General features: G+C 69.2%; 53 protein-coding genes and 1 pseudogene (1 of these 54 cut by a window edge). 31 read left to right on the forward strand and 23 right to left on the reverse strand.

Going from position 1 to position 54837, the window contains the following annotated elements; translation table 11 throughout:
• Nucleotides 1-579, forward strand: a 579-nt coding sequence (locus ACTJKF_RS05465) for a hypothetical protein (protein ID WP_440622543.1), incomplete at its 5' end; no start/stop codon positions are given.
• A 26-nt stretch (nt 580-605) separates the two neighbouring features.
• On the opposite strand, the gene ACTJKF_RS05470 is transcribed toward ACTJKF_RS05465, so the two are convergent.
• Entirely contained in the window at nt 606-1451 is an 846-nt protein-coding gene (locus ACTJKF_RS05470; protein WP_440622544.1) for an aldo/keto reductase, read from the reverse strand.
• Nucleotides 1452-1608: 157 nt separating this feature from the next.
• Between ACTJKF_RS05470 and ACTJKF_RS05475 the strand changes: the two genes are divergently transcribed.
• A complete protein-coding gene (locus tag ACTJKF_RS05475; protein WP_440622545.1) occupies nt 1609-2355 on the forward strand; it encodes a GntR family transcriptional regulator in 747 nt (248 codons plus the stop codon).
• Between the two features lie 21 nt (nt 2356-2376).
• On the opposite strand, the gene ACTJKF_RS05480 is transcribed toward ACTJKF_RS05475, so the two are convergent.
• Nucleotides 2377-3768, reverse strand: a complete 1392-nt coding sequence (locus ACTJKF_RS05480; RefSeq protein ID WP_440622547.1) for a CoA transferase — start codon at nt 3766-3768, stop codon at nt 2377-2379.
• Nucleotides 3769-3907: 139 nt separating this feature from the next.
• Here ACTJKF_RS05480 and ACTJKF_RS05485 point away from each other — a divergent pair.
• Nucleotides 3908-4255: pseudogene (locus ACTJKF_RS05485) on the forward strand (citrate/2-methylcitrate synthase); the annotation flags it as partial.
• On the opposite strand, the gene ACTJKF_RS05490 reads toward ACTJKF_RS05485, so the two are convergent.
• Complete coding sequence (locus ACTJKF_RS05490; protein WP_440622548.1) at nt 4234-4557, reverse strand: DUF2917 domain-containing protein; 324 nt, start codon at nt 4555-4557, stop codon at nt 4234-4236. The pseudogene ACTJKF_RS05485 and the gene ACTJKF_RS05490 sit on opposite strands and share 22 nt — an antisense overlap.
• 224 nt (nt 4558-4781) lie before the next feature.
• Here ACTJKF_RS05490 and mdtD point away from each other — a divergent pair, with 224 nt between their 5' ends.
• Both mdtD and ACTJKF_RS05500 read left to right on the forward strand, forming a co-directional pair.
• A complete protein-coding gene (gene mdtD, locus ACTJKF_RS05495; RefSeq protein WP_440622549.1) occupies nt 4782-6221 on the forward strand; it encodes a multidrug transporter subunit MdtD in 1440 nt (479 codons plus the stop codon).
• A gap of 199 nt (nt 6222-6420) precedes the next feature.
• On the forward strand, nt 6421-7695 hold the full coding sequence (locus ACTJKF_RS05500; protein WP_440622550.1) for an EAL domain-containing protein: 1275 nt from the start codon (nt 6421-6423) through the stop codon (nt 7693-7695).
• Nucleotides 7696-7710: 15 nt separating this feature from the next.
• On the opposite strand, the gene ACTJKF_RS05505 is transcribed toward ACTJKF_RS05500, so the two are convergent.
• Nucleotides 7711-8325, reverse strand: coding sequence for a class I SAM-dependent methyltransferase (locus ACTJKF_RS05505; protein WP_440622551.1), 615 nt, complete (start codon nt 8323-8325; stop codon nt 7711-7713).
• A 176-nt stretch (nt 8326-8501) separates the two neighbouring features.
• The gene (locus ACTJKF_RS05510; protein WP_440622552.1) at nt 8502-9026 is read right to left on the reverse strand and encodes an Mpo1 family 2-hydroxy fatty acid dioxygenase; all 525 of its coding nucleotides are present in this window, start codon (nt 9024-9026) and stop codon (nt 8502-8504) included.
• 81 nt (nt 9027-9107) lie between these two features.
• On the opposite strand from ACTJKF_RS05510, the gene ACTJKF_RS05515 reads away from it, so the two are divergent.
• Complete coding sequence (locus tag ACTJKF_RS05515) at nt 9108-9815, forward strand: Crp/Fnr family transcriptional regulator (protein ID WP_440622553.1); 708 nt, start codon at nt 9108-9110, stop codon at nt 9813-9815.
• A 119-nt stretch (nt 9816-9934) separates the two neighbouring features.
• Nucleotides 9935-11146, forward strand: coding sequence for a chromate efflux transporter (gene chrA / locus ACTJKF_RS05520; protein WP_440622554.1), 1212 nt, complete (start codon nt 9935-9937; stop codon nt 11144-11146).
• 115 nt (nt 11147-11261) lie between these two features.
• On the opposite strand, the gene sodB is transcribed toward chrA, so the two are convergent.
• Together sodB and xseA are read right to left on the reverse strand one after the other, a co-directional pair.
• On the reverse strand, nt 11262-11840 hold the full coding sequence (gene sodB, locus ACTJKF_RS05525; protein WP_006762833.1) for a superoxide dismutase [Fe]: 579 nt from the start codon (nt 11838-11840) through the stop codon (nt 11262-11264).
• A gap of 242 nt (nt 11841-12082) precedes the next feature.
• Nucleotides 12083-13465, reverse strand: coding sequence for an exodeoxyribonuclease VII large subunit (gene xseA, locus ACTJKF_RS05530; RefSeq protein WP_440622555.1), 1383 nt, complete (start codon nt 13463-13465; stop codon nt 12083-12085).
• A 449-nt stretch (nt 13466-13914) separates the two neighbouring features.
• Here xseA and lpxK point away from each other — a divergent pair, with 449 nt between their 5' ends.
• The 5 genes from lpxK (at nt 13915) to ACTJKF_RS05555 (ending at nt 17804) form a co-directional block, all read left to right on the forward strand.
• Nucleotides 13915-14943, forward strand: a complete 1029-nt coding sequence (gene lpxK / locus ACTJKF_RS05535; protein ID WP_440622556.1) for a tetraacyldisaccharide 4'-kinase — start codon at nt 13915-13917, stop codon at nt 14941-14943.
• Nucleotides 14924-15127, forward strand: a complete 204-nt coding sequence (locus ACTJKF_RS05540) for a Trm112 family protein (RefSeq protein ID WP_076476155.1) — start codon at nt 14924-14926, stop codon at nt 15125-15127. The genes lpxK and ACTJKF_RS05540 overlap by 20 nt, the downstream gene beginning before the upstream one ends.
• A 41-nt stretch (nt 15128-15168) precedes the next feature.
• The gene (kdsB, locus tag ACTJKF_RS05545) at nt 15169-15960 is read left to right on the forward strand and encodes a 3-deoxy-manno-octulosonate cytidylyltransferase (protein WP_440622557.1); all 792 of its coding nucleotides are present in this window, start codon (nt 15169-15171) and stop codon (nt 15958-15960) included.
• 208 nt (nt 15961-16168) lie between these two features.
• Nucleotides 16169-16831, forward strand: a complete 663-nt coding sequence (adk, locus tag ACTJKF_RS05550; RefSeq protein WP_440622558.1) for an adenylate kinase — start codon at nt 16169-16171, stop codon at nt 16829-16831.
• Between the two features lie 214 nt (nt 16832-17045).
• Nucleotides 17046-17804 (forward strand): SDR family NAD(P)-dependent oxidoreductase, encoded by a 759-nt coding sequence (locus tag ACTJKF_RS05555; RefSeq protein WP_440622559.1) that lies wholly within the window; start codon nt 17046-17048, stop codon nt 17802-17804.
• A gap of 80 nt (nt 17805-17884) precedes the next feature.
• Here the strand turns inward: ACTJKF_RS05555 and ACTJKF_RS05560 are convergent, their stop codons facing one another.
• Entirely contained in the window at nt 17885-18727 is an 843-nt protein-coding gene (locus ACTJKF_RS05560; RefSeq protein WP_440622641.1) for a SirB1 family protein, read from the reverse strand.
• Nucleotides 18728-18735: 8 nt separating this feature from the next.
• Nucleotides 18736-20286 (reverse strand): murein biosynthesis integral membrane protein MurJ, encoded by a 1551-nt coding sequence (gene murJ, locus ACTJKF_RS05565; RefSeq protein WP_440622560.1) that lies wholly within the window; start codon nt 20284-20286, stop codon nt 18736-18738.
• A 302-nt stretch (nt 20287-20588) separates the two neighbouring features.
• Here murJ and rpsT point away from each other — a divergent pair, with 302 nt between their 5' ends.
• Complete coding sequence (gene rpsT, locus ACTJKF_RS05570) at nt 20589-20861, forward strand: 30S ribosomal protein S20 (RefSeq protein WP_006482211.1); 273 nt, start codon at nt 20589-20591, stop codon at nt 20859-20861.
• Between the two features lie 147 nt (nt 20862-21008).
• On the opposite strand, the gene ACTJKF_RS05575 is transcribed toward rpsT, so the two are convergent.
• Nucleotides 21009-21329 (reverse strand): DUF3579 domain-containing protein, encoded by a 321-nt coding sequence (locus ACTJKF_RS05575; protein ID WP_006762342.1) that lies wholly within the window; start codon nt 21327-21329, stop codon nt 21009-21011.
• 413 nt (nt 21330-21742) lie between these two features.
• On the opposite strand from ACTJKF_RS05575, the gene argF reads away from it, so the two are divergent.
• A complete protein-coding gene (gene argF, locus ACTJKF_RS05580) occupies nt 21743-22672 on the forward strand; it encodes an ornithine carbamoyltransferase (RefSeq protein ID WP_440622561.1) in 930 nt (309 codons plus the stop codon).
• Between the two features lie 126 nt (nt 22673-22798).
• On the opposite strand, the gene murB is transcribed toward argF, so the two are convergent.
• A complete protein-coding gene (murB, locus tag ACTJKF_RS05585) occupies nt 22799-23848 on the reverse strand; it encodes a UDP-N-acetylmuramate dehydrogenase (RefSeq protein ID WP_440622562.1) in 1050 nt (349 codons plus the stop codon).
• Between the two features lie 136 nt (nt 23849-23984).
• On the opposite strand from murB, the gene ACTJKF_RS05590 reads away from it, so the two are divergent.
• On the forward strand, nt 23985-24470 hold the full coding sequence (locus ACTJKF_RS05590; protein WP_440622563.1) for a YajQ family cyclic di-GMP-binding protein: 486 nt from the start codon (nt 23985-23987) through the stop codon (nt 24468-24470).
• A 104-nt stretch (nt 24471-24574) separates the two neighbouring features.
• Here ACTJKF_RS05590 and plsY read toward each other — a convergent pair whose 3' ends face one another.
• Together plsY and ybaK are read right to left on the reverse strand one after the other, a co-directional pair.
• Entirely contained in the window at nt 24575-25213 is a 639-nt protein-coding gene (gene plsY / locus ACTJKF_RS05595; RefSeq protein ID WP_440622564.1) for a glycerol-3-phosphate 1-O-acyltransferase PlsY, read from the reverse strand.
• 179 nt (nt 25214-25392) lie between these two features.
• Entirely contained in the window at nt 25393-25884 is a 492-nt protein-coding gene (ybaK, locus tag ACTJKF_RS05600; RefSeq protein ID WP_440622566.1) for a Cys-tRNA(Pro) deacylase, read from the reverse strand.
• Between the two features lie 282 nt (nt 25885-26166).
• Here ybaK and ACTJKF_RS05605 point away from each other — a divergent pair, with 282 nt between their 5' ends.
• Nucleotides 26167-27729, forward strand: a complete 1563-nt coding sequence (locus ACTJKF_RS05605; RefSeq protein ID WP_440622567.1) for a class I adenylate-forming enzyme family protein — start codon at nt 26167-26169, stop codon at nt 27727-27729.
• 55 nt (nt 27730-27784) lie between these two features.
• On the opposite strand, the gene xerD is transcribed toward ACTJKF_RS05605, so the two are convergent.
• The 3 genes from xerD to queG all read right to left on the reverse strand — a co-directional run bounded on the left by xerD (nt 27785) and on the right by queG (nt 30519).
• Nucleotides 27785-28753 carry a site-specific tyrosine recombinase XerD gene (gene xerD / locus ACTJKF_RS05610; protein WP_440622568.1) on the reverse strand — a complete coding sequence of 323 codons (969 nt, stop codon included), beginning with the start codon at nt 28751-28753 and terminating at the stop codon, nt 27785-27787.
• Nucleotides 28753-29220 carry a methylated-DNA--[protein]-cysteine S-methyltransferase gene (locus tag ACTJKF_RS05615; RefSeq protein ID WP_440622569.1) on the reverse strand — a complete coding sequence of 156 codons (468 nt, stop codon included), beginning with the start codon at nt 29218-29220 and terminating at the stop codon, nt 28753-28755. Before ACTJKF_RS05615 ends, xerD begins: the two co-directional genes overlap by 1 nt.
• Before the next feature lie 63 nt (nt 29221-29283).
• Nucleotides 29284-30519, reverse strand: a complete 1236-nt coding sequence (gene queG, locus ACTJKF_RS05620; RefSeq protein WP_440622570.1) for a tRNA epoxyqueuosine(34) reductase QueG — start codon at nt 30517-30519, stop codon at nt 29284-29286.
• Nucleotides 30520-30536: 17 nt separating this feature from the next.
• On the opposite strand from queG, the gene tsaE reads away from it, so the two are divergent.
• The 4 genes from tsaE (at nt 30537) to trxA (ending at nt 34569) form a co-directional block, all read left to right on the forward strand.
• On the forward strand, nt 30537-31088 hold the full coding sequence (gene tsaE, locus ACTJKF_RS05625; protein ID WP_440622571.1) for a tRNA (adenosine(37)-N6)-threonylcarbamoyltransferase complex ATPase subunit type 1 TsaE: 552 nt from the start codon (nt 30537-30539) through the stop codon (nt 31086-31088).
• On the forward strand, nt 31070-32605 hold the full coding sequence (locus ACTJKF_RS05630) for an N-acetylmuramoyl-L-alanine amidase (protein WP_440622572.1): 1536 nt from the start codon (nt 31070-31072) through the stop codon (nt 32603-32605). Before tsaE ends, ACTJKF_RS05630 begins: the two co-directional genes overlap by 19 nt.
• Before the next feature lie 181 nt (nt 32606-32786).
• Nucleotides 32787-33668 (forward strand): pirin family protein, encoded by an 882-nt coding sequence (locus tag ACTJKF_RS05635; RefSeq protein ID WP_440622573.1) that lies wholly within the window; start codon nt 32787-32789, stop codon nt 33666-33668.
• Between the two features lie 52 nt (nt 33669-33720).
• Nucleotides 33721-34569: a thioredoxin gene (gene trxA, locus ACTJKF_RS05640; RefSeq protein WP_440622574.1), complete on the forward strand. Its 849-nt coding sequence runs from the start codon at nt 33721-33723 to the stop codon at nt 34567-34569.
• 109 nt (nt 34570-34678) lie between these two features.
• Here trxA and tcdA read toward each other — a convergent pair whose 3' ends face one another.
• Entirely contained in the window at nt 34679-35536 is an 858-nt protein-coding gene (gene tcdA / locus ACTJKF_RS05645; RefSeq protein ID WP_440622575.1) for a tRNA cyclic N6-threonylcarbamoyladenosine(37) synthase TcdA, read from the reverse strand.
• A 128-nt stretch (nt 35537-35664) separates the two neighbouring features.
• Here tcdA and pdxH point away from each other — a divergent pair, with 128 nt between their 5' ends.
• The 3 genes from pdxH (at nt 35665) to ACTJKF_RS05660 (ending at nt 39000) form a co-directional block, all read left to right on the forward strand.
• Entirely contained in the window at nt 35665-36309 is a 645-nt protein-coding gene (gene pdxH, locus ACTJKF_RS05650; RefSeq protein ID WP_440622576.1) for a pyridoxamine 5'-phosphate oxidase, read from the forward strand.
• A gap of 130 nt (nt 36310-36439) precedes the next feature.
• Nucleotides 36440-37660, forward strand: a complete 1221-nt coding sequence (locus ACTJKF_RS05655; protein ID WP_440622577.1) for a class I SAM-dependent methyltransferase — start codon at nt 36440-36442, stop codon at nt 37658-37660.
• A gap of 23 nt (nt 37661-37683) precedes the next feature.
• Nucleotides 37684-39000 (forward strand): DUF72 domain-containing protein, encoded by a 1317-nt coding sequence (locus ACTJKF_RS05660; protein ID WP_440622578.1) that lies wholly within the window; start codon nt 37684-37686, stop codon nt 38998-39000.
• Between the two features lie 54 nt (nt 39001-39054).
• Here ACTJKF_RS05660 and msrA read toward each other — a convergent pair whose 3' ends face one another.
• On the reverse strand, nt 39055-39615 hold the full coding sequence (msrA, locus tag ACTJKF_RS05665) for a peptide-methionine (S)-S-oxide reductase MsrA (RefSeq protein ID WP_059527848.1): 561 nt from the start codon (nt 39613-39615) through the stop codon (nt 39055-39057).
• Between the two features lie 561 nt (nt 39616-40176).
• Between msrA and ACTJKF_RS05670 the strand changes: the two genes are divergently transcribed.
• The 3 genes from ACTJKF_RS05670 to ACTJKF_RS05680 all read left to right on the forward strand — a co-directional run bounded on the left by ACTJKF_RS05670 (nt 40177) and on the right by ACTJKF_RS05680 (nt 43044).
• Nucleotides 40177-41583, forward strand: a complete 1407-nt coding sequence (locus ACTJKF_RS05670) for a selenium-binding protein SBP56-related protein (protein WP_440622580.1) — start codon at nt 40177-40179, stop codon at nt 41581-41583.
• On the forward strand, nt 41580-42245 hold the full coding sequence (locus ACTJKF_RS05675) for a hypothetical protein (RefSeq protein ID WP_440622581.1): 666 nt from the start codon (nt 41580-41582) through the stop codon (nt 42243-42245). Before ACTJKF_RS05670 ends, ACTJKF_RS05675 begins: the two co-directional genes overlap by 4 nt.
• A gap of 289 nt (nt 42246-42534) precedes the next feature.
• Complete coding sequence (locus ACTJKF_RS05680; protein ID WP_440622582.1) at nt 42535-43044, forward strand: flavin reductase family protein; 510 nt, start codon at nt 42535-42537, stop codon at nt 43042-43044.
• On the opposite strand, the gene ACTJKF_RS05685 is transcribed toward ACTJKF_RS05680, so the two are convergent.
• A complete protein-coding gene (locus ACTJKF_RS05685) occupies nt 43031-43531 on the reverse strand; it encodes an Lrp/AsnC family transcriptional regulator (RefSeq protein WP_006477992.1) in 501 nt (166 codons plus the stop codon). The two genes, ACTJKF_RS05680 and ACTJKF_RS05685, sit on opposite strands and share 14 nt — an antisense overlap.
• A 130-nt stretch (nt 43532-43661) precedes the next feature.
• Here ACTJKF_RS05685 and kynB point away from each other — a divergent pair, with 130 nt between their 5' ends.
• The 3 genes from kynB to kynA all read left to right on the forward strand — a co-directional run bounded on the left by kynB (nt 43662) and on the right by kynA (nt 46587).
• Nucleotides 43662-44303 (forward strand): arylformamidase, encoded by a 642-nt coding sequence (kynB, locus tag ACTJKF_RS05690; protein WP_440622583.1) that lies wholly within the window; start codon nt 43662-43664, stop codon nt 44301-44303.
• A 25-nt stretch (nt 44304-44328) separates the two neighbouring features.
• Entirely contained in the window at nt 44329-45582 is a 1254-nt protein-coding gene (gene kynU / locus ACTJKF_RS05695) for a kynureninase (protein WP_440622584.1), read from the forward strand.
• Nucleotides 45583-45660: 78 nt separating this feature from the next.
• Nucleotides 45661-46587: a tryptophan 2,3-dioxygenase gene (kynA, locus tag ACTJKF_RS05700; protein ID WP_440622642.1), complete on the forward strand. Its 927-nt coding sequence runs from the start codon at nt 45661-45663 to the stop codon at nt 46585-46587.
• A gap of 33 nt (nt 46588-46620) precedes the next feature.
• Here the strand turns inward: kynA and ACTJKF_RS05705 are convergent, their stop codons facing one another.
• The 4 genes from ACTJKF_RS05705 to mdlC all read right to left on the reverse strand — a co-directional run bounded on the left by ACTJKF_RS05705 (nt 46621) and on the right by mdlC (nt 52356).
• The gene (locus ACTJKF_RS05705) at nt 46621-48018 is read right to left on the reverse strand and encodes an MFS transporter (protein ID WP_440622585.1); all 1398 of its coding nucleotides are present in this window, start codon (nt 48016-48018) and stop codon (nt 46621-46623) included.
• Nucleotides 48019-48292: 274 nt separating this feature from the next.
• Nucleotides 48293-49237, reverse strand: a complete 945-nt coding sequence (locus ACTJKF_RS05710; protein WP_440622586.1) for a ketopantoate reductase family protein — start codon at nt 49235-49237, stop codon at nt 48293-48295.
• Nucleotides 49238-49249: 12 nt separating this feature from the next.
• Nucleotides 49250-50701: an aldehyde dehydrogenase gene (locus tag ACTJKF_RS05715; RefSeq protein WP_440622587.1), complete on the reverse strand. Its 1452-nt coding sequence runs from the start codon at nt 50699-50701 to the stop codon at nt 49250-49252.
• A 29-nt stretch (nt 50702-50730) separates the two neighbouring features.
• Complete coding sequence (gene mdlC, locus ACTJKF_RS05720; protein ID WP_440622588.1) at nt 50731-52356, reverse strand: benzoylformate decarboxylase; 1626 nt, start codon at nt 52354-52356, stop codon at nt 50731-50733.
• 99 nt (nt 52357-52455) lie between these two features.
• On the opposite strand from mdlC, the gene ACTJKF_RS05725 reads away from it, so the two are divergent.
• The gene (locus tag ACTJKF_RS05725) at nt 52456-53376 is read left to right on the forward strand and encodes a LysR family transcriptional regulator (RefSeq protein WP_440622589.1); all 921 of its coding nucleotides are present in this window, start codon (nt 52456-52458) and stop codon (nt 53374-53376) included.
• 170 nt (nt 53377-53546) lie between these two features.
• On the forward strand, nt 53547-54837 hold the 5' portion of the coding sequence (gene dalD / locus ACTJKF_RS05730) for a D-arabinitol 4-dehydrogenase (RefSeq protein ID WP_440622590.1). The gene runs 104 nt beyond the window's last position; only the first 1291 of its 1395 coding nucleotides appear in the window; the start codon lies at nt 53547-53549; its stop codon lies beyond the right edge, outside the window.

The following is a 54837-nucleotide window of genomic DNA, read 5'->3' on the forward strand; positions in this document are numbered from 1 at the left end:
ACTTCGGGTGGCGGTACTTCGGGTGGCGGTACTTCGGGTGGCGGTACTTCGGGTGGCGGTACTTCGGGTGGTCACGGTGGCCACGGCGGTGACGGCGGTGGTAATGGCGGCGGCAACGGCGGTCACGGTAACGGCGGCGGTAACGGCGGCGGCAACGGCGGCGGTAACGGCGGCGGCAACGGCGGCGGCAACGGCGGCGGCAACGGCGGCGGCAACGGCAACGGCAACGGCAACGGCAACGGCGGTCACGGTAACGGCGGTGGCAACGGCGGTGGCAACGGCGGCGGCAGCGGTGGCGGCAACGGTGGTCACGGTAACGGCGGTGGCAACGGCGGCGGTAACGGCGGTCATGGTAACGGCGGCGGCAACGGGAATGGCAATGGCAGCGGCGGTTCCGGCAATGGCGGTGCCAACGGTACCGGCAACGGCGGCGGCAATACCGGTGGTAACGGCGGCAACGGTGGCCACGGCAATGGCGGTGGCAATGGTAATGGCAACGGGAGTGGCGGCGCCGGCAACGGCGGCGCCAACGGTGTCGGCAATGGCAATGGCGGATCGGCCGGTGGCCATGGCCACTGACCGCCGCGTCACCTGATACGGTGCTGTCAGAGCATTTCGAGCGCGCGCTTGCTGCGCGGCGGACGGAAATAGCCGTCGAGTTGCGCGCGCTCGTCATCGCTCAGCACGAGTTCGAGCGCCGCGCGATTGTCGCGCACGTGTTCGATCCGCGATGCCTTCGGAATCGCGAATACGTGCGGCTGCGCAAGCACCCATGCAAGTGCGACCCGCGTGACCGACACGCCGCGCTGCCGTGCGATTTCATCGAGCGGCGAGCGCTTCGGCAATCGCCCGTGATCGACCGGGCTATAGGCCATCGCCGGCATCCGGCGATCGGCCAGCCACGGCAGCAGGTCGAATTCCGGGCCGCGACGCGCGATATTGTAGAGAATCTGGTTGGTCGCGCACGCCCCGCCGCCCGCCTCTTCGACGAGCTCGGCCATGTCGGCCGTATCGAAATTGCTGACGCCCCAGTGGCGGATCTTGCCCGCGCGCCGCAGCGCCTCGAACCCCTCGACCCTCTCCTCGAGCGGCACCGAGCCGCGCCAGTGCAGCAGGTACAGGTCGAGATGGTCGGTACGCAAGCGCTTGAGGCTCGCATCGCACGCGGCGACGACGCCGCGCCGGCTCGCATGATGCGGGTACACCTTGCTGACGAGGAACACGTCGTCGCGCACGCCGGTCAACGCTTCACCGACCAGTTCCTCGGTCGCGCCTTCACCGTACATCTCGGCGGTATCGACCAGCGTCATCCCGAGCGCGATGCCCTCGCGCAATGCGGCGATCTCGGCCGCGCGCCGCGCAGGCCGCTCCCCCATTTCCCAGGTTCCGAGGCCAAGCTTCGGAATTGTCTCGCCGTCCGGCAGGACGACCGTGGCGATCGTGTCTGTCATGCGCTCCTCGCTGCGGATAGGTGGCCGCGCACCGCGGCCAAAGCATGGGCCAGTGTAGTCAATCGGCACCCTGACCGCCTATTGCACGGCAAAAACCGGCTATAACGGCGCCGCATGTTGACTTAGAATGGCCGGCAACCTGATCGATACCTATTCCATGAAGGCACCCACGGACGACCGCTGGCAGGACCTGCGCCCCGACCCCGACAACGACACGCCGCTCTACCTGCAGCTCGCGCGCAAGCTCGGCGACGCGATTCACGACAATCGCTGGACGGCCGGCGAGGCACTGCCGTCCGAACGCGTGCTGTCCGAAGCGCTCGGCGTATCGCGCATCACCGCGCGCAAGGCGATCGCGCTGCTGGTCGAGCAAGGCCTGATCCGCCGCACGCAGGGCGCCGGCAACTTCATCCAGCCGCGCTACGAGGATCCGCTGTCGCGGCTGTCGAGCTTCAGCGAGATGCTCGAGCGCCGCGGCTTCAAGCCGAGCTCGCAATGGCTCGAGCGCGAGATCCAGCCGGCGAACCGCGACGAAGTGATCCAGCTCGGCCTGTCGCCGGCCGCTTCCGTTACGCGGCTGAAACGTCTGCGCCTCGCCGACGGCATCGTGATGGCCGTCGAGAACTCCACGTTCCCCGCCACGCTGATTCCCGATCCGCAGGCGATCGGCGGCTCGCTGTACAGCTATCTCGAAGCACGCGGCACCCCGATCGTGCGCGCGCTGCAGCACTTCCGCGCGGTCAACGCGACCGACGAGATCGCGCGGCAGATGGGCATCGCACCGCACGACGCGCTGCTGCTGATCACGCGGATCGGTTATACGGCCGACCAGCGCGCGATCGAACTCACCGATACCTACTGTCGCAACGACTACTACGATTTCGTGGTCGAGCTGCGCAAGTAACCCCGGCTGCGCCGCCGGCGTTCACAGCCAGCGCGCCACGTCGGTGCCGAGCGGCACGGGCGGCCGCGTGAAGCGAGGCGGCGTCGCCGACAGGCGTTCCGCCGGACGCACGGCGTCGAGCGTGCCGAACGGCGACGCCATGCGATCAAGCCGGTCGCGCACGTCGTCGAACGCCCAATCCTGCGCATGCAGGCCGTCCGGTACCACGCCGAACGATTGCAGCCAGCGCCCCGTCTGCGCGAGCGACAGCCGCACGTGCCAGCTCCCCCCTTCCGTCGCACGGCGCGCGAGCGCGATCATCGCGCCGAACGCCGCGAGATAACCCGTCGCATGGTCGAGCGCCTGGCACGGCAGATGACGCGGGCCGTCCGCCTGCGCGGCGCGCTGCTCGTGCCAGGCGATGCCGCTCGCCGACTGCACGAGGCTGTCGAAGCCGCGCCGCATCGACCAGGGCCCCGCGTGCCCGTACGCGGACACCGACACGCAGACGATCCCCGGCCGCACTTCGGCGAGCGCCTGCGGCGAGAATCCGCGCGCCGCGAGCGCGCCTGGGCGATAGGCCTGCAGGAATACGTCGGCATCGCGTGCCAGGCCGCGCAGCATGGCGACGCCCGCCGCTTCGCGCAGGTCGATCCACGCCGAGCGCTTGCCGCGTCCGTTGTCGATCACGAGCGACGCGATGTTCGGCAGGTGCGGGCCGTTGACGAGCAGCGTCTGCGCACCATGCGACGCCAGCGTGCGGCCCGCGACCGGCCCTGCGATGATGCGCGTCAGATCGAGCACGCGCACGCCCGCGAGCGGCTGGTCCGGCTCGCCGCGGCCGATCGCCTCGACGGGCGCGGCGCCGATCCGTTCGATCTCGAACAGCGGCAGCGACGCGAGCGCGCGTGCCTGCGCGTGCGCGGCCCATTCTTCAGGGGTTCTGATCAATGCCGCGCACAGGCCGGCCTCGGCCAGTGCGGTATCGAGTGCCGCGCCCTCCCACGTGCGGATCGCTGCGGCAACGTCGCCGCGCTGCGGGTCGCAGCCGAGCACGTCGAGAATCCCGTGCAGATGATGCGGAAAGTTCGCATGCAGCTGGATCCAGCGGCCGTCGCGCGTGGCGTAGAAACCCGTCACTGGATGGCGCGGCTCGGGCGGCGAGCCGTCGTCCACGCGCAGGTAGCGTTCGCTGCGGAACGCGACGAGCGCGTCGCGCATCGACACGTCGACCCGCTGCGCGACGCCCGTGCGCAGCCGGTGACACTCCGCCGCCGCGAGGCCGGCTGCCGCGATCGTCGCCGCGGCCAGCGTGCCGACATGAAACGTCGACGGCAGCGTCGGGTCCTGCCCCGTCACGGCAACGCGGGCCAGCGCGCTGGGCTCGCCGTGCGCGAGTTGCCACAACCGGGTCAATGCAAGTTCGGGTGTCATGGTGGAAGCAAGCCGTTGAGGAGACGAAATCGAGTCTAGAATTCGCGGCGGGCGCGATCAATCTTGATCGCGCGAATCAATGCATAACGAATAGTTGTAGCGGGGCCGCGCTTCATGCGTCCCGACCGGAGCGATCGGCATGGCATCCCTCAGCGCGCCGGAAGCCGTCGGCATCCTCGGTGTCAGCGTGAGCACCCTTTATGCGCACGTGAGCCGCGGCCTGCTGCGCTCGCTGCCCGATGGGGCGAGCAAGCGTCGCCGCTACGACGCTAACGAGGTGCGGCTGCTTGCGCGCCGCCGCGCCAATGCCAAGCGCACGGGCGGCGTCGCCGAACGCTCGCTCGACTGGGGCGTGCCAGTGCTTGAATCGCGGATCACGATGTTCGCCGCCGGCCGCACCGCGGGCTGGATCGCGCACGCGCTCGAACAAGGTGCGGACGGCAAATTGGTCCGGCCCCGCGCACGCTACGTCGGCAGCGACGCGGCGGCCTGAGCCCGGCCGCCGCGCCATGCGGCGAGCCGGCGCCACGCGATCGGCGCGGCCTGCACGGCCGGCGCCGCCTGCGGGCCGAACGCGAACACCGCGCCGCCCGCCGCCGCGCTGATCCATACGCGCATGCCGGGCAACAGCGCCAGCGATTCGCCGGCGTGCAGCCAATGATCGTCGGGCCGGCCCTCGACGGTCACCCACAGGTCGCCGTCCGCCACCTGCAGCGCGGTGCGATCGACGATCCGCCACCGCGTGGCCGGTTCGTTGCCGTCCATCTCGTAGAGTCGCAGTTCGCGCATGGCCGCCTCCCGGTCGCCTGGATTCGATGGCACCAGTATTTCGGACAGCACCGACACGTGGACAGATACGCCTGCAGACACTTTCGGCTGAACTGTACCGGTCCGCCGGCGGACGGGCGTCCGCCCTCCCCCGTGTCCGGACGGCCGGCGCGCCCGGCCCGATCCTGCACCGGGAGGCGGCATTGCCTACAATGGCGGCTGTCCCGCGCCACCGGTCCGTCCCCATGTTCCAACGCCCGCCCGCCGCCGCTCCCGGCGAAAAGAACCTCACCGTGATGCTCTGGCTCGTTGCGACGGGCTTCTTCATGCAGACACTCGATTCGACGATCGTCAACACGGCGCTGCCGTCGATGGCCGCGAGCCTCGGCGAATCGCCGCTGCGGATGCAGTCGGTCGTGATCGCGTACTCGCTGACGATGGCGGTGATGATTCCCGTCTCGGGCTGGCTCGCGGACACCTTCGGTACGCGGCGCGTGTTCTTCAGCGCGATCCTGGTGTTCTCGCTCGGCTCGCTGCTGTGCGCGAACGCGCATACGCTGCAGCAGCTCGTGGTGTTCCGCGTCGTGCAGGGCGTCGGCGGTGCGATGCTGCTGCCGGTCGGGCGGCTCGCGGTGCTGCGCACGTTCCCCGCCGAACGCTACCTGCCCGCGCTGTCGTTCGTCGCGATCCCGGGGCTGATCGGCCCGCTGATCGGGCCGACACTCGGCGGCTGGCTCGTGAAGATCGCGTCGTGGCACTGGATCTTCCTGATCAACGTGCCGGTCGGCGTCGCCGGCTGCATCGCGACCTTCTATTCGATGCCCGATTCGCGCAACCCGGCCGTCGGCCGCTTCGACCTGAAAGGCTATCTGCTGCTGACGACCGCGATGGTCGCGATCTCGCTGTCGCTCGACGGCCTCGCCGATCTCGGGATGCAGCACGCGGCCGTGCTCGTGCTGCTGATCCTGAGCCTCGCATGCTTCGTCGCGTACGGGCTGTACGCCGTGCGCGCGCCGCAGCCGATCTTCTCTCTCGAGCTGTTCAAGATCCATACGTTCAGCGTCGGCCTGCTCGGCAACCTGTTCGCACGGATCGGCAGCGGCGCGATGCCGTACCTGATCCCGCTGCTGCTGCAGGTGAGCCTCGGCTATTCGGCATTCGAGGCCGGGCTGATGATGCTGCCGGTCGCGGCGGCCGGGATGTTCTCGAAGCGGCTCATCACGCACCTGATCACGCAGCACGGCTACCGCAAGGTGCTGCTCGCGAACACGATCATGGTCGGCGTGATGATGGCGAGCTTCGCGCTGATGCGCGACAGCGTGCCCGTGTGGGTGAAGGTCGTCCACCTCGCGCTGTTCGGCGGCTTCAACTCGATGCAGTTCACCGCGATGAACACGCTGACGCTGAAGGATCTCGGCACCGGCGGCGCGAGCAGCGGCAACAGCCTGTTCTCGCTCGTGCAGATGCTGTCGATGAGCCTCGGCGTCACGGTCGCGGGCGCCCTGCTGGCCACGTTCACCGGGATGCTGCGCACGGTAACGCCGAGCAACACGCTGCCCGCGTTCCATGCGACCTTCGTCTGCGTCGGGATCATCACGGCCGCGTCCGCGTGGATCTTCGCGCAGCTCGCGCCCGAGATCCGCGCCCGCGCGCAGCACAAGACCGATCCGTCCGAACGGGCGTAAGCACGTCAGGCACGTCACGCACGCGATACGCGCCGGTGCGATCGCCACGGCGGCGCGCGGCGCACCATGTCGGTGCGGCAGCGCTTCCCTGCACGGCAGCCGGCAGCCGCGACGGCCCGCCGCACGGGGCCCGATGCCGTGCATGCTTCTTGCTCGCCTATTCTGTAGGTAAACTGGCAGTCTTCCATCGGCCGACATCATGAGCATGATCGATATCGATCCACCCGGCTTTCAGCCGCCCCGCCCCGTCGCCGGCGACGACGGGAAGCGACGCACCGTGCTGTACGGCGCGTACACCGTGTTCAGCGTGTTCCAGCCCGTTTTCTCGGTGTCGCACCGCCGCGCGATCGGCTATCACGCGTCGCTGCGCGCGCACGACGAGGAAAGCCGCCAGGTCGCGTCGCACGAGGTGTTCACGCAGGCGGCGCGGCGCGGCGACCTGCTCGAGCTCGGCCGGCTTGCCGAATCGCTGCATCTCGGCAACTTCCACGCGTTCGACAGCCACGACGAATGGCTCTTCCTGAGCCTGCACCCGGCCGCGCTGATGGACACCATCTACGGCGACGCCCTGCTCGCGAACCTGAAGGCGCTCGGCCTGCCGCCGCATCGCGTGGTGCTCGAGGTGCCCGAACAGGCGGGCGGCGAGACGCCGCGCTACGCGGCGATCGTCGACGGGCTGCGCAAGGCCGGCTTCCTGATCGCGCTCGGCGGCTTCGGCGCGAAGCATTCGAACATCGACCGCGTGTGGCACCTGCATCCCGATATCGTCACGCTCGACCGCGGGATCCTCGCACAGGCGAGCGAACACTCGCATCTCGAACGCGTGCTGCCGGGGCTCGTGTCGCTGCTGCACGAATCCGGCCAGCTCGTGCTGATGGGCGGGCTCGCGACCGAGCGCGACGCGCTGATCGCGCTCGAATGCGATGTCGATTTCGTGCAAGGGCAGTACTTCGCGGGGCCCAGCGTCGATCCCGTACAACCGCAGGGTGCCGCCGGCTGCATGGATACGCTGTCGGCCGCGTTGCGGCTGCGCGTCGCGCAGCGCGAGCGCACCCAGGCCGAACGCCTTGCACCCTATGTGGCCGCGCTGGAAGAGGCGAGCCAGAAGCTCGCCGCGGGCGAGCCGCTGATCGACGCGGCCGGCGCCGTGCTCGGGTTGCCGGAAACCGCGCGCTGCTTCCTGCTCGATGCGTCGGGCCGCCAGATCGGCGACAACGTGCTCGCGCGCGGCAGCGTATCGCAGCGGGCGAAGCGCTTCCGGCCGCTGCTGCATTCGGAAGGCGCGAGCTGGGAACGCCGCCCCTACTTCATCCAGGCGATGCGCGCGCCGGGCCGCGTGCATCTGACGGCGCCGTACCTGTCGATCAACGAGGCGCACCTGTGCGTGACCGCATCGGTCGCCGCGTCGGCCGCGAGCGGCATGCAGGTGCTGTGCGTCGACATCAACTGGGAAGCGGCGCTCAACCGCGACTGAATGCGCGCGCCGCGCTCACGCGGCGCCATCGACGGCATCGGCACGGCGCACGATCAGCCGGTGCACGCGCTTGCCGGACGACGCGCTGACCACCTCGTGCTCGTCGAGCACGTGCATGCCGGCGCCGAGTGCCGCATGCATGCGCGCCGAATCGAGCGGCGTGTACAAGCGACCGCGCTCGTCGCGCAACGCGCCGTTGCCCGCCACCCGCCAGCTCAGGTACAGCGTGCCGCCGGGCATCAGCAATGCTGCCAGCCGCGCGGCCGCGGCGGCCGCATCCGCCTGCTCGAGGTGCATGACGACCGTCTCGCACAGTACGTTGCGAAACGCGCCAGACGGCACGCCGGCAAGCGCCGGCAGCGCGGCCAGTTCGAACCTCAGCGACGGGTGGTGCAAACGCGCCTCGGCGAGCAACGCGGCGCTCGCGTCATAGCCGCGCACGTCGAATCCCTGCGACGCGAGCCACGCGGTGTCGCGCCCGGCGCCGCAGCCGACGTCGGCCGTCGGGCCCGGCGAGAAATGCTGCTCGAGCAGCGCATACATGTCGTCGGGGGGCGCCTGGTCGAGCCAGTCCTGCGCGTACTGCGCGGCATGGGTTTCGTAGGCATCGAGAGTCGGGCGATCTACCATGGCGATTGCTCCGCGTACGCGTCACGTCGTGTGACGCACCCCGCATCTTAGCCGTTGCGCATCGCCCGTGGTGGGGTGCGCGGCGCGAAGCCTGGCCTGCAGCGCCGCTACCGCGCCACACCGGCCGCCACGGCGCCGTTTGTGCATCGTGACCAAGCGCCGGCGCGCCCGACGGGTCAGACGTGCGAATGCGCGCCGCCGTGCACGGGCCCCGAGCGCCGCTCGACTTCGCGGCGCACGTCGCCGCGCAGGCCTGCGAAGAACGCAACTTCGGCGACGACGAACAGCGGCCCGACCATCAGGCCGACCAGGTCGTCGACGAAAGCGGGCTTGCGCCCCTCGAACCAGTGCCCGACAAACTGCACGATCCAGCCGATCACGAACGCACCGATGCCGATGCCGAGCCATTGCGTGGTCGGCAGCAGCGCGAGCGTCTGCGCGGCCCACAGGCCCAGCGCGAACAGCGCCGTCATCACCACCCCGAAGCGCAGGTCGAGTCGCAGGTAGAACCCCGCGAACGCCACGGCGAGCAGCAGCGCCGGCGACAGCGCGACGCCGGCCAGCATGCCGAGCGCCGGCCGCGACAGCAGCACCTCGACCGCGAACACGATCATCGGAATGCCGACCAGATGCGTCGCGATGTTGCGCCCGTCGCGATGGTAGGCCGCATACTGGGAAAGGTGGTCTTCGAGCGTCTTCATGGTGTCTCCTGAACGATCATTGAGCGCTATGATGCGCGTCACGCCCGAGAACCTCTGTCAGCTACCCGACATCGCGTGCCCATGCCCTCGTCGCTCGCCCCCTACCTGCCGCAGATCGAAGCGCACCCGTGGTTCGCCGCGCTGCCACCCGCGCTGCGCGACGACCTGCTTGCCCGCGCCGCGTTGCGGCGCCTGTCGGCCGGCCACGCGCTGTTCCGGCGCGGCGATCCGCCGTGCGGGCTGTATGCGGTGCTGGCCGGTTCCCTCACCATAGGCGCGGTCGATCCGCAGGGCAAGGAAGCGCTGCTGACGGTCGCCGAACCCGTCACGTGGTTCGGCGAGATCGCACTGTTCGACGGCCAGCCGCGCACGCATGACGCGATCGCGCTCGACGATGCGCTGCTGCTGCACGTGCCGCAGGCCGCGCTGCTCGCGATGCTCGACACGACGCCGCAATACTGGCGGCAGTTCGCGCTGCTGATGGCGCAAAAGCTCCGGCTGAGCTTCCTGACCGTCGAATCGATGAGCGTGATGCCGGCCGCGCAGCGGCTCGCCGTGCGGCTGCTGATGATCGCAGAAGGCTACGGCGGGATCAGCGCCGGCCGCACCCGTATCCGGCTGTCGCAGGAAAAGCTCGCGGCGATGCTGTCGCTGACGCGACAGACCACCAACCAGCTGCTGAAGGCACTGCAGGCCGACGGCATCGTGCGACTGCATGTCGGCGAGATCGAACTCGTCGACGTCGATGCGCTGCGCCGCGCGAGCGGACTACCGGACGGCTCGTACTGACCACGCACCGCCGACGCCGCACGGTCGCCTCAACGCCGCGACGCCATATTCCCGCCGTCATGGCATTGCGCTATCGTGGCGGCTCGCCCGTTTTCTCCACCCCCTCCCCGCACACACGCTTGAACACGTCGACCGTCACCACCCCTTCCCGCCACGCGTGGCCCGTGTTCGTCGCCTTCCTGCGGCTCGGCCTCACGTCGTTCGGCGGCCCGGTCGCGCATCTCGGCTATTTCCGCGAGGCATTCGTCACCCGGCGCGGCTGGCTGAGCGAACGCGCCTATGCGGATCTCGTCGGGCTGTGCCAGTTCCTGCCCGGCCCGGCGAGCAGCCAGGTCGGGATGGCGATCGGCCTGTCACGCGCGGGTTATGCGGGGATGTTCGCCGCATGGCTCGGCTTCACGCTGCCGTCGGCGCTGCTGATGATGCTGTTCGCGCTCGGCGTGCACGCGACGGGCATGCCGGTCGCGGCCGGTGCGCTGCACGGGCTGCGCATCGTGTCGGTCGCGGTGATCGCGCAAGCGGTGTGGGGCATGGCGCGCACGCTGTGCCCGGATGCGCGCCGCGTCACGCTGATGGCGATCGCGGCCTGTGTCGCCCTGCTCGTGCCGGCCGCGTGGCTGCAGGTGGTCGTCATCGTCGCGGCAGGTGCCGCCGGCCTCGTGCTGTTGCCGCAGCCCGAGCGCGGCGCGCACGATCCGCTACCGCTGCATGTGTCGCACCGCGCGGGCGCGCTGTGGCTCGCGCTGTTCGCCGCGCTGATCGTCGTGTTGCCGATCGCGGCCGGCGCGCTTCATTCGACTACGCTGGCGGTGGTCGACGCGTTCTTCCGCACCGGCGCACTGGTGTTCGGCGGCGGCCACGTCGTGCTGCCGCTGCTGCAGGCCGCCGTCGTCGCACCGGGCTGGGTCGGCGATGCGGCGTTCCTGGCCGGCTACGGTGTCGCGCAGGCCGTGCCGGGGCCGCTCTTCACGTTCTCGGCCTTTCTCGGTGCCTCGCTGCGCGACGCGCCGAACGGCTGGCTCGGCGCCGCGATCGCGCTCGTGTCGATCTTCGCGCCGTCGTTCCTGCTCGTCGCGGGCACCGCGCCGTTCTGGGAACGCCTGCGCCGCAGCACGCGCATGCAGGCCGCGCTCGCGGGCGTGAACGCGGCCGTCGTCGGTCTGCTGCTCGCCGCGCTCTATCACCCGGTGTGGAGCGAGACGATCGTGGCGCCGCGCGATTTCGCGGCCGCCCTCGTCGCGTTCGTCGCGCTCGTGTTCTGGCGCGTGCCGCCGTGGGCGGTCGTGATCGCGAGCGCGGCGCTTGGCTGGCTGTCGACGACGATCGTCTGATCCGGCCCATGCCGCGCGTCGATTCGTTTCGCGACCGACAAAAACAAAAAAGCCCTCGCGACGAGGGCTTTTCTGCGGGTGCCGCGCGCCGCAACGGCGCACGGTACGCATGGACTTACGCGAAGTTCTTCGCTGCGAAGTCCCAGTTCACGATGTTCCAGAACGCTTCGACGAACTTCGGACGTGCGTTGCGGTAGTCGATGTAGTACGCGTGTTCCCACACGTCGATCGTCAGCAGCGCCTTGTCGGCCGTCGTCAGCGGCGTGGCGGCGTTGCTCGTGGACACGATGTCGAGCGAACCGTCGGCCTTCTTCACGAGCCATGCCCAGCCCGAACCGAACGTGCCGACCGCGGCCTTCGTGAAGGCTTCCTTGAACGCGTCATACGAACCCCACTTCGCGTTGATCGCGTCGCCCAGCGCGCCCGACGGTGCGCCGCCGCCGTTCGGCGACAGGCTGTTCCAGAAGAACGTGTGGTTCCAGATTTGCGCGGCGTTGTTGAAGATGCCGCCCGACGACTTCTTCACGATCTCTTCCAGCGACAGGTTTTCGAATTCCGTGCCCGGGATCAGATTGTTCAGGTTCGTCACATAAGCCTGATGGTGCTTGCCGTAGTGGTACTCGATCGTCTCTTTCGAGATGGTCGGCGCGAGTGCGTCTTCAGCGTACGGGAGCGGCGGGAGCGTATGAGCCATGGCGATTCCTTCGTTGAGTATGTAGGGAGGCTGTGTTGAATGCTGCCGAGCGTCCGATTGTAGGCGAGTCCGAATATCCCCGCAAACTCACGGGCATTTATCCGCGGTATGCACGAAACCGGCGTTGGCGCTTCATCCTGCAGCCCGAGGCGACGATGCGCAGCATCCGTTCCCGCGTCCGGTACGCCCGGTCGATCCGGGCCGCCGGACGCGCGACCTTCGTTTCGCTTACAGCGCGCGTGTCAGATCGAATCGGTCAGCCGCGGCTGCACGTCGGCCAGCGACACGTCGGCCGAGCCTTCGGCGAGATGCACGGTCAGGCGGCGCTGCGGCTTCAGCGCATTCGGCGCGCGCACCGCGCGGCCGGTCTGCGCGTCGATCAACGCCGCGTAGCCGCGCTCGAGCGTGCGCTGCGGGCTCAGCACCTCGAGCCGTGCGGCACAGGCGGAGACCCGCGCGGTATCACGTTCGTGACGGCGCTGCAGCGCGGCCGCGAGACGTTGCGACAGCCCGGCGAGCGCCTGGCGCGCCTGCGCCGGGTCGGGCCGCGCACGCTGCCAGCGCAATTGCGCGAGCGCGAAACGCGCACGCGCGTCGCGCACCGGCCGCGACGCCGCCGACGCGAGCCGCACCGCCAGTTGCTCGACGTGGGTACGCTGCCGCTGCAGCCGTTCGGCCGGGCTGACGAGCCGCCGCGCGAGCCAGTCGAGCTGCTGCGCGCGCTGCTCGAGCCCACGCGCCAGGCTGCGCGCCAGCGCGCGCTGCCGGTCGGCGACCTCGCGCAACAGCAACGCGCGCTGCGGGCTCGCGAGCTCGGCCGCGCCGGTCGGCGTCGGGGCGCGCAGGTCGGCCGCGAAATCCGCGATCGTGAAATCGGTTTCGTGGCCGACGCCGCTGACGACCGGCAGTTCGCTCGCCGCAATGGCGCGCGCGAGCGCTTCGTCGTTGAACGACCACAGATCCTCGATCGACCCGCCGCCGCGACAGACGAGCAGCACGTCGACCTCGCGCCGCGCGTTCGCGGCCTGCACGGCGGCGACGAGCTTCTCGGCCGAGCCGGCGCCCTGCACCGGCGCCGGATAGACGATCACCGGGATGTGTGGCGCACGGCGCGCGAGCGTGGTCAGCACATCGCGCAGCGCGGCGGCCTGCAGCGACGTGACGATGCCGATCGCGCGCGGGTGCGCCGGCAGCGGCCGCTTGCGCTCGGGCGCGAACAGCCCTTCGGCCTCGAGCTGCGCCTTCAGGCGCAGGAATGCCTCGTACAGGCGCCCCTGGCCGGTGCGCCGTACGGCCTCGACGTTGAGCTGCACCTCGCCGCGCGGCTCGTACATCGTGACGACCGCACGCACCTCGATCCGGTCGCCTTCGCGCGGCGTGAATTCCGCGTACTGCGCGCGGCCGCGGAACATCACGCAGCGCATCTGCGCCTGCTGGTCCTTGATCGAGAAATACCAGTGGCCGCTCGCGGCGCGCGTGAAATTCGACACTTCGCCCGAAATCCACAGCAGCGGGAACGAGCGCTCGAGCATGGTCGAAATCGCGCGGTTGAGCGCCGAAACGGGAATCACTTCGTCGCCGCCGCGCGTGGCGCCGGGCGCGGAAAAAGGGGAGTCGGAAAGCATGAGCGGTCGGATGAATGCTGGCGGCGACACGATAGTCCGACCTGCGCGCGACGTCCAGCGTTGCCCTGCGCGCGGCGCCTCGCGAAATGTGTCCACACGCTGGCAATCGTCCGCCAAAAACACGTGAAAACCGCCGGAAAATCCAGACAATTTCACACAACGCATTGATTTTTATGGATTTTTAAACATTACAATTTACTTCGCCACCGATTCGATGTCCGCCCGACGGGCGTTCGACGCGAACGGGCGGGGAGTTTTTCACAGAGTTATCCACAGGCCGCTCCGATCCGGCCCCATCGGGTGCGTCGCCCGGCCACGCTTGCCGCGCCCGCGTGCGGCGCGCTAGAGTGCCGCCTTCCGAAGACCTTGCGGCATGCGCCGCCCAACGGAGAATCCGTCTTGACGAATCCGTCCCACGCCGCGGCGCCCGACGCGCCGCGCCCGGCCCGATGAGCGCACCCGGCGGCCCGCTCGCGCGGCTCGAAGCGCGCCTCACGCGCGAATGGCAGCGACGCGGCGCACTCGCCTGGGCACTCACGCCATTTGCGTGCGTGTTCGGCCTGTGCGCGGCGCTGCGCCGCACCGCCTACGCGCGAGGCTGGAAGCAACCCGTCGACGTCGGCGTGCCGGTCGTGGTGGTCGGCAACGTGACCGTCGGCGGCACCGGCAAGACGCCGACCGTGATCGCGCTGGTCGATGCGCTGCGCGCCGCCGGTTTCACGCCGGGCGTCGTTTCGCGCGGCTACGGCGCGGACGTGAAGGCACCGGCCGCGGTCACGCCCGCGTCGCGCGCGAGCGCGGCCGGCGACGAGCCGCTGCTGATCGCGCGCCGCACCGGCGCGCCGGTGTGGGTGTGCCCCGACCGTGTCGCGGCCGCGCAGGCGCTGCGCGCCGCACACCCTGACGTCGACGTGATCGTCAGCGACGACGGCCTCCAGCACTACCGTCTCGCGCGCACGGTCGAGCTCGTCGTGTTCGATCACCGGCTCGGCGGCAACGGCTTCCTGCTGCCGGCCGGGCCGCTGCGCGAGCCGCTGTCGCGCCACCGCGACGCAACGCTCGTCAACGATCCGTACAGCGGCGCGCTGCCACCGTGGCCCGATACCTATGCGCTCGCGCTGACGCCGGGCGCCGCATGGCACCTCGACCAGCCCGCACTGCGCCGCCCGCTGTCGCAGTTCGCGCACGAGCGCGTGCTCGCCGCGGCCGGAATCGGTGCCCCCGAACGCTTCTTCGCGACGCTGCGCGCGGCCGGCCTCGCGCCGGCGACGCGCGCGCTGCCCGACCATTACGCGTTCGCCGACAATCCGTTCGTCGACGACGCGGTCGACGCGATCCTGATCACCGAGAAGGATGCAGTAAAATTGGGCGCTTCCTGGCGCGACGCTCGGCTGTGGGTCGTCCCCGTCGAAGCCGCGCTCGATCCTCGCCTCATTGCCCTCGTTGTGGAGAAACTCCGTGGACGCTCGCCTGCTTGAAATCCTTGTGTGCCCTATCTGCAAAGGCCCGCTCCACTATGACCGCGCCGCGCAGGAGCTGATCTGCAACGCGGACAAGCTCGCCTACCCGATTCGCGACGGCATCCCCGTGATGCTCGTCGACGAAGCGCGCCAGACCGTCGAAGGCACGCCGGTCGATCCCGCCGGCCCGGCCGGCCGCTAAACGCCGTACCGCGGCTCCGCTCTTCTCACCGCCCAGTCCCGATGACTCATCCGCAGCCCTTCATCGCCGTCATTCCTGCCCGGCTCGCGTCGACGCGCCTGCCGAACAAGCCGCTCGCCGATCTCGGCGGCAAGCCGATGGTCGTCCGCGTCGCCGAGCGCGCGCGCGACGCGGGCGCGCAGCAAGTGCTCGTCGCGTCCGACGCGCAGAGCGTGCTCGACGCGGCGCGCGAGCACGGTTTCGAAGCGGTGCTGACGCGCGCCGACCATCCGTCCGGCACCGACCGGCTCGCGGAAGTCGCCGCGACGTTCGGGTGGAGCGACGATACCGTCGTCGTCAACGTGCAGGGCGACGAGCCGCTGATCGACCCGGCGCTCGTGCGCGACGTCGCGTCGCACCTTGCCGCGCATCCGGACTGCGCGATCGCGACCGCCGCGCACCCGATCCACGACGCGGCCGACGTGTTCAATCCGAACGTCGTGAAAGTCGCGCTGGACGCGCGCAACGTCGCGATGTATTTCTCGCGCGCGCCGATTCCGTGGAGCCGCGACGCGTACCTGCCGCACTGGCCCGACGTCTCGGCCATGCCGGCGCCGGCTTTTCCGGTGTATCGCCACATCGGCCTCTACGCGTATCGCGCGCGCTTCCTGCGCACCTATCCGTCGCTCGCGCAGGCGCCGATCGAGCAGGCGGAGCAGCTCGAACAGCTGCGTGCGATGTGGCACGGCGAGCGCATCGCAGTGCTGATCACCGAGCATGCGCCGGAAGCCGGCATCGACACGCCGGCCGATCTCGCACGGGTGCAGGCCCTTTTTCGGCCGGGTTCAAAATAACCCGTGGCATAATCAGGCGATTGTGCGAGCCGTCCGCGACCCGCGCGTTCTCGCTTGACCCCGCCACGGCCCGTCCCGGCAGCCGCGCGTCGCTTTTCGCCGACGCGCCGCGTCAGACCGGTGCGCCGCGCGCCGGGCAAGCTCCGCGCGTGCTGTCGCCGACGCTTTTGCGTCTCGCCACACGAATCTACATACCGGAGATATCACCATGCGTTTGATCCTGTTGGGCGCGCCCGGCGCGGGAAAGGGCACCCAGGCAAACTTCATCAAGGAAAAGTTCGGCATCCCGCAAATCTCGACGGGCGACATGCTGCGCGCGGCCGTCAAGGCCGGCTCGCCGCTCGGCGTCGAGGCGAAGGGTTACATGGACGCCGGCAAGCTCGTGCCGGACGCGCTGATCATCGGCCTCGTAAAGGAGCGCCTGAAGGATGCCGACTGCAAGAACGGCTACCTGTTCGACGGCTTTCCGCGCACGATCGCGCAGGCTGACGCGATGAAGGAAGCGGGCGTCGCGATCGACTACGTGCTCGAAATCGACGTTCCGTTCTCGGAAATCATCGAGCGCATGAGCGGCCGCCGCACGCACCCGGCGTCGGGCCGCACGTATCACGTGAAGTTCAACCCGCCGAAGGTCGAGGGCAAGGACGACGTGACGGGCGAACCGCTGATCCAGCGCGACGACGACAAGGAAGAAACCGTCAAGAAGCGTCTCGAAGTATACGAAGCACAGACCAAGCCGCTGATCACGTACTACGGCGACTGGGCGCTGCGCGGCGAGGAAAACGGCCTGAAGGCGCCGCAGTATCGCAAGATCTCGGGCCTCGGCAGCGTGGACGAAATCCGCGAACGCGCATTCGACGCACTGAAGTAAGCACCGCGTCGTGCCCCCCGCAAACCGCCCGGTTCCGGGCGGTTTTTTTTCGCCTGCCCGATCCGTTTCGTCTGACCTGGATTCGCACGACCGTGCCGGTGTGGCCTGCGCCCGACGGCGCCCCGTACAATGGATCGGCCTCATGCGCCACGTGAAGCGGCGCACCGGCCGTGCGTTCGGTCGGCCGGCATCGGACCCAACCAAGGAGACAGTGATGGAGATTCGCGGCAACGTCTTTCTGATCACGGGCGGCGCATCGGGCCTCGGCGCCGGCACGGCCCGCATGCTCGCGCAGGCGGGCGGCACGGTCGTGCTCGCCGACCTGAACGAGGCGGCCGGCACGGCGCTCGCGAGCGAACTGGGCGGCGTCTTCGTGCGCTGCGACGTGTCGACCGAGGCCGACGCGCGGGCGGCCGTCGACGCCGCGACGCGCGCGGGCACGCTGCGCGGCCTCGTGAACTGCGCGGGCATCGCGCCCGCCGCGAAAACCGTCGGCAAGGACGGGGCGCATCCGCTCGACGTGTTCGCGAAGACGATCAACGTGAACCTGGTCGGCACCTTCAACATGATCCGGCTCGCGGCCGCCGCGATGGCCGCGACCGCGCCGAACGACGGCGGCGAGCGCGGCGTGATCGTCAGCACCGCGTCGGTGGCCGCCTACGACGGGCAGATGGGCCAGGCCGCGTATGCGGCGTCGAAGGCCGGCGTCGCGGGCATGACGCTGCCGATCGCGCGCGACCTGGCGCGCAGCGGCATCCGCGTGATGACGATCGCCCCGGGACTGTTCGAGACGCCGATGCTGCTCGGCATGCCGAAGGACGTGCAGGACGCGCTCGGCGCAATGGTGCCGTTCCCGCCGCGGCTCGGCAAACCGGACGAATACGCGATGCTGGTGCGCCAGATCGTCGAGAACCCGATGCTCAACGGCGAAGTGATCCGCCTCGACGGCGCGATCCGGATGCAGCCGAAGTAAGTGCAAACAACCGCAAACAAAAAACGCCCGCGCGATGCGGGCGTTTTTACGTTGCAGGTTCCGGCGATGCCGCGCGCGGCTCAGTCCTCGCCGTCGCGCTGCATCCGCTGCCGCAACTCGGTCACCTGCGACTCGACGACGGTCGCGTCGTCCGCATCGGGCCGCTCGCCGAGATACTGCTCGAGATCCTCGAGTGCCGGGCGCAGGTAATCGAGCCGCGCATACGCGAAGCCGCGGTCGCGCACTTCATCGAGCTGTTCCGGCAACAGGATCACGAGCCGCTGCTGCACTGCGAGCAGCCGCTGCCAGCGTTCCGTCTGCAGATAGATCGTCTTCAGGTTGCGCAGCATCCGCGCGATGATCTCGCGGCTCGTGGCCGGCTGCAGCAGCGCGCGCAACGCGCTGTCGACCGCGCCCGCCGCACGCGCGACGTACGGTTCGAGCATCTCGACCATCTCGGCTTCGGACAGCGAGTGGCCGTTGGTCGGATCGATGATCAGGTCGCCTTCCGACAGCGTCACGCGCAGCAGGAAGTGGCCGGGGAACGACACGCCGCGCGCGGGCACGCCGACCTGCTCGGCGAGCTCGAGATACAGCACCGACAGCGAGATCGGGATCCCGCGCCGCCGCTTCAGCACCGCGTTCAGGTGGCTGTTATCGGGGTCGTAGTAATCGTTGTGATTGCACGCGAAGCCGAGTTCGCGGAAGAAGAACTCGTTGAGCGCGGCGACGCGCTCCTTCAGGTCCGCATCGTCGGCAAGCCGGCGGCGCAACCGCGCGGCCAGCATGTCGAGTTCGGCCAGCGTGCCCTGCAGGTCGAGGTCGGGATACGCGTCCTGTGCGAGCGACAGCGCGGTCTCGGTGACGGGCAGGCTGTCGTCGTCCGCCACGAGCGTGCTGAAGTAGTCGAGGACGCGGGTCATAGCGGTCGTCACTTGGCGCGCCTTCTGAAGTAAGCGTATTTGAAGCCCATCACCCACAACATACCGAAATATAGTGCAGCGAACAGCACGAGGCACGCCGCCATCAGCGCAATCCGGTCGAGCGGCTGCGCACGCATGCCGGTCCAGTCGAAGCTGGTCGCGCACCAGTGCATCAGGCCCGCGAGCACCAGCGCCGCGCCGATCAACTGCACGAAAAAGCGCAGCCAGCCCGGCGACGGCTGGTAGATGCCGCGCTTGCGCAGCCCGAGGAACAGCAGCAGCGAGTTCAGGCACGCGCCGACGCCGATGCTCAGCGTGAGGCCCGCATGGCCGATCAACGGCACGAACACGTAGTTCGAGATCTGCGTGACGATCAGCACGCCGATCGCGATCTTCACCGGCGTCTTGATGTCCTGCTTCGCATAGAAGCCCGGCGCGAGGATCTTGATCAGGATGATGCCGACGAGGCCGATCCCGTAGGTCGCGAGCGCGCGCGCGACCATCGTCACGGTATGCGCGTCGAACTTGCCGTAGTTGAAGAGGGTCGCGGTGAGCGGTGTCGCGAAGAAGAACAGCGCGAGCGCGCTCGGCGCCGCGAGCAGGAACGTGACGCGCAGCCCCCAGTCGAGCAGCGCCGAATACTCGTGCGTATCGGCATCGACGTGCGCCTTCGACAGGCTCGGCAGCAGGATCGTGCCGAGCGCGACGCCGAGCAACGCGGTCGGGAATTCCATCAGGCGGTCGGCGTAGTTGATCCACGACACCGCGCCCTGCCCGAGCCGCGACGCGATGTTGGTGTTGATGATCAGCGACAACTGCGCGACCGACACCGCGAACGTCGCCGGCACCATCTTCGCGAGCACGCGCTTCACGCCCGGGTGGCGCAACGCGCGCACCGGGTTGATCCCGATCAGCGGCACCATGTCGATCTTCTTCAGGCCCGGCAGCTGCACCAGGAACTGCAGCAAGCCGCCGGCGATCACCGCCCACGCGAGCGCGTAGACCGGCACCTTCAGGTGCGGCGCGACGAACACGGCCGCGGAGATGAATGCGACGTTGAGCAGCACCGGCGCGAACGCCGGCAGCGAGAAGCTCTTGTAGGTGTTCAGCACGCCGGACGCGAGCGTCGTCAGCGAGATGAACACGATGTACGGGAACATGATCCGCGTCATCGTGACCGCGAGCGGGAACGCCTGCCCGTCGGTATGCAGGCCGGACGCGACCGCGAACACGACCCACGATGCCCCGGCGATGCCGAGGACCGACAGCGCGGCGAGCGCCCACGCGAGCACGGTCGACATCGCGTCGACCAGCGCCTTGGTCGCGTCGTGCCCCTGCTGGTTCTTGAACTCGGCCAGGATCGGCACGAACGCCTGCGAGAACGCGCCTTCGGCAGACAGGCGGCGCAGCAGGTTCGGAATGCGGAAGGCGACGTAGAACGCGTCAGTGTATTGACTGGCGCCGAACGCACGGGCGATCAGCGTCTCGCGGGCCAGTCCGGTCACGCGCGACAGCAGCGTGAAGCCGCTGACCGTCAGCAGGGCTCGGAATAGATTCATGGGGCGCTTATTATACGGACGTTGCGTGCCCCGGCACGGACGGATGCCGAAAAGCGCATGCGCCGCCGCTGCCCCGTCCGGTCGATGTCACGTCGAACTTGCCATACGCTTGATTTTGTTGCTATAATCGCCGGTTTCTGAGCCTGTACATGCACGGCGCCTGTCGTTTTCATGTCTCGGCCTCGGTTAAAATCACCGTTTTTTATGCGCCCCTGGGCAATCGCTCTCAGGGGACGGATCGAAAAGCAGCGCTTGGCCGTCAGGCTCCAAGCTCTGGAAACAGGACAGGATAAGGAACCGTCATGGCTAACTCCGCACAAGCACGCAAGCGCGCCCGCCAAGCCGCGAAGGCAAATTCGCACAACTCGGCGCTGCGCTCGAAATTCCGTACCGCGATCAAGTCGGTTCGCAAGGCTGTTGAAGCCGGCGACCAGGCAAAGGCTGCCGAGCTGTTCAAGGCTGCCGTGAAGACGATCGACACGATCGCCGACAAGAAGATCGTTCACAAGAACAAGGCCGCTCGCAGCAAGAGCCGCCTCGCCGCAGCCGTCAAGGGCCTGCAGGCAGCAGCGTAAATCCGGTGTGCCCGCTTCGGCGGGCGCCCCTGTTTCCTGCGATCGTGAAAAAGCCCGCCTAGGCGGGCTTTTTTGCTGTGCGTCGCCCGCGCATCGCGCCGGGCGACCGCCGGGCAGGGGCGCGGCATGCGCCCTCGCCCGGCGAACTCACTTCTTCTCGTTGTAGTCCGGCAGTTCGCATGCCTCGGTGACGACGAGGTTGTTGTCCTTCGCGAAGTTCAGCACGAAATCGAACGCCATCGGCTCGATGTCGCGCAGCCGGGAATCCAGGATCACGCATTTCAGGTCGCCGAGCATCGTCGGGCGCACGTACAGCGAATATTTCAGGCGCGCGTTCGGCCCGCTCGCACCCGGCCCGAAGCAGGCCATCACGCCGGCCAGACGCTCCGACCAGTCGCTCGGGCGAAACTTTTTCCCGTCTTTCGTGATGCCCTGGATGAAGAATTCGGTCGGAGGGGTTTCAGCCATGTGGTTACCCAAGTGACGGCCCGGCGATGTCCAGGCGACGGCGCCTGGATACGCGACACAAAGCTGGCATGGACGGCGACACCTGCGCTCCGATATCCCGAAAACAGGCCGTCGATGCGTGCCGCCGGCGCGCCGCACCGGATTTGTGCAGCGCATGGCTTGTGTCCGGCAGAGCGCGAAAAAGGCTTGCCTGCCGGGCTGGAGAAAACTTTTGGATTATACCGCAGCGCGCCATCGCGCGTCGTCCCGCAGCCCCTCTTCGGACGTCCGCACGCACACGCGGCGATCCCGCCCCGGTTATCGTCGTGGCTCGTCAAAGCACGGAAAATCCTTTATGCTGCTTTGAGTTATCCACACCCGATGGCGGCGCCATCCGGCTCCGCTGCCGGTTCAGACCCGCCGCATTTCGCTTCATGACCGCCAAAACCATTCGTCACTACCTGCAGTTCAAGGATTTCTCGCTGGAAGACTACGAGTACGTGCTCGAACGCACGGGTATCCTGAAGCGCAAGTTCAAGAACTACGAGACCTATCACCCGCTGCACGACCGCACGCTCGCGATGATCTTCGAGAAGAGCTCGACGCGCACGCGACTGTCGTTCGAAGCCGGCATCTTCCAGCTGGGCGGCCACGCGGTGTTCATGAGCACGCGCGACACGCAGCTCGGCCGCGGCGAGCCCGTCGAGGATTCCGCGCAGGTCATCTCGCGGATGGTCGACATCATCATGATCCGCACGTTCGAGCAGGACGTGATCACGCGCTTCGCGCAGAACTCCCGCGTGCCGGTGATCAACGGCCTGACCAACGAATACCACCCGTGCCAGGTGCTCGCGGACATCTTCACGTACTACGAGCACCGCGGCCCGATCGCCGGCAAGACGGTCGCGTGGGTCGGCGATGCGAACAACATGCTGTACACGTGGATCGAAGCCGCGCAGATCCTCGGGTTCAAGCTGCGCCTGTCGACGCCGCCGGGCTATGCGCTCGACATGAAGCTGGTGGCACCGGACAGCGCACCGTTCTATGAAGTGTTCGACGACCCGAACGAAGCGTGCCGGGGCGCCGATCTCGTGACCACCGACGTGTGGACGAGCATGGGTTTCGAAGCCGAGAACGAAGCACGCATGCAGGCGTTTGCCGACTGGTGCGTCGACGAGGAAATGATGGGCCACGCGAACGCGGATGCGCTGTTCATGCACTGCCTGCCCGCGCACCGCGGCGAGGAAGTGACGGCCGGCGTGATCGACGGCCCGCAGAGCGTCGTGTGGGACGAGGCGGAAAACCGCCTGCACGTGCAGAAGGCGCTAATGGAGTTCCTGCTGCTCGGTCGTCTCAAGCACTGAGCGCGGCACACCGCATCCACGCTCCGCCGGCATCCGGCGGCATGCGAAAAAAGCGCCGATCGTCGATCGGCGCTTTTTTGTTGGTACGGACGACAGCGAATGAAAGGCGCGGAACGACAACCCGCGTTACACGCACACCGGCTCGGGTTCGAGCTCGACGCCGAACCGCGTGCGCACGTCGTCCTGGATCGCACGCGCGAGCGCGAGCACGTCGGTGCCCGTAGCGCCACCGCGATTCACCAGCACGAGCGCCTGCCGGTCGTGCACGGCCGCCGCGCCAAGCGCGCGCCCTTTCCAGCCGCACTGGTCGATCAGCCAGCCGGCCGCGAGCTTCGCCTGCCCGTCCGGCTGCGGATACGACACGACCTCCGGCGCACGCGCGCGCAGCGCGTCGAACCGCGCGGCATCGATCACCGGATTCTTGAAGAAGCTGCCCGCGTTGCCGAGCACGAGCGGATCGGGCAGCTTCGCGCGGCGGATCGCAACGACCGCGTCGAACACGTCGCGCGGCGTTGGCGCATCGGGTGCGATGCCGCGCGCGTCGAGCTCGCGCGTGACGTCCGCGTAGCCGAGCCGCGGCATCCAGCGCTTGGGCAGCCGGAACGTCACCGACACGATCGCGAAGCGGCCGCGCCCTTCCCGCTTGAAGAAGCTGTCGCGATAGCCGAATGCGCAGCGCGCGGCGTCGAAGCGCTCGCTGCGCCCCGTCGCGAGTTCGACGGCGACCAGCGAATCGAAGTACGCCTTCATCTCGAGGCCGTACGCGCCGATGTTCTGGATCGGCGCGGCGCCGACGGTGCCCGGAATCAGCGCGAGGTTCTCGAGGCCCGGCATCCCGTGCTCGAGCGTCCATGCGACGAACGCATGCCAGGTCTCGCCGCCGCCCGCCTCGACGTACCACGCGGCGTCGTCCTCGCGCACGACGCGGCGGCCGGCGATCTCGTCGAGCAGCACGACGCCGTCGAAATCGCGCGTGAACACGACATTGCTGCCGCCGCCGAGCACGAGCTGCGGCAGGTTCGCGACGCGCGGGTCGCGATGCAGCGCCGCGAACTGCGCAGCCTCCGTGATGCGGGCGGCGAAGCGCGCGGTCGCGGCGATGCCGAAGGTGTTATGCGCGGCGAGCGGATAGTCGGGGAGCAGCGACAAGGCGGAATCGTCAGGAGGCATCGGCATTCGCGGTCACGTCCGCCGGGCGGGCGGACAGCCGGCCTTGGGCAAACGGAGGGGCATCGGTAAAATGGCAAACAGTCCGCAATTATAGCGAGTGCCCGCGCGCGAGCCGGGCGCCCGCATCTCAAGGGAGAATGCCATGCCATCGTTCGACGTCGTTTCCGAAGCGAACATGATCGAAGTGAAGAACGCCATCGAGCAGTCGAACAAGGAAATTTCGACGCGCTTCGACTTCAAGGGCTCCGACGCGCGCGTCGAGCAGAAGGAGCGCGAGCTGACCCTGTTCGCCGACGACGATTTCAAGCTCGGCCAGGTCAAGGACGTGCTGATCAACAAGCTGGCGAAGCGCAACGTCGACGTGCGCTTCCTCGACTACGGCAAGGTCGAGAAGATCGGCGGCGACAAGGTCAAGCAGGTCGTCACCGTGAAGAAAGGTGTGACGGGCGACCTCGCGAAGAAGATCGTCAGGCTCGTGAAAGACAGCAAGATCAAGGTGCAGGCGAGCATCCAGGGCGACGCGGTGCGCGTGGCCGGCACGAAGCGTGACGACCTGCAGAGCGTGATCGCGCTGCTGCGCAAGGACGTGACCGACACCCCGCTCGACTTCAACAACTTCCGCGACTGATCGGACGCTTCGACCGGCCCTCGGGCCGGTCCTCAGACCCGTCGCGCCGCCGGGCCCCGCATACCGGGCGCCCCGGCGGGCGGCAGCTCCCTCCTCGGCTTTCCTCAGGCCTTCCCGCCGTTCTGCGCGCCGCCATCGGCTGCCGCCTTCTTCTTGTCGCCGATCCGGCTTTCCTGCCCCGCCAGCAGCTTCGAGATGTTGCCGCGGTGACGCCAGACGAGCAGCACGCTCATCGCGAGCACGGCCCACGCGACCGGGTTGTGGCCCGTGCCGAACAGGAACACGTCGAACACCGGCGCGAACACGGCCGCCACCAGCGCCGCAAGCGACGAATAGCGGAAGAAGAACGCGACGATCAGCCAGGTCAGCGCAGTCGCGAGCCCGAGCACCGGGTGCACGGCGAGCAGCACGCCGGCCGCGGTCGCGACGCCCTTGCCGCCCTGGAAGCGGAAGAACACCGGATACAGGTGGCCGAGGAACACGGCGATCGCGACCCACGCGACGGCGACGTCGGGCAGCCCGAAGTGCCGCGCGAGCCAGACGGCGAGCCAGCCCTTGAACGCATCGCCCAGGAGCGTCAGGATCGCGGCCTTCTTGTTGCCGCTGCGCAGCACGTTGGTCGCGCCGGGATTCTTCGACCCGTACGAGCGGGGATCGGCCAGGCCCATCGCGGCGCTGACGACGACGGCGAACGACACCGAACCGATCAGGTAGGCAACAAGTGCGGCGAGCAGGATCTGCATGCGGAGAACTCTTCTTTCAACGTATCGGTAAAGGGACGGCCGGGTACGGCAGTGCCGGCCGGTTGCGGCAGGCGCCGTCGCGACGAGCCGCCGGCAGGCCGTGGCGGCCGTGCGGGCCGACCGGCCGAAACGGCGCCCATTCTACCGAACGAGCACGGCCTGCCACGAAGGTGAAACCCTCAGTCGACGCTCGCGCACTGCACGGGCGTCGCGCCGAGCAGCGTCGCGAGCACCGCGGGCGCAAGGCTGACGAGATAGCCGCGGCGGCCGCCGTTCAGGTAGATCGTCGGCAATTCGAGGATGGTCGACTCGACGTACACGGGCATCGTCTTGCGCGTGCCGAACGGCGACGTGCCGCCGACCAGGTAGCCGGAGTGGCGGTTCGCGACGTCGGGCTTGCACGGCTCGACGCGCTTCGCACCGATCTGCCGCGCGAGGTTCTTGGTCGACACCGTGCGGTCGCCGTGCATCAGCACGATCAGCGGCTTCGCGTGCTCGTCCTCCATCACCAGCGTCTTCACGACGCTGTGTTCGTCGACGCCGAGCTGACGCGCGGACTCGCCGGTGCCGCCGTGCTCGACGTACTCGTATGGATGCTCGCCGAACGCGACACCGTGGCGGCGCAGCAGCTGGGTCGCGGGTGTCTCGGATACGTGTCTGGATTTGCTCATGGCGGCATTTTAATGGCGAACGACCGGCGGGCGGGCACGATCGCGCCATGACGCGATCGCACGGCGCCGGGTTCGCGGCAGCCTGCCGCGCGCCGGCGGTATACTCGCGGCCCTTTTGTCCCGGGGCAGGCGCGCCTGCCATCGCGGTGCTCGGCTGCGCCATCATTGCGGGCATCGCGAAGGGCTATTGCCCGATTGGCCGATTGTGGCGTGGCCGCCGTCATGGCACGATCGTTCGCAAAACTCGCCGCGCCGCCGCCCGGCCCATCTTCTGGAGACGCCATGACCTCGCCTGTCCGCTCATCCGCGCCGCTCGACGTCGCGGCACTGCTCGCCGCGCTGCCCGGCCGCATCGCCGACGTGCCCGCCCGCCGGGCCGCGCGTGCGCCCGCGCATCCGGCGCTGATCGAGGACGCGCGCCGCCTGTCGTACGGCGAGCTGGCGCGGGCCGTCGAGGCGGCCGCCGAGCGGCTCGCGCGCCTCGGCGTGCGCGGCGGCGACCGCGTGATGATCGTCGCGGAAAACAGCGTCGCGCAGATCGTGCTGTTGCTCGCGGTCGCGCGCGTCGACGCCTGGGCGCTCATGTCGAACGCGCGGCTGTCAGCCGCCGAGCTCGATGCGATCGCCGCGCATGCGCGGCCGAAGCTGATCGCGTTCGCGACGGAAGCGTCGCCCGACGCACGCGCGCATGCGGCACGCTACGGTGCGCTGCCTGCCGACACGCTGCCGGTCGACATCGGCGCGTGGTCGTATCACGTCGACGCGCACGCGCCCGACGAACCGGTGGCCGCCGACGCGGCCGCGCAATGCGCGGCGCTGATCTACACGACCGGCACGACGGGCACGCCGAAAGGCGTGATGCTGTCGCATCGCAACCTGCTGTTCATCGCGGCGACGTCGAGTGCGCTGCGCCGCGTGTCGCCCGACGACATCGTCTACACGGTGCTGCCGGTGTCGCACGTGTACGGGCTCGCATCGGTCTGCCTCGGCAGCCTGTACGCGGGCGCGACGTTGCGGCTCGCGCCGCGCTTCTCGCCGGAGGCCGTGCGCGTCGCGCTCGCCGACGAAGGCGTGACGATCTTCCAGGGCGTGCCCGCGATGCACGCGAAGCTGCTCGAGCACCTGCAGACGCACGCGCATGCGTGGCACGCGCCACGGTTGCGCTTCGCGTACTCGGGCGGCTCGCCGCTCGATGCCGACCTGAAGGCGCGCGTCGAGCGCGTGTACGGCGTGCCGCTGCACAACGGCTACGGGATGACCGAGAGCAGCCCGACGATCACGCAGACGCCGCTCGATGCGCCGCGCACCGACTGCTCGGTCGGCGTGCCGATCCCGGGCGTGGAGATGCGGATCGTCGCACCGGACGGCACCGACGTGCCGCCCGGCCAGGTGGGCGAAATCCGCGTGCGCGGGCCGAATGTGATGCTCGGCTACTACCGCAATGCGGATGCGACGCGCGCGGCCGTGTCGCCGGACGGCTGGCTCGGCACCGGCGATCTCGCGCGGCAGGACGCGGACGGCTCGGTGACGATCGCAGGCCGCAGCAAGGAACTGATCATCCGCTCGGGCTTCAACGTGTATCCGGTCGAGGTCGAGCAGGTGCTGAACGCACACCCGGACGTCGTACAGGCGGCCGTGGTCGGCCGGGCGGTCGAGGGTAACGAGGAAGTGCTCGCGTTCGTCGAGCTGGTGCCCGGCGCGACGGCGACCGAGACTGCGCTGCAGGCGTGGTGCGCGGACCGGCTCGCGCCTTACAAGCGCCCTGCGCACATCCGCGTGCTGGATGCACTGCCGGCCGCGTCCACGGGCAAGGTACTGAAGCACAAGCTGCGCGAACTCGTGTAACGCGCGGCGCGCGCCACCGCCCCCCCGCGAGGGCCCGCGCGCGCGCCGCATGGACCTAACCGCGCGGATGGTGTTGCGCGTGCAGCGACTTCAGCCGCTCGCGCGCGACGTGCGTGTAGATCTGCGTGGTCGAGATGTCGCTGTGGCCGAGCAGCAGCTGCACCACGCGCAGGTCGGCGCCGTGGTTCAGCAGGTGCGTCGCGAACGCGTGCCGCAACGTATGCGGCGACAGGTGCGCACGGACGTCGGCCTGCTGCGCGTGGCGCTTGATGATGTTCCAGAACTGCTGGCGCGTCATCCCGTCGCCGCGCGCGGTCACGAACAGCGCATCGGCCGCGCGTGCGCCGAGCAGCGCCGGCCGCGCGTCGCGCAGATAGCGCTCGATCCAGCCTTGCGCGACCTCGCCGAACGGCACCAGTCGTTCCTTCGAACCCTTGCCCATCACGCGCACGACGCCTTCGTTGAGCCCGACCTCGACGGTCTTCAGCGTGACGAGTTCGCTCACGCGCAACCCGCTCGCGTACATCAGCTCCAGCATCGTGCGATCGCGCAGCCCCAGCGGCGTCGCGATGTCGGGCGCGCCGAGCAGCGCTTCGACCTGCGCCTCGGACAGCGTCGACGGAAACCGCGCGGCCTGCTTCGCCGACGTGATCCGCAGCGTCGGGTCCGCGCTCGCGCGATGCTCGCGCACGGCCCAGCCGTAATAGCGACGGAACACCGACAGCCGCCGGTTCGACGACGTCGCCTTGCCGTCGCTGCGCGCGGCGATATAGCCCGTCACCATCGCTTCGTCGACCGCATCGAGCGACGCGTCGTGCGTCACGGCCAGCCATTGGGAAAACAGCACCAGATCGCGCCGGTACGCATCGAGCGTGTTGCGCGCGAGCCCGTGCTCGAGCCACAGCGCATCACAGAACACGTCGATCGACGCAAGGCTCGCGCGCAGCGCGGGCGATGCCGCGGCCGCGTCGCCGTGGGCATCGGACGCAGCGTCGGAGTCGGGGGAAAGCAGCGGTTCGCTCATCAGTACGGCACGCCCTCGTGCGCCAGCAGCCAGCGCTTCACTTTCTGGTAATAGCCACCGTCGTCGTGATTCGCGAAGCCGCCAAGGCCGCCCGCCGCGACGACGCGGTGGCACGGAATCACGAGCGGGAAATAGTTCGCGCCGCACGCCTGGCCGACCGCGCGCGGCGCGCTGCCGATCCGCTTCGCGACCTGTCCGTAGGTCAGCACCGTGCCCGGCGGAATGTCGCTGATCACGTTCCACACGCGATGCTGGAACGCACTGCCGACGTCGGCAAGCGGCAGGTCGAAGCGCGCCGACGCGCGCTCGAAATAACGTTCGATCTGCTGGACCGCGCGCTTCGCGAGCGGCGAGTCCGGATCGACCGACCGGATCGATTCGGGCAGATAGACGATCTCGCGCACCACCGCGGCATCGGTACGGATGCCGACCTTGCCGAACGGTGCGTCGATGACTGCGTTGAACATGAGCTTCTCCTGACCGGTGAAACGCGCGGCGCAGCCGCGCGCCGACGACACTTTACGCCGCCTTCATGCGGCACGCAGCGCCCATTCGACATGCTCGCGCACGACCGGCGACGGATCGTCGGCCCGCGCGCGCAACGCGGCGACGATCGCCGCGCGCGCATCGGGCGCGAGCCGATCGGCCGGCGCGCGCAGCGCATTGCCGAGCCCGACCGCGAGATTGCGCAGCCAGCTTTCATGACCGATGCGCCGGATCGCGCTGCCCTGCATCCGCGTGTCGAAGGTGTCGGCGTCCCAGCCGAACAGCTCGACGAGGGTCGCGCGGTCGAGCCCGTGCCGCACGTCGAAGTCGGCGACCGGCGCGGCCTGCGCGAACTTGTTCCACGGACACACGAGCTGGCAGTCGTCGCAGCCGTACACGCGGTTGCCGATCATCGGCCGCAGCGGCTCGGGAATGCTGCCTTTCAGTTCGATCGTCAGGTACGAGATGCAGCGGCGCGCGTCGACGCGATACGGCTCGACGATCGCGCCGGTCGGACACGCACCGATGCAGCGCGTGCAGCTGCCGCAGTGCGCGCCGGGTGTCTCGGGTGCGGTGTCGGGCGCCGTTTGTGCATCGGTCGGCAGCGGCACGTCGACGTAGATCTCGCCGAGGAAGAACAGCGACCCCGCGTCGCGCTGCAGCAGCAACGTGTGCTTGCCGCGCCAGCCGACCCCGGCCTTCTGCGCGAGCTCGACCTCGAGCACCGGCGCCGAATCGGTGAACACGCGGTAGCCGAACGCGCCGATCTCGCGCTCGATGCGCTCCGCGAGCGTCTGCAGCCGATTGCGCAGCACCTTGTGATAGTCGCGGCCGCGTGCGTAGATCGACACGACGGCCGCCTGCGGATCGTCGAGGCGCGCGCGCTCGCGAGCGCGCCAGTCGTGCGGCACAAGTGCGCCGGACGACGCATCGGGGGTGTCGGCGGCAAGCGTTTCGGCCGGCAGATACGCGAGCCGCGCGGAAATCACGCGTCGCGTACCGGCCACAAGTTCGGCCGGCCGCGCGCGTTTCATCCCGTGTTTCGCCATATAATCCATTTCGCCGTGGTACCCGGCTTCCAGCCAGGCGGCGAGGCCTGCTTCGGCATCCGAGAGATCGGTATCGCTGATGCCGATCGCCCCGAAACCCAATTCGCGCCCCCACGCCCTGATGCGAGCGGCGAGCGCGGTCAACGTCGCATCATCGAGCGCGCACGGCGCCGCGCCTTCGGCACGAGTCGAAGACCTGTCGGATGCGGCGAGTTCCGGTAATCGGTTCATCGCACTATTTTACGAGAATGTCAGCCACGTCCCATACGCCTCATGCCGACACGCTGCCCGCCCCGCTCGCGGAGCGCGTGATCGCACTCGCCGACGAAGCGGCGACCGAGGCCTTCGGCGCCCGCTTCGCGCACGCGCTCGACGCGGCCCGCAGCGAACTCGCCCGCGCACACGCGTTCGACGGCCTGCAGATCCAGCTGATCGGCGACCTCGGCGCGGGCAAGACGACCCTCGTGCGCGCGATCCTGCGCGGCCTCGGCCACCCCGGACGCGTGCGCAGCCCGACCTACACGCTCGTCGAACCGTACGCATTCGCACGCGACGACGGGGAACTTGAGGTCTATCACTTCGATCTGTATCGATTCAACGATCCGGCCGAATGGTCCGACGCAGGCTTTCGCGAATATTTCAATTCCAGCGCGATCTGTCTCGTCGAATGGCCGCAACAGGCAGGCACCCTGCTCGGCGTGCCCGATCTGGTTTTCTCGCTCGACGTGGATGGCGACGGCCGCGCCCTCACCGCCCGGGCGTTCAGCGCTTCAGGAAAGGCATGTCTCGAAAGATGTTGATCAAACCGTTCCGCTCGATCGAATCGGCGGCCACCGCGACGCACAACTGGCGGCGCCGCCAGATCCTGCGCGCGGGCGCGTCGACGCTGGTGCTCGGTCTCGTCGCGCCGCGGCTCGCGCACGCGTCGTCGGTGCTCGGCGTGCGCGTGTGGCCGGCGCGCGATTACACGCGCGTCACGATCGAATCCGATCAGCCGCTGCAGAATAGCCAACAGTTGTTGCAGGGTCCCGACCGGCTCGTCGTCGACCTGAGCGGGCTCGATCTCGACCAGGCGCTGCGCGACCTCGTGTCGAAGATCGCGCCGAACGATCCGCAGATCCAGTCGGTGCGCGTCGGCCAGTATCAGCCGCACGTCGTCCGGATGGTGTTCGACCTGAAAGGCTCGGTGAAGCCGCAGGTGTTCACGCTGCCGCCGGTCGGCACCTACAAGTACCGGCTCGTGTTCGACCTGTATCCGGCCGTCGCGCCCGATCCGCTGACCGACCTGATCGCGCAGACGGAACGCAAGGAGCAGGCACTCAACGACACCGCGCGCGCGCAGCAGATGCAGCCGCCGACCGCGCTCACGGGCCCGGCCGCACCACCGCCACCCGCCGCGGGCGACAACAGCGACGCATTCTTCCAGCGCTTCGCGCAGAACACGCCGTCCACCCCGCGCACGCCGCCGGCCGCGACGCCTTCGACACCGCCGATGCCCGCGAAGCCGGCCGTCAAGCCGCCCCCCGTCATCGCGCGCCGCAACGACAGCGAAGACGACGGCGACACCTACAAGTTCACCGCGCCGAAATCCGGCAAGGGCGGCACCGTGCGCCTGCTGACGGTTGCGATCGATCCGGGCCACGGCGGCGAGGATCCGGGCGCGATCGGCGGCGGCGGCACGTACGAGAAACACATCGCGCTCGACATCGCGAAGAAGCTGCGCGCGAAGATCGACGGCGCGCCGAACATGCGCGCGATGATGACGCGCGACGCCGACTTCTTCGTGCCGCTGAACGTGCGCGTGCAGAAGGCGCGCCGCGTCGGCGCGGATCTGTTCGTGTCGATCCACGCGGATGCGTTCACGACGCCGTCCGCGCGCGGCTCGTCGGTGTTCGCGCTGTCCGACCACGGCGCGACGAGCGCCGCGGCGCGCTGGATGGCGAACAAGGAAAACTCGTCGGACCTGATCGGCGGCATCAACATCAAGACGGCGGACGCGGCCGTGAACCGCGCGCTGTTCGACATGTCGACGACCGCGCAGATCCGCGACTCGCTGCGCTACGGCAACTACGTGCTGAAGGAAGTCGGCGGCATCAACAAGCTGCACAAGGGCTCGGTCGAGCAGGCCGGGTTCGCGGTGCTGAAGGCACCCGACATTCCGTCGATCCTCGTCGAGACCGCGTTCATCAGCAACCCGGACGAAGAGCGCAAGCTCAACGACGACAGCTATCGCGACGAGATGGCCGACGCGATCTTCCGCGGCATCAAGCGTTACTTCGCCGCGAATCCGCCGCTCGCGAAGAGCCGGATGGCCTGACCGCCCGACGCGCGGCCGCCCCTCCCCCGCCGCCGGCACGCGTTGCGTGCCGGCACGTCACGACGCCGCGAAGCGGCGCACCGGCTTCCCGCCGAACACGTTCACCCGAGCCCGCCCATCACGAGCGCGGCGCCGCCAGTACAATGACCGGCACTGCAGCCGTTCCCACCCGAGGCCCGCCATGACCGATCCGATCAAAGCCCTGCTGAAGCCGCATATCCGCGACATCGGCAACCTGCAGGTGCGCCGCACGCTGCCCGCGCTCGCCGCACGCCTCGTCGGCCCGTTCATCTTCTTCGACCACATGGGTCCCGCGGTGCTGCCGGCCGGCACTGGCCTCGACGTGCGCCCGCACCCGCATATCGGGCTCGCCACCGTCACCTACCTGTTCGATGGCGCGATCCTGCACCGCGACAGCCTCGGCTCGCTGCAGGAAATCGTGCCGGGCGACGTGAACTGGATGACGGCCGGCCGCGGCATCGTCCACTCGGAGCGCACGCCCGATGCGCAGCGCGCGAGCGGCCATACCGTGCACGGCATCCAGACCTGGGTCGCGCTGCCGGTCGCCAACGAAACCACCGAGCCGTCGTTCGAGCACCATGCAGCCGACACACTGCCGAAGCGCGACGAAAACGGCGTCGCGCTGACGGTCATCGCCGGCGACGCATTCGGCCTGCACTCGCCCGTCACGACCTTCTCGCGCACACTGTACGTCGCCGCCGAATTCGCGGCCGGCGGCCGGATCGAACTCGACGCGTCGCACGAGGAGCGCGCGGTCTACGTGGTCGACGGCGACCTGACGATCGACGGCACGCCGGCGCCGGCCGAACAAATGGCCGTGCTCACGCCGGGCGCGAGCGTCACGCTCGCCAGCAGCAACGGCGCGCGCGCGATGCTGCTGGGCGGCGACAAGATCGACGGCGAGCGCTTCATCGAATGGAACTTCGTCGCGAGCAGCCGCGACGCGATCGAGCGCGCGAAGCGGGCGTGGACGAACCAGGAAATGGGCAAGGTGCCGGGCGAAACCGAATGGATTCCACTGCCCGAATCGAAGCCGCGTTGAAAATCGGGCGCGCTGCCCCCATCCTGACGACATTCGAACGGACGAGAACGACATGGACACCACGCTTGCCACTTTCGAGAAAGACGTCATCGAGGCGTCGCTGGACGCGCCCGTGCTGGTCGACTTCTGGGCGCCGTGGTGCGGCCCCTGCAAGACGCTCGGCCCGCTGCTGGAAAAGCTCGAAGCCGACTACGAAGGCCGCTGGAAGCTCGTGAAGGTGAACGTCGACGAGAACCAGGAGCTGGCCGCGCACTTCCAGACGCGCAGCATCCCGCACGTGATCGCGTTCGCCGACGGGCGCCCGGTCGATCAGTTCATCGGCGTGCTGCCGGAAGGCCAGTTGCGCGCGTTCCTCGACCGGCTGCTGCCGGCGCCTGACGAAGCCGAGCGCCGCGCCGCGCAATACGCGATCGCCGAGTCGCGCTACGACGACGCCATCACCCACCTCGAAGCGGCGCTCGCGCTGAACCCCGGCTTCGACGACGCACGGCTCGACCTGATCGAACTGCTGCTCGCGAACAACCAGATCGATGCCGCGCGCACCGAGGCCGAGCGTCTGTCGCCGCAGACCGTGCAGAGCACCGATTCGCGCTACCAGGCGATCAAGACCCGTTTCGATGCGCTCGACGCGACGGCCGACCTGCCGCCGACCGACGCGCTCGAGGCGCGCATCGCCGCGAACCCCGCCGATCTCGACGCACGCTTCGACCTCGCGCAGTGCCTGATCGCGCGACGCGCGTACGAAGGCGCGCTCGAGCAGTTGCTGGAAATCGTGTTGCGCGACCGCGCGTATGGCGACGATCTCGGCCGCCGCACGATGATTTCGGTGTTCGAGCTGGCGGGCGATCACCCCGAGCTGGTGGCCGCCTGGCGGCGCAAGCTGAGCATGGCGCTCAACTGATGTCACGGCGGGCCGGGCCGCCCGGGCCCGGCTCACTCGTCCGCGCCCCCTCTCCCCCGCGACGCACTTGCCGCGCCGCGGCATCGATCGAAATCGCTCGATGCCCGGATCAGCCGGCGGCCCGCGCCGCGATCGCCCGCAGCGCATGCGCGGCGGCGGCGAAACCGAAGCTCGCGGTCACGCACACGCTCGAACCGAACCCTGCACAGTTGAGCCCCGCGACATGCGCGGCAGCCGACGGCTCCGCGCCGTCCTCGATGTCGCATGCGGCCGCTTCCGGATAAATCAGCGGCTCGTCCGAATACACGGCACTGACCTTGAAGCGCGCCTTCGGCCCGCGCGGAAAGCCGTGCTGCTTGCGCAGCTGCGCGCGCACCTTCGACAGCAGCGGATCCTGGATCGTCAGCGCGAGATCGTCGATACGGATGCGGGTCGGGTCGAGCTGGCCACCCGCGCCGCCGACCGTGACGAGCGGCTGCCCTTGCGCGACGCACCATGCGATCAGCGCGACCTTGGTACGCACGCTGTCGATCGCGTCGATCACGTAGTCGAAGCCGCCGCCGAGCAGCGCGTCGAAGTTGTCGGGTTCCGCGAAATCCTCGATCCGGTTCACGCGGCACGCGGGATCGATCAGCGCGATCCGCTCGGCCATCGCGTCGACCTTCGGCTTGCCGTAATTGCCGTCGAGCGCGTGGATCTGCCGGTTCGTGTTGCTTTCGGCAACGTTGTCGAGATCGATCAGCGTGAGCGTGCCGATCGCGCTGCGCGCGAGCGCCTCGGCCGTCCACGAACCGACGCCGCCGATGCCGATCACGGCGACGTGCGCCCGCTCGAACGCGGCGAGCGCCGGTGCGCCGTACAACCGCGCGATGCCGCCGAAACGGCGCTCGCGATCCACGTCAAGCTGGATGGCCGGGGTCGGGGTAAGATCAGAGGAACTGGGCGGGGCAGCGTCGGCAGCGGGCATATCAGAAAGGAAAACGTAAGTCGTGCAGCCCTCTATTTTGCCTGAACTCCCCGCCGATACGCGCCACTGTGCACGCACGATCCTCGCGCGTTCGCTATACTGGCCCCAGATTGAAGCGTTTGCATAACATGACGACTCTCGCCGATCTCCGCATCAACTATTCGCGTGCTTCGCTCGATGAAGCCGATGCCGCCCCCGACCCCTTCGCCCAGTTCGACCGCTGGTTCAAGGAGGCGCTCGCCGCCAAGCTCCCCGAGCCCAACACGATGACGCTCGCCACCGTCGGCGCCGACGGCCGGCCGTCGGCCCGAATCGTGCTCATCAAGGGTGTCGACGAACGCGGGTTTGTCTTTTTTACCAATTACGAGAGCCGCAAGGGCCGCGATCTCGCCGCCCATCCGCACGCGGCGCTGCTGTTCTACTGGATCGAGCTCGAGCGCCAGGTGCGCATCGAAGGCCGGATCGAGAAAACCAGCGCCGACGAAAGCGACCGCTATTTCGCGTCGCGCCCGCTCGGCTCGCGCATCGGTGCGTGGGCGTCCGAGCAGAGCGCGGTGATCGACAGCCGCGCGACGCTCGAAGCGCGCGAGAAGGCGACGGCCGAACGCTACGGCGAGAACCCGCCGCGCCCGCCGCATTGGGGCGGCTATCGCGTCGTGCCCGACGCGATCGAGTTCTGGCAGGGCCGCCCGTCGCGGCTGCACGATCGCCTGCTCTATACGCGCGACGCCACGGCGGCGCCGGGCTGGACGATCTCGCGCCTGTCGCCGTAAGCACGGCGGGCGCAGCGCCGGTGCGTGCCGGCCGTGTCTCGTGTTGCATCCGGGCGCCCGCGTCGCAAGCGGCGGGCGCCGGTCAAGATACTTGGCTGTATTCGATTCAATGAACAAACGGAGATTCCAAATGTTCTGGGAAAAGAAGCTGGCACAGTGGGCGGACGAAGTACGGGCGAAGGCGAACATACCGGCGCGCCTCGTGCTGTGGAACGGCGATCAACTCGATTTCGGCACCTTCAGCGCGCCGCAGGTCACGCTGAAGGTCAACAGCGCGTCCGCGTTGCCGCTGCTGCTCGAACCGAGCCTCGACAATCTCGGCGAGGCGTACGTGAAGGGCAAGATCGACATCGAAGGCCGGCTGTCGGACATCATCAACATCAGCTACTCGCTCGCGCGCAGCACGGTCACCAGCGCCAGCAAGCTCGCGCGCGTGAAGCGCTACTTCAATCATACGAAGAACACCGACCGGAAGGCGATCCAGTATCACTACGATGTCTCGAACGCGTTCTATCAGCTGTGGCTCGACGAGAACATGGTGTACTCGTGCGCGTACTTCGAGAACGGCGACGAGGATCTCGCGACCGCGCAGATCAAGAAGATCGACCACATCCTGACCAAGATCCGGCTTGAGCCCGGCCAGCGCCTGCTCGACATCGGCTGCGGCTGGGGTGCGCTCGTGCTGCGCGCCGCGCAGAAATTCGGCGCGACGTGTCTCGGCGTGACGCTGTCGCAGAACCAGTTCGATCTCGCGACCGCGCGCGTGAAGGCCGCGGGGCTCGAGGACAAGATCGAGATCCGCCTGCAGGACTACCGCGAGATCGAGGGCCAGTTCGACCGGATCACGAGCGTCGGGATGTTCGAGCACGTCGGCCGCAAGAACCTGCCGCTCTATTTCTCGCGCGTGCACGACCTGCTGGCCGACGACGGCATCGCGATGAACCACGGGATCACGTCGACCGACGCGGAAAGCGGCGAGACGGCGCTCGGCGGCGGCGAATTCATCGACCGCTACGTGTTTCCGGACGGCGAGCTGCCGCACATCAGCCTGGCGCTCGAAGCGGCGCAGCGGGGCGGGCTCGAGGCGATTGACATCGAAAGCCTGCGGCGACACTATGCGCGCACGCTGGAAATCTGGACCGAGAACTTCGAGGCGAAGGCGGAACAGGCGCGCGGGCTCGTCGACGACGAAAAATTCCGCATCTGGCGTGTGTATCTCGCCGGTTGCGCGTATGCGTTCGAGCACGACGACGTGTCGATCTTCCAGATCGTGTGCCGCAAGGCCGGGCGCAGCGCGAAAACGCTGCCGTGGTCGCGGCGCTACATGTACGAAAACCCGCTGCCGCGCTAGGCGGCACTTCACGCTGGGCAGGCATGGGTGACGGCGGCACGCGGCGCAACACGCCGCAACGACAGCAGCACGACGACACGGACGGGTCGCACGCCGACGGGCAGTTCGACCTGTTCGGCGCGTCGCCCGACGACGCGCGCGCGGCGGCGTCCGCGGACGCCGGCCCCCTCGCAGGCGCCGGCGAACGCATGACGCCGGACGAGCAAGACGCCGCGCGACCGGCAAAGTCGCCTGCGCGCGCCGCCCGTGCGGCGCCCCGCCCTTCCTCCGGCCAGGAGCCGGAACCGCCCGCCGCCTCGGGCCTGCTGTGGGACGAACCGTCGCCGCCGGCCGCGCCGCCGAAGCAAGGCCGGCGCCGGCGCGGCGTGGCGCCCGCCCCGATTTCCGCCGACGTCGCCGACGCAGCGGCCGCGTTGCCGCCGAATGTGCGGCTCGGCACGTCGTCATGGTATTTCCCCGGCTGGGACGGCATCGTCTACGACGGCGATTTCGCGCAGACCAAGCTGTCGCGCGAAGGACTCGAAGCGTACGGCGCGCATCCGCTGCTCAAGAGCGTCAGCCTCGACCGGTCGTTCTACGGCCCGCTGTCGGTGGCCGACTACCTGCGCTACGCGCAGCAGGTGCCGGACGACTTCCGCTTCGTCGTGAAGGCGCCGGCGTCCGTCACCGACGCGGTCGTGCGCGGCCGGCGCGGCGAACCGTCGGGACCGAACCCGACCTTTCTCGATGCGCCGCTCGCCACGCGCGAATTCGTGCAGCCGTGTCTCGAAGGGCTCGGCAGGAAAGCCGGCGTGCTGGTGTTCCAGTTTTCGCCGATGCCCGATCAACTGCTCGCCGATCCGGCCGCGCTGATCGACCGGCTCTCGGCGTTCTTCGCGGCGCTGCCGCCGCTGCCGCTCGATGCCGACGGCACACGCTACGCGATCGAGATCCGCGATGCGTGCCTGCTCACGCCGCGCTTCATCCGCGCGCTTGCGGCGCTCGGCGTGCGCTACTGCGTCGGCCTGCATGCGCGGATGCCCGACCCGCTGCGCCAGGCGGCCGCGCTCGCGCTGCTCGACGGCGACACGCCGGGCCCGTTGATCGTGCGCTGGAGCCTGCACGGCGGATTCAAGTACGAACAGGCGAAAGCGAAATACGAGCCGTTCGACAAGCTCGTCGACGAGGATCCGGCCACGCGCTCGGCGCTCGCCGAACTGGCCGCGCGCTACGCGCTGGCCGGACAGCCGGTGATCATCACGATCAACAACAAGGCGGAAGGCTCCGCGCCGCTGTCGTGCATCGCGCTCGCGCGGGAGATCGCCGCCGCGTGCGCACACTGGCGCAGCGAGGCGGCGTAAGGGGTAAGGGGCGAGGCGGCTGGCACGCCGGTTACGTGGCGATCGCGTACTGGCTTACGCGCCGCGCAGCGACTTCAGCCGGTGCGAAAACTTCTGGCGGAATTTCGCGAGCTTCGGCCCGATCACGACCGAGCAATAGCCCTGCCCCGGATTGCGCGCGTAATAGTTCTGGTGATAGTCCTCGGCCGGCCAGTAGTTGTCGTCGAGCGGCACGACCTGCGTGACGATCGGCTGCCCGAACACCTGCTCGCGCTCCAGTTCGCGGATCACGTCGAGCGCGACGTCGCGCTGCGCGTCCGAATGCGTGAACACGACCGAACGGTATTGCGTGCCGACGTCGTTGCCCTGCCGGTTCAGCTGGGTCGGATCATGCGTCGCAAAGAAAATTTCGAGGATCTCGCGATAGCCGATGCGCGCCGGATCGAACGTCACGTTCACGACCTCCGCGTGCCCGGTGTCGCCGTCGCATACGTCGCGATAGCCGGGATTGCGCGTATGGCCGCCCGCATAGCCCGACTGCACGGCCGTCACGCCGTCGACGTCGAGAAACACGGCCTCCGTGCACCAGAAGCACCCGCCGCCCACGGTCGCGGTTTCAAGCATCTCGTTCACCATGAATTCATTACCTCGTCGATGACGGCGGCCGGCACGCACGCGCGCGCCGGCCGCCGCCGGTTCGTCTCGCCGCTGCCCGGTTGCCCGGTGCGAAGCGGCACGCGTTCAAGTATCTCACTCGCGCATGAATCCGGCAGGACCGCGCACGTCACGCACGCCCCGCCGCGCGTTTCTCGTCTACACTTAGGCACGCTTCGCCGCGACGTCACACCGTCCGGCAGCACGCAGCGTCCGATGCATGCCCGCCCTGATGCCCACATCATCCGCCGGAACATCGCTATGCACGCCTTGGCAGAATTCGTCCGTATCGCGGGCCCGACCGCCGGCACCCCGCGCGCCGTCGCTTGCGTCGCACCGGCGCGGCGCGATGCGCCCGTCGCCCCGCAGGCGCGGCCACCCGGCCCACCCCGTTTCCCCGCTTCCCCGATCTGATGCACGACCGCGCGCGTCCCGCGAACGCGCGCGGCCGCCAACGCATGCGCGTCACGCAACCGGTTCGACCCGCACCCTGCAGCGAACGCCGTGCGCCCGTAATCCGATACTCCTGAGAGAGGCACTACGATGAGCATGCGGCCCGACCCGACCTTTCACGCTTCGCCGGAACTTGCGATGCAGGCGCCGGCGGAGGAATTTGCCTATACGTTGTTGCTGAGCCCCGATTTTTCCAGACCCGACGCGCTCGCCGTGATCGACGTGAAGCCAGGTTCGTCGACCTACGGCAAGATCGTGCACACGGTGACGATGCCGAACACCGGCGACGAGTTTCACCACTTCGGCTGGAATGCGTGCTCGTCGTCGCTGTCGCCGCTCACCGGCCACGCGTTTCTCGAGCGCCGCTTCCTGATCATCCCCGGCCTGCGCTCGTCACGCATCTACGTGATCGACACGAAGCCGCACCCGACGCAGGCACGCATCCACAAGATCATCGAGCCCGACGAGATCTTCGCGAAGACCGGCTATTCGCGACCGCACACGGTCCATTGCGGCCCCGAGGGGATTTACGTGAGCACGCTCGGCGGCGCGGGCAAGGACGGCACCGACGGCGCGCCCGGCATCTTCATCATGGATTGCGAGACCTTCGACGTGCTCGGCCGCTGGGAAATCGACCGCGGCCCGCAGGACAAGCATTACGACTTCTGGTGGAACCTGCCGCGCGACTACATGGTGTCGAGCGAATGGGCGCTGCCGCCGCAATTCGAGAACGGCATCGTGCCGGAAGACCTGCTCGCGAACCGCTACGGCCACCGGCTGCATTTCTGGGACCTGCGCGCGCGGCGCAACGTGCAGACGATCGATCTCGGCGCGCACCATCAGATGGCGCTCGAAGTGCGGCCCGCGCACGATCCGGTGCGCGAATACGGGTTCGTCGGCGTCGTGGTCGACACGACCAATCTCGAGGGATCGATCTGGACCTGGTGGCGCGAGGACGGCCAGTTCCATGTGAAGAAGACCGCGACGATTCCGCCCGAGCCGGCCGCGGCCGACGCGCTGCCGCCGCTGCTGAAGGGCTTCGGTGCCGTGCCGCCGCTCGTGACCGACATCGACCTGTCGCTCGACGATCGCTTCCTGTACGTGTCGTGCTGGGGCACGGGCGAGATGCGCCAGTACGACGTGTCGGATCCGCACCATCCGGTGCTCGCGGGATCGGTGCGCATCGGCGGGATCGTGCGGCGCGCGCCGCACACGAACGGCCGCGCGTTCGCGGGCGGCCCGCAGATGGTCGAGATCAGCCGCGACGGCCGCCGCGTGTACTGGACCAACTCGCTGTACTCGACGTGGGACGACCAGTTCTATCCGGACGGCGTGCCGGCCGCGCAGGTGCTCGCACATGCGGGGCCGGACGGCGGGCTGACGCTCGCCGACGACTACTGGGTCGAGTTCCCCGCCGGCTATCGCGCGCACCAGATCCGGCTCGAAGGCGGCGACTGCTCGACCGACTCGTTCTGCTACCCGTCGGTCAAGCGTTGAGCGCCGGCCTCCCCGTGCCGCTCGCGCTGTGGGCGGCCGTGCTCGCGAGCGGCGTCTATCACGGGCTCAACCCGGCGATGGGCTGGCCGCTCGCGGTCTCGAACGCGCTGATGACGCGCCGCGGCGGCGCGCTCGTCGCGGCGCTCGGCTATCTCGCGCTCGGTCATGCGCTCGCGGTGTTCATGGTGATGCTGCCGTTCGGGCTGCTCGCCGCGCTGCTCGCGTGGCAGACAGCGATCCGGATCGGCGCAAGCGCGCTCGTGATCGGCTTCGGCGCCGGGTTGCTGATCCGGCGGCGCCACCCGCGTGCGCTCGCGCGGATTCCGCCGGCACGGCTCGGGTTGTGGTCGTTCGCGGTCGCGCTCGCACATGGCGCGGGGTTGATGCTGGTGCCGATCTACCTCGGGCTGTGCGGGCTCGACCGGGACGCCGGCCATCGCGCGGCGGCCACGCTCGTCGATGCGCATCTCGGGATGGCGCTCGTCGTCGCGGCCGTGCATGCGGTCGCGATGATCGGCGCGGGCGGCGCGCTCGCGTGGCTCGTGTACCGCTATCTCGGGTTGAAGTTCGTCGCGCGGAGCTGGTTCAACCTCGACGCGGTCTGGGCGTCGAGCCTGATCCTGACGGGAGCGCTGTCGCTCGGGATGGCGGCGGCGCGATAGTGCGTGGGAGCGTGGGGGCGCGACCCGCGGCGCAACCGCGATTGCTCGCAATAAAACGCGACAGAACGACCGTTCCACCGCGATGCCGGCGCCGCGCGACCGTGTTCGCTACCTCACGCTCCGCCCGCGATCCGCCGTCCGCACGGGCCCGGCGGTCGCGATTCCGCTAAAATCGCGCCATGCGCACCACTTCCCAACCGATCGCCCCGGCCTCGTCGCCTTTCGCCCGCCGCGCCCTTTGCACCCGCCGCGCGCCGCGCCCGTCCGTTTCGTCCCGGATGGCCGCCCGATGAACCAAGCCAACCCGCCGGATTTCGACTCGGGCGCATTTCGTCAGGCGCTGGGCCAGTTTGCGACCGGCGTCACGGTCATCACGACGCGTGCGCCGTCCGGGCAGCTGATCGGCATCACCGCGAGCTCGTTCAACTCGGTGTCGCTCGATCCGCCGCTCGTGCTGTGGAGCCTCGCCCACAAATCGGCGTCGACGCCGGTGTTCCGCAGCAACAGCCATTACGTGGTGAACGTGCTCGCGGCATCGCAGCTCGACCTGTGCAAGCGCTTCTCGACCTACAAGGGCGATCGTTTCGAAGGGATCGCGCACGCGGCCGGCAACTCGGGCATGCCGGTGCTCGACGGTGCGCTCGCATGGTTCGAATGCCACAACCGCAGCCGCTACGACGAAGGCGACCACGTGATCTTCGTCGGCGAAGTGGAACGCTGCGGCGTGCGTGCCGCCACCGACGACGCGCCGCCGCTCGTGTTCCACGGCGGCGGCTTCCACGGCCTCACACCGCTTTGATCGCCCCGGTGCGCGCCAGGCCGACCGGCGCGCCCGCTTCGTCCTTCAACGTCTGCAGCACGATGTTCGACCGGATGTCCATCACGCCCGGCGCCTTGTAGAGCCGGTTCAGCACGAAATCCGAATAGTGCTTGAGGTTGTGCGCGAGCACGCGCAACAGATAGTGGCTCTCGCCCGTCACGACGAACGCGCCGACCACCTCGGGCCATTCGCGCAGCGCTTCCGCGAAGCGCTCGTGCCATTGATTCTCTTCGTTGCGCATCGACACCTGCACGAACGCCTCGAGCTCGAAGCCGAGCTTCTCGCGGCTCAGGCACGCGCGATAGTGCTCGATCACGCCCTGCTCCTCGAGCAGGCGCATCCGGCGCAGACAGGCCGACGGCGAAAGCGAGATGCGTTCGGCCAGGTCGAGATTGCTGATTCTGCCCTCCTCCTGCAATACCGCCAGAATCCGGCAGTCGGTGGCATCGAGCGTGATCGCATGCATTTTTGGTCCCCCTTTTCCCTCTGATTCGAATTATCTGCCAATCGGGCGGATTGTCCATGTTTATTTCGCAAGCACTTTCTGCGTGCGTCCACCTATCATTCGAAGCATCGATTCACCGCTTCGTCATGCCATGGACACACTCTGGGACATCTCGCCGCCGGTCAGCCCCGCCACCCCCGTGTGGCCGGGCGATACGCCGGTTTCCGTCGAACGCGTGTGGCGGATGGAGGCCGGCTCGCCGGTCAACGTCGCGCGCCTGACGCTGTCGCCGCACACCGGCGCGCACTGCGACGCACCGCTCCACTACGACGCCGACGGCGCACCGATCGGCGCGGTGCCGCTCGACACCTATCTCGGCCCGTGCCGCGTGATCCACTGCATCGGCGCGGCGCCGGTCGTGCGGCCGGCCGACGTCGAGGCCGCGCTGGACGGCGTGCCGCCGCGCGTGCTGCTGCGCACCTATGCGCGTGCCAGCGTCGAGCAATGGGACAGCGGCTTCTGCGCGGTCGCGCCCGAGACCGTCGACCTGCTCGCCGCGCGCGGCGTGAAGTTGATCGGCATCGATACGCCGTCGCTCGACCCGCAGGAATCGAAGACCATGGATGCGCATCACCGCGTGCGTGCGCACCGGATGGCGATCCTCGAAGGGATCGTGCTCGACGACGTGCCGCCCGGCGACTACGAGCTGATCGCACTGCCGCTGAAGTTCGCGACGCTCGACGCGAGCCCCGTGCGCGCGGTGCTGCGCGCACTGCGCGGCCACTCCTCCTGATTACCCGAACCACTGACCCGACATCATGATCAAGACCCGTGAAGACGCGCTCGCCCTCGACCGCGACGACTCGCTCGCCGCGCTGCGCGACCAGTTCGCGCTGCCCGACGGCGTGATCTATCTCGACGGCAACTCGCTGGGCGCGCAGCCGCGCGCATCGGCCGCCCGCGCCCAGCAGGTGATCGGCGCCGAATGGGGCGAAGGCCTGATCCGCAGCTGGAACACCGCCGGCTGGTTCGCGCTGCCGCGCCGCCTCGGCGACAAGCTCGCGACGCTGATCGGCGGCGCGCCCGGCGAAACCGTCGTGACCGACACCATCTCGATCAACCTGTTCAAGCTGCTGTCGGCGATGCTGCGCCACCAGGCCGCGCGCGCGCCGGAGCGCCGCGTGATCGTGTCGGAGCGCTCGAACTTCCCGACCGACCTGTACATCGCGCAAGGGCTGATCGAACAGCTCGGCGGCCATTACGAGCTGCGCCTGATCGACGATCCGGCCGACCTGCCGGGCGCGCTCGGCGCGGACACGGCCGTCGCGATGATCACGCACGTGAACTACCGTACCGGCTACATGCACGACATGCCGGCCGTCACGCAGCTCGTGCACGACGCGGGCGCGCTGATGCTGTGGGATCTCGCGCACTCGGCCGGCGCGGTGCCGGTCGACCTGAACGGCGCGCATGCGGACGGCGCGGTCGGCTGCACGTACAAATACCTGAACGGCGGCCCGGGTTCGCCGGCGTTCGTGTGGGTGCCGCAGCGCCATCTCGCGCACTTCTCGCAGCCGCTGTCCGGCTGGTGGGGCCACCGCGCGCCGTTCGCGATGCAGCCGGGCTTCGCGCCCGATCCGGGCATTGCGCGCTTCCTGTGCGGCACGCAGCCGATCGTGTCGATGTCGATGGTCGAATGCGGGCTCGACGTATTCCTGCAGACCGACATGCACGCGATCCGCCGCAAGTCGCTCACGCTGACCGATGCGTTCATCGCGCTCGTCGAAGCGCGCTGCGCGGGCCTGTCGCTGAAGCTCGTCACGCCGCGCGCGCATCACCAGCGCGGCTCGCAGGCGAGCTTCGAGCATCCGCACGGCTACGAGGTGATGCAGGCGCTGATCGCGCGCGGCGTGATCGGCGACTACCGCGAGCCGTACGTGCTGCGCTTCGGCTTCACGCCGCTCTATACGCGCTTCGTCGATGTATGGGACGCCGTCGAGACGCTGCGCGACATCCTGGCGACCCACGCGTGGCAGGCGCCCGAGTTCGCCGAGCGCGGCGCGGTGACCTGAGCGGCACCGCCCGGCGCGCGCAGCCCGCGCGCCGCGCCCCGTCATTCAAATCTGGAGAGAGACGTGAATTCTGGTCATATGCAGCCACCCGGCGACGATGCGCCGGCGGGCTGCCCGTTCTCGGGCGCACGCGCGGCCCAGCCCGCTCATGAAGCGCCGCACGTGCCGGGCGATGCCGCCGCGCAAGCCGGCTGGCACGACGCTCAGCTCGATTTCTCGAAGTCGATGAGCTACGGCGACTACCTGTCGCTGAATTCGATTCTGAACGCACAGCATCCGCTGTCGCCGGATCACAACGAGATGCTGTTCATCATCCAGCATCAGACGAGCGAGCTGTGGATGAAGCTCGCGCTGTTCGAGCTGCGCGGCGCGCTCGATGCGGTGCGCACCGACGCGCTGCCGCCCGCGTTCAAGATGCTCGCGCGCGTGTCGCGGATCCTCGAGCAGCTCGTGCAGGCGTGGAACGTACTGTCGACGATGACGCCGTCCGAGTATTCGGCGATGCGGCCGTATCTCGGCCAGTCGTCGGGCTTCCAGTCGTATCAGTACCGGCAACTCGAATTCCTGCTCGGCAACAAGAACGTGCAGATGCTGCAGCCGCATGCGCACCGGCCCGACATCCTCGAACAGGTGCGCGCGACGCTCGAGGCGCCGTCGTTCTACGACGAGGTCGTGCGCCTGCTCGCGCGCCGCGGCTTCTCCATCGCGCCCGAGCGGCTCGAGCGCGACTGGACCCAGCCGATGCGTCACGACGAGACCGTCGAGGCCGCATGGCTCGAGGTCTATCGTCATCCGCAGCAGCACTGGGAGCTGTACGAGATGGCCGAGGAACTCGTCGATCTCGAGGATGCGTTCCGCCAGTGGCGCTTCCGTCACGTGACGACCGTCGAGCGCATCATCGGTTTCAAGCAGGGCACCGGCGGCACGAGCGGCGCGCCGTATCTGCGCAAGATGCTCGACGTCGTGCTGTTCCCCGAGCTCTGGCACGTGCGCACCACGCTGTAACGCAGATCGTCCACGCGCGCCATGCGCCCGCCGTCACGACGACGTGCGGGCCAGCGCCTCCCCTTCGCGCGGCAACGCCCGTTCATGCGCGAGCCGCGGAATATGCCGCCGCATCGCGAGCAGCGCGACGCACACCACGCCCATCGCGACGGCCAGCATCGTCAGATACGCCGTCGCACCGCCCACCGTAATCACGATCGCGCCCGCGAACGCGCTGAGGATCGCGCCGAGCCGCCCGAACGCGAGCGCGCCCGCGGTGCCGGTCGCACGCACCGCCGTCGGATAGATGTACGCGCAGAGCGCATACATCGTCGACTGCACCGCGTTGACGAACAACCCGTGCAGGCCGAGCCCGACGATCAGCCAGCCCGTGTGGCGCCCCGCATCGACGCCCATCAGCCACACCGCGCTCGCCGCGCCGCCGATACTGCACAGCGCGAGCGGCCAGCGCGAACCCGCATGCGCGATCGCCCATGCGCACAGCAGCGCGCCGATCACGCCGCCGAGGTTGTACGCGGTGAGCCCCGTGCCCGCGACCGACACGCTCAACCCGCTCGCGGCCAGCATCGTCGGCAGCCAGCTGAATGCCGCGTACACCGCGAGCAGACACATGAAGAACGCGCACCACAGCGCGATCGTGTCGCGCGCCTGGCCGCCGGCGAATAACGCACCGAAGCCGCCTCGCGCGCCGGGCGCGCGTGCATCGCGCAGATCGGTGAATGCGGTGCCGGGCGCGACCGGCCGCTGCATGCGCGCGAGCAGCGCACCGAGTTCCGGCCAGCGCGCGGGACGGCGCGCCAGGTAACGCGGCGATTCGGGCAGCGCGCGCACCAGCACGAAGCCGAGCACGAGCGGCAGCGCGCCGCCCGCGAAGAACAGCCCGCGCCAGCCGTGGCGCGGCAGTACCTCGTGCGCGAACAGCCCGGCCAGCATCCCGCCGAGCGGCACGCAGACGATCGTCGCCGTCACCATCATCGTGCGACGTCGCGCGGGGGTGTATTCGGCCGTCATTGTCGTCGCCGTTGGCAGCGCGCCACCGATCCCGAGCCCCGCGCAGAAGCGCAGCAGCGCGATCGTCGCGACATCCGGCGCGAAGCCGATCGCGCAGGTCGCGACGCCGAACAGGAACACGCTGCCGATCACCGCCTGGCGCCGGCCGAAGCGGTCGGCGACGAGACCCGCGCAAGCACTGCCGATTCCCATCCCGATCAGCCCGGCGGCCACCGCCGGCGCGAATGCGCCGCGCGTGATCCCCCATTCGCGGATCAGCACCGGAATCGCGAAGCCGATCAGCTGGCCGTCGAAACCGTCGAGCACGATCGCGAGCGCGGCGAGCAGCACCACGCAACGCTGCATCGTCGTGAACGGCCCGTCGTCGAGCGTCGTGCCGATGTCGACCGACGGCGGCTGCAATTCGTCGCGCGTGCTCATGCGGCCTCCCGTGCGCCATGCTTCGGCGGCATCGATGGCAAGGTGCGCGAACGGCGCGCGGCAAGACAACGGCATTGGCTGACTTTCATGGCGTCTCCAGTTGTCCGGGCTGTCGCTTGGCGCGTGCCCGGATCTCGTGCTGCACGGTCGGCCGGCGTCCATGCTTCGGCGCCGGCTCCGGCATCGTGTCCAACCCTTCCCGATCCGGCGGCGTCGCCTGCGTGCGGCGCGAGCCGGATCGTCGTGCGGCGCAAGCCGGCCGCCGGCTCGATGCTCAGTCGCGCCGCGCGTCGATCAGGCGGATCAGCGCGAGCAGCGTTTCGGCATGCGGCACCGCGATGCCCGTCGCACGCGCGGCCGCGACGACCTGGCCGTTGATCGCATCGATCTCCGTGCGGCGGCCCGCAAGCACGTCCTGCAGCATCGACGGCCGATGGCCGCGATGCGCGCCGATCGCATGCTCGACGTTGCGTGCGATACGCTCGCCGTCCACGGCGATCCCTTTCGCGCGCGCGACGGCGGCCGTCTCCGCCGCGATCGCGAGCGCGAGCCGCGGCCCGTCGGGAACACGGGCGAGCTGGTCGACCGAGCAGCCCGTCGCCGCGCACAGCGTGTTGAGCGCCGCGTTGAACGCGACCTTCTCCCAGATCGCAGCCCACACGTCCGCGTCGAGCGCACACGCGAGCCCGGCACGCGACAGCGCGTCGGCCACGGCCGCCGCGAATGGGCGCGCCGCACCGTCGGCGGTCATCATGCGGATCGTGCCGGCACCGTGCGAGCGCACGTGCCCTGCCCCGGCAAAATCGGCCGGCCACGTCGTGACGCCGACCAGGATCCGTTCGAGCGGCACGAACGCGTTCAGCGTCTCGACGTTGCCGAGCCCGTTCTGCAGCGTCAGCACGCAAGTCCGCGGCGTCAGCAACGCGCGCACGCCGTCGAGCGCCGCACCGGTGTGCAGCGATTTCGTGAAAACGATCAGCAGATCGAACGGCGTGTCGGGCGACGCGCCCGCTTCCGCATTCGCCGCTTCCGGCCGCACGGCCTGCAACGCGCAAATCCGGCGTTCGCCACGATCGTCGTCGATACGCAGCCCGTCGCGGCGAATCGCGTCGAGATGCGCGTCGTTCACGTCGATCAGCGTGACGGCCTCGCCCTGCTCCGCCAGCCGCGCGCCGAACAGCGAGCCCATCGCGCCGGCACCGAGAATCGCAATCCGCATCGTCTGCATTCCTCAGAACGGATAGTGGCGCGGCGCGGTCTGCACGGTGATCCAGCGCAGGTCCGTGAACGCGGCAATGCCGGCCTTCCCGCCGAAATGGCCGAAGCCGCTGTCCTTCACGCCGCCGAACGGCATCTGCGCCTCGTCGTGCACGGTCGGGCCGTTCACGTGGCAAATGCCCGATTCGATATGCGCCGCGACGCGCAGCGCGCGCGCGACGTCGCGGCTGAACACGGCCGATGCCAGCCCGAACGCATTGTCGTTCGCGCAGCGGATCGCGGCCGCCTCGCCGTCGACGCGCACGATGCCCTTCACCGGCCCGAACGATTCCTCCGCGTAGACGCGCATCGCGGGCGTCACGCGATCGAGCAGCGTCGCCGGGAACAGCGTGCTGTCGGACTTGCCGCCGCACAGCAGCGTCGCACCGTGCGCGAGCGCATCGTCGATCAGCGCGTTGCAGCGCTCGACGGCCTTCAGGTCGATCAGCGAGCCGAGCACGACGGGACCGTGGCGCGGGTCGCCGAGCGGCAGCGACCTGGCCTTGTCGGCGAGCTTCGCGACGAACGCGTCGGCGATCGATGCATCGACGACGATCCGCTCGGTCGACATGCAGATCTGCCCGGAATTCGCGAACGCGCCGAAGGCGGCCGCCGCGACCGCCGCGTCGAGATCCGCATCGTCGAGCACGACGAACGGCGCCTTGCCGCCCAGCTCGAGCACCGATGGCTTCAGATGCCGCGCGCACGCTTCGGCGACGATGCGCCCGACGCGCGTCGAGCCGGTGAAGTTCACGCGGCGCACGGCCGGATGCGCGATCAGTGCGTCGACGACGGCGCCCGCATCCTCGGGCGCGTTCGTCACGAAATTGACGACACCCGGCGGCAGCCCGGCCTCCTGCAGCGCCTCGACGATCAGCCCGTGCGTGACCGGGCACAGTTCGGAGCCCTTCAGCACGACCGTGTTGCCGCAGGCGAGCGGCAGCGCGAGCGCGCGCGTCGCGAGGATCACCGGCGCGTTCCACGGCGCGATGCCGAGCACGACGCCGGCCGGCTGCCGCACGCCCATCGCGAGCGAACCGGGGACGTCGGACGGAATCAGTTCGCCGCCGATCTGCGTGGTCAGCGACGCGGCCTCGACGAGCCCGCTCGCGGCGAGGTGCACGTTGAAGCCGGCCCACAGCGCCGACGCGCCGGTTTCGGCGGCCATCGCGGCGACGAACTGCGCGTGCTTCGCTTCGAGCGCGGCGGCGGCCTTCAGCAGCAGCGCGCGGCGCGCGCCGGGGCCGAGCGCGGCCCAGTCGGGAAACGCGCGGGCGGCCGCGTCGGCCGCCGCGCGTGCATCGTCGACCGTGCACGCGGGCGCGGCCGACGCGATTTCGCCGTCGAGCGGGTTGCGGCGCACGAACGTCGCGCCGCTGGACGAATGGCGGCGTTCGCCGCCGATCAGCATCGATACGGTTTGCATGGATTCTCCGGAACGACGCGCGATGCGCGTCAGGCCACCTCGACGTCGACGACGACGGGCGCATCGGCCCGCAGCGCATCCGTCAGCACATCGGTCAACGTAGCGCGCAGGCGCGCGGCATCGGCGACGCGCATGCCGCGGCACCCCATCCCTTGCGCGAGCGCGACGAAATCCAGGTCGGGCAGATCGGTGCCCTGCACCGGATCGTCGGGACCGAAGCCGAACACGGGCGCGAAATCCTGCAGCGCCGCGTAGCGGCGATTGTTCAGGATCACGAACGTGATCGGCAGCTTCAGCTGGGCCGCGCTCCACAGCGCCTGGATCGAATAGAGGCTCGAACCGTCGCCGATCAGCGCGATCACGCGCCGCCCCGGCTGCGCGAGCGCGACGCCGACCGCGGCCGGCATCCCGTAGCCGAGCCCGCCGCTGTCCATCGTGTAGAACGTGCCGCTGCGCGTGAACGGCAGGTAGTCCTGCATCACCGACCGCGCGCTGGGCGCTTCCTCGACGACGATGTCGTGCGCGTCGCGCACGTCGGCGAGCGTCTGCAGCGCGAACGCGACCGACATCCGCTCGCCGGCGGCCGGCGCTTCGGCGCGCGGGCGCGGCGGCCGCGGTGCGGGCATCGGCCGCTCGCGCGGCGCCGGCCGCGCCAGCAGGTCGCGCGCCGCGAGCCGCAGGTTGCCGACCACCGCATCGCCCGACGGCGTCCACGCGGCGATGCCCGGATCGTCGACGAGCTGCACGAGCGTGGCGCCCGGCGGCACGTGCGGGCCGAAGCCCTCGATGTGATAGGTGAACGCGGGCGCGCCGAACGCGAATACGAGGTCGTGGCCGTCGAGCCGCGCGACGATCTTCTCGCGGATCGCGGGCAGGAAGCCGGCAAACAGCGGATGGTCCTCGGGAAAGCTGCAACGCCCCGACATCGGCGCGACGTACACCCGTGCCCGATGCCGTTCGGCGAGCCGCACGACGTCGTCCCACGCGCGCGCACGATCGACGGCCGCGCCGACCACCAGCGCGGGACGCCGCGCGGCATCGAGCGCGTCGCCAAGCCGCGCGAGCGCGTCGGGATCGGGGCGCACGACGCTGCTCACGTCGCGGGGCGGCAGCAGCTCGGCCGGCTGGTCCCAGTCGTCGACCGGAATCGACACGAACACCGGCCCGCGAGGCTCCTGCATCGCGATCCGGTAGGCCCGTGCGATCGCGGCCGGCACGTCCTGCGCACGCGCGGGCTCGATGCTCCATTTCACGTACGGCTTCGGCAGCTCGGCGGCCTGCGTCGAACCCAGGAACGGATCGAACGGCAGGATCGCGCGCGCCTGCTGGCCGGCGGTGACGATCAGCGGCGTGCGGTTCTTGAACGCGGTGAACAGGTTGCCCATCGCGTTGCCGACCCCGGCCGCCGAATGCAGATTGACGACGGCCGCATTGCCGGTGGCCTGTGCGTGACCGTCGGCCATGCCGACCACGATGGCCTCCTGCAGGCCGAGCACATAGCGGAAATCGGCGGGGAAATCGCGGAACATCGGCAGCTCGGTCGAGCCGGGATTGCCGAACACGCAGTCGATGCCGAACTGGCGGAACAGGTCGATGACGGCGTCGCGGACGGTGATCGGCGCGGGTGCGGCGGACTGGGACGGGGTGCCGGACATGCTCGGGCGTCTCCTCGGTGGCTTGGCGGTTTCCACAGTATCGAAGCACGAGTCATTCGCCGATACTGTATTTTCTGCGAAAAGCCATTACGGTTCGGCATGACTTTCGATCTCCGACAATTGCGTGCGTTCACGACCATCGTCGCGTGCGGCAGCCTTGGCCGCGCGGCCGACGCGCTGCACGTCACCCAGCCGGCGCTGAGCCGGATCCTGAAGCGGCTCGAGGATCAGGTCGGCGCGCCGCTGTTCGAGCGCCATTCGAAGGGCGTGCAGCTGACCGCGTTCGGCGAGGCTCTGCTGCCGCACGCGACGCTGCTGCAGCATGAGGCCCGGCACGCGCGCGAGGAACTCGACGCGATGCGCGGGTTCGCGAAGGGCACGATCAAGGTCGGCACGGTGGGCAGCATCGCGAGCCTCGTGCTGCCGGTCGCGGTCGGCCGCGTGCTCGACCGCTGGCCGAACCTGCGCGTCGAGATTCTCGAAGGCGTGTGGGACCGGCTCGCCGAAGGGCTGCACAAGCACGAGATCGATCTCGCGCTGTCGGCGCACGGGCCCGATACCGACGAGATCGTCGCGATTCCGGAGTGCCGCTGGGAAGATCGAAGCCATATCGTTGCGGCGCCGCACCATCCGCTGCGCGCACTGGGCCGCGCGCCGACGCTCGCCGACACGCTGCACGCGCGCTGGGCGATTCCGCCGCGCGGCACCGCGCCGTTCGACCACATGCGCGCGACCTTCGACGCGCACGGGCTCGCGCTGCCCGACATCGCGGTCGAGACGCGTTCGGTCACGACGCTGAAGAGCCTCGTCGCGCATGCCGGCTTCCTGAGCTGGATGGCGGAGCCGATGTACGGCGCGGAACAGCGCGCCGGCACGATCGACACGCTGCCGGTGCGCGAGGTCGTCGCGGTACGTACGCTCACCGCGTTCCGGCGCCGCCACGGCATCCTGCCGGGGCCGGCCGGCAAGCTGCTCGACGAACTCGTCGCGCTGACACGCGACGCGCGCGCCGGACGCTGACGCCCGCCCCGCCGCCGCAGCGCACCATCGAAATGCCGTTTCCCCGCCTTGACTTTCGCTTGCCTGAATACGATCATTCGCTCACATGACGAGCAAATGATCGTATTCGACAGCGAGGATCGCGGGTGCGGCAACCCGCCGCCGGGATCCGATCGCGACAGGAGACACGGATGACCGAATCGCCCTCCGCCCGCACGCCCGTGCTGCTGCACATCGGCGCCGGCTCGTTCCACCGCGCGCACCAGGCGTGGTATCTGCATCGCGTGAACGCGGCCGTGCCGGCCGACGAACGCTGGCGGCTGACCGTCGGCAACATCCGCGACGACATGCGCGCGACGATGGACGCGCTCGCCGCGCAGCACGGCGCGTACACGCTCGAAACCGTCACGCCGCAGGGCGAGCGCGCGTACGAGACGATCCGCGCGATCTCGCGCGTGCTGCCCTGGTCGATCGACCTCGCCGCGCTGATCGACGCCGGCGCCGATCCGGCATGCCGGATCGTGTCGTTCACCGTCACCGAAGGCGGCTACTACCTCGACGAACACAACCGGCTCGACCTCGCGAACGCCGACCTCGCAGCCGACCTGCAAGGCGCGCGCACGACGCTGTACGGCGCGCTCGCCGCGCTGCTCGCCGAACGCGTGAAACGCGGCGCGGGCCCGCTCACGCTGCAGAGCTGCGACAACCTGCGCAACAACGGCGCGCGCTTTCGCGCGGGCATGCGCGAATTCCTCGAACGGCGCGGCGAGACCGGCCTGCTCGCGTGGTTCGAGGCGCACGCCGCAACGCCGAGCGCGATGGTCGACCGCATCACGCCGCGCCCGACCGCCGACGTGCGCGAGCGCGTGCGCGCGGCCACCGGCGTCGACGACGCGTGCCCGGTGATGGGCGAATCGTTCATCCAGTGGGTGATCGAGGACCGCTTCGCGGCCGGCCGGCCGCGCTGGGAGCTGGCCGGCGCGGAACTGGTCGACGACGTCCATCCGTACGAGGAAGCCAAGATCCGCATCCTCAACGCCACGCACAGCTGCATCGCGTGGGCCGGCACGCTCGCGGGGCACACGTACATCCACGAGGGCACGCATGACGCCGCGATCCGCCGCTTCGCGCACGACTACGTGACGCAGGACGTGATCCCGTGCCTCGGCCCGAGCCCGCTCGATCTCGAACGCTACCGCGACGTCGTGCTCGAACGCTTCGGCAACCCGTACGTGCTCGACACGAACCAGCGCGTCGCGGCCGACGGCTTCTCGAAGATTCCCGGCTTCATCGCACCGACGCTCGTCGAGTCGTTCGCGCGCGGCGCGGCGCCGGTCGCGACCGCCGTGCTGCCGGCGCTGTTCCTGCGTTTTCTCGAACGCTGGGCGCGCGGCCTGCTGCCGTATGCGTACCAGGACGGCGTGATGGACGACGGCGCCGCGCGCGCGATCGTCGAGGCCGACGACCCGGTCGTCGCGCTGT

The sequence above is a fragment of the Burkholderia sp. 22313 genome, from assembly GCF_052045245.1.
GTDB lineage: Bacteria > Pseudomonadota > Gammaproteobacteria > Burkholderiales > Burkholderiaceae > Burkholderia.

What these genes read in the sequence shown, in the direction of transcription:
- ACTJKF_RS05715 (WP_440622587.1), bottom strand. Translation starts at nt 50,701, where the DNA reads ATGCAAACCGTATCGATGCTGATCGGCGGCGAACGCCGCCATTCGTCC.
- queG (WP_440622570.1), bottom strand. Translation starts at nt 30,519, where the DNA reads ATGAACCGATTACCGGAACTCGCCGCATCCGACAGGTCTTCGACTCGT.
- ACTJKF_RS05490 (WP_440622548.1), bottom strand. Translation starts at nt 4,557, where the DNA reads ATGCGCGAACTGCGACTCTACGAGATGGACGGCAACGAACCGGCCACG.
- ACTJKF_RS05575 (WP_006762342.1), bottom strand. Translation starts at nt 21,329, where the DNA reads ATGGCTGAAACCCCTCCGACCGAATTCTTCATCCAGGGCATCACGAAA.
- adk (WP_440622558.1), top strand. Translation starts at nt 16,169, where the DNA reads ATGCGTTTGATCCTGTTGGGCGCGCCCGGCGCGGGAAAGGGCACCCAG.
- ACTJKF_RS05710 (WP_440622586.1), bottom strand. Translation starts at nt 49,237, where the DNA reads ATGCGGATTGCGATTCTCGGTGCCGGCGCGATGGGCTCGCTGTTCGGC.
- ACTJKF_RS05630 (WP_440622572.1), top strand. Translation starts at nt 31,070, where the DNA reads ATGTCTCGAAAGATGTTGATCAAACCGTTCCGCTCGATCGAATCGGCG.
- ACTJKF_RS05515 (WP_440622553.1), top strand. Translation starts at nt 9,108, where the DNA reads ATGCCCTCGTCGCTCGCCCCCTACCTGCCGCAGATCGAAGCGCACCCG.
- xseA (WP_440622555.1), bottom strand. Translation starts at nt 13,465, where the DNA reads ATGCTTTCCGACTCCCCTTTTTCCGCGCCCGGCGCCACGCGCGGCGGC.
- ACTJKF_RS05560 (WP_440622641.1), bottom strand. Translation starts at nt 18,727, where the DNA reads ATGACCCGCGTCCTCGACTACTTCAGCACGCTCGTGGCGGACGACGAC.
- ACTJKF_RS05555 (WP_440622559.1), top strand. Translation starts at nt 17,046, where the DNA reads ATGGAGATTCGCGGCAACGTCTTTCTGATCACGGGCGGCGCATCGGGC.
- argF (WP_440622561.1), top strand. Translation starts at nt 21,743, where the DNA reads ATGACCGCCAAAACCATTCGTCACTACCTGCAGTTCAAGGATTTCTCG.
- ybaK (WP_440622566.1), bottom strand. Translation starts at nt 25,884, where the DNA reads ATGAGCAAATCCAGACACGTATCCGAGACACCCGCGACCCAGCTGCTG.
- mdtD (WP_440622549.1), top strand. Translation starts at nt 4,782, where the DNA reads ATGTTCCAACGCCCGCCCGCCGCCGCTCCCGGCGAAAAGAACCTCACC.
- ACTJKF_RS05480 (WP_440622547.1), bottom strand. Translation starts at nt 3,768, where the DNA reads ATGACACCCGAACTTGCATTGACCCGGTTGTGGCAACTCGCGCACGGC.
- rpsT (WP_006482211.1), top strand. Translation starts at nt 20,589, where the DNA reads ATGGCTAACTCCGCACAAGCACGCAAGCGCGCCCGCCAAGCCGCGAAG.
- ACTJKF_RS05655 (WP_440622577.1), top strand. Translation starts at nt 36,440, where the DNA reads ATGTTCTGGGAAAAGAAGCTGGCACAGTGGGCGGACGAAGTACGGGCG.
- kynB (WP_440622583.1), top strand. Translation starts at nt 43,662, where the DNA reads ATGGACACACTCTGGGACATCTCGCCGCCGGTCAGCCCCGCCACCCCC.
- mdlC (WP_440622588.1), bottom strand. Translation starts at nt 52,356, where the DNA reads ATGTCCGGCACCCCGTCCCAGTCCGCCGCACCCGCGCCGATCACCGTC.
- trxA (WP_440622574.1), top strand. Translation starts at nt 33,721, where the DNA reads ATGGACACCACGCTTGCCACTTTCGAGAAAGACGTCATCGAGGCGTCG.
- msrA (WP_059527848.1), bottom strand. Translation starts at nt 39,615, where the DNA reads ATGGTGAACGAGATGCTTGAAACCGCGACCGTGGGCGGCGGGTGCTTC.
- ACTJKF_RS05705 (WP_440622585.1), bottom strand. Translation starts at nt 48,018, where the DNA reads ATGAGCACGCGCGACGAATTGCAGCCGCCGTCGGTCGACATCGGCACG.
- ACTJKF_RS05660 (WP_440622578.1), top strand. Translation starts at nt 37,684, where the DNA reads ATGGGTGACGGCGGCACGCGGCGCAACACGCCGCAACGACAGCAGCAC.
- lpxK (WP_440622556.1), top strand. Translation starts at nt 13,915, where the DNA reads ATGAGCGCACCCGGCGGCCCGCTCGCGCGGCTCGAAGCGCGCCTCACG.
- ACTJKF_RS05725 (WP_440622589.1), top strand. Translation starts at nt 52,456, where the DNA reads ATGACTTTCGATCTCCGACAATTGCGTGCGTTCACGACCATCGTCGCG.
- ACTJKF_RS05475 (WP_440622545.1), top strand. Translation starts at nt 1,609, where the DNA reads ATGAAGGCACCCACGGACGACCGCTGGCAGGACCTGCGCCCCGACCCC.
- ACTJKF_RS05500 (WP_440622550.1), top strand. Translation starts at nt 6,421, where the DNA reads ATGAGCATGATCGATATCGATCCACCCGGCTTTCAGCCGCCCCGCCCC.
- ACTJKF_RS05670 (WP_440622580.1), top strand. Translation starts at nt 40,177, where the DNA reads ATGAGCATGCGGCCCGACCCGACCTTTCACGCTTCGCCGGAACTTGCG.
- kdsB (WP_440622557.1), top strand. Translation starts at nt 15,169, where the DNA reads ATGACTCATCCGCAGCCCTTCATCGCCGTCATTCCTGCCCGGCTCGCG.
- sodB (WP_006762833.1), bottom strand. Translation starts at nt 11,840, where the DNA reads ATGGCTCATACGCTCCCGCCGCTCCCGTACGCTGAAGACGCACTCGCG.
- ACTJKF_RS05505 (WP_440622551.1), bottom strand. Translation starts at nt 8,325, where the DNA reads ATGGTAGATCGCCCGACTCTCGATGCCTACGAAACCCATGCCGCGCAG.
- pdxH (WP_440622576.1), top strand. Translation starts at nt 35,665, where the DNA reads ATGACGACTCTCGCCGATCTCCGCATCAACTATTCGCGTGCTTCGCTC.
- murB (WP_440622562.1), bottom strand. Translation starts at nt 23,848, where the DNA reads ATGCCGATGCCTCCTGACGATTCCGCCTTGTCGCTGCTCCCCGACTAT.
- kynA (WP_440622642.1), top strand. Translation starts at nt 45,661, where the DNA reads ATGCAGCCACCCGGCGACGATGCGCCGGCGGGCTGCCCGTTCTCGGGC.
- murJ (WP_440622560.1), bottom strand. Translation starts at nt 20,286, where the DNA reads ATGAATCTATTCCGAGCCCTGCTGACGGTCAGCGGCTTCACGCTGCTG.
- ACTJKF_RS05510 (WP_440622552.1), bottom strand. Translation starts at nt 9,026, where the DNA reads ATGAAGACGCTCGAAGACCACCTTTCCCAGTATGCGGCCTACCATCGC.
- ACTJKF_RS05590 (WP_440622563.1), top strand. Translation starts at nt 23,985, where the DNA reads ATGCCATCGTTCGACGTCGTTTCCGAAGCGAACATGATCGAAGTGAAG.
- kynU (WP_440622584.1), top strand. Translation starts at nt 44,329, where the DNA reads ATGATCAAGACCCGTGAAGACGCGCTCGCCCTCGACCGCGACGACTCG.
- xerD (WP_440622568.1), bottom strand. Translation starts at nt 28,753, where the DNA reads ATGAGCGAACCGCTGCTTTCCCCCGACTCCGACGCTGCGTCCGATGCC.
- tcdA (WP_440622575.1), bottom strand. Translation starts at nt 35,536, where the DNA reads ATGCCCGCTGCCGACGCTGCCCCGCCCAGTTCCTCTGATCTTACCCCG.
- ACTJKF_RS05470 (WP_440622544.1), bottom strand. Translation starts at nt 1,451, where the DNA reads ATGACAGACACGATCGCCACGGTCGTCCTGCCGGACGGCGAGACAATT.
- ACTJKF_RS05685 (WP_006477992.1), bottom strand. Translation starts at nt 43,531, where the DNA reads ATGCATGCGATCACGCTCGATGCCACCGACTGCCGGATTCTGGCGGTA.
- ACTJKF_RS05680 (WP_440622582.1), top strand. Translation starts at nt 42,535, where the DNA reads ATGAACCAAGCCAACCCGCCGGATTTCGACTCGGGCGCATTTCGTCAG.
- ACTJKF_RS05605 (WP_440622567.1), top strand. Translation starts at nt 26,167, where the DNA reads ATGACCTCGCCTGTCCGCTCATCCGCGCCGCTCGACGTCGCGGCACTG.
- plsY (WP_440622564.1), bottom strand. Translation starts at nt 25,213, where the DNA reads ATGCAGATCCTGCTCGCCGCACTTGTTGCCTACCTGATCGGTTCGGTG.
- tsaE (WP_440622571.1), top strand. Translation starts at nt 30,537, where the DNA reads ATGTCAGCCACGTCCCATACGCCTCATGCCGACACGCTGCCCGCCCCG.
- ACTJKF_RS05635 (WP_440622573.1), top strand. Translation starts at nt 32,787, where the DNA reads ATGACCGATCCGATCAAAGCCCTGCTGAAGCCGCATATCCGCGACATC.
- ACTJKF_RS05615 (WP_440622569.1), bottom strand. Translation starts at nt 29,220, where the DNA reads ATGTTCAACGCAGTCATCGACGCACCGTTCGGCAAGGTCGGCATCCGT.